52 protein-coding genes and 1 riboswitch (2 of these 53 cut by a window edge) are annotated in these 57,671 nt (G+C 47.6%); of the genes, 40 read left to right on the top strand and 12 right to left on the bottom strand.

Going from position 1 to position 57,671, the window contains the following annotated elements:
- The 4 genes from M3629_RS26425 to M3629_RS26410 form a co-directional block, all read left to right on the top strand.
- Positions 1-762, top strand: the 3' portion of a protein-coding gene (locus M3629_RS26425) for an MFS transporter (RefSeq protein WP_154892178.1). The gene continues 459 nt to the left of window position 1, outside the view; 762 of the gene's 1,221 nt are visible here — the last part of the coding sequence; its start codon lies beyond the left edge, outside the window; it ends in the stop codon at positions 760-762.
- Positions 763-856: 94 nt separating this feature from the next.
- Positions 857-1,279 carry a universal stress protein gene (locus tag M3629_RS26420; protein WP_251511684.1) on the top strand — a complete coding sequence of 141 codons (423 nt, stop codon included), beginning with the start codon at positions 857-859 and terminating at the stop codon, positions 1,277-1,279.
- 177 nt (positions 1,280-1,456) lie between these two features.
- The gene (locus tag M3629_RS26415) at positions 1,457-2,881 is read left to right on the top strand and encodes an aldehyde dehydrogenase family protein (protein ID WP_251511682.1); all 1,425 of its coding nucleotides are present in this window, start codon (positions 1,457-1,459) and stop codon (positions 2,879-2,881) included.
- 355 nt (positions 2,882-3,236) lie between these two features.
- A complete protein-coding gene (locus M3629_RS26410; protein WP_090924914.1) occupies positions 3,237-4,004 on the top strand; it encodes a MerR family transcriptional regulator in 768 nt (255 codons plus the stop codon).
- Between the two features lie 184 nt (positions 4,005-4,188).
- Here M3629_RS26410 and M3629_RS26405 read toward each other — a convergent pair whose 3' ends face one another.
- Positions 4,189-4,668: a GAF domain-containing protein gene (locus tag M3629_RS26405; RefSeq protein ID WP_251511679.1), complete on the bottom strand. Its 480-nt coding sequence runs from the start codon at positions 4,666-4,668 to the stop codon at positions 4,189-4,191.
- A 187-nt stretch (positions 4,669-4,855) separates the two neighbouring features.
- On the opposite strand from M3629_RS26405, the gene M3629_RS26400 reads away from it, so the two are divergent.
- The 4 genes from M3629_RS26400 (at position 4,856) to M3629_RS26385 (ending at position 8,404) form a co-directional block, all read left to right on the top strand.
- On the top strand, positions 4,856-5,152 hold the full coding sequence (locus M3629_RS26400) for a hypothetical protein (protein WP_090924916.1): 297 nt from the start codon (positions 4,856-4,858) through the stop codon (positions 5,150-5,152).
- Between the two features lie 233 nt (positions 5,153-5,385).
- Positions 5,386-5,958, top strand: a complete 573-nt coding sequence (locus M3629_RS26395; RefSeq protein ID WP_123066828.1) for a GNAT family N-acetyltransferase — start codon at positions 5,386-5,388, stop codon at positions 5,956-5,958.
- Between the two features lie 238 nt (positions 5,959-6,196).
- On the top strand, positions 6,197-7,753 hold the full coding sequence (locus M3629_RS26390; protein WP_435368279.1) for an MDR family MFS transporter: 1,557 nt from the start codon (positions 6,197-6,199) through the stop codon (positions 7,751-7,753).
- 159 nt (positions 7,754-7,912) lie between these two features.
- Positions 7,913-8,404: a hypothetical protein gene (locus M3629_RS26385; protein ID WP_251511677.1), complete on the top strand. Its 492-nt coding sequence runs from the start codon at positions 7,913-7,915 to the stop codon at positions 8,402-8,404.
- A gap of 98 nt (positions 8,405-8,502) precedes the next feature.
- Here the strand turns inward: M3629_RS26385 and M3629_RS26380 are convergent, their stop codons facing one another.
- On the bottom strand, positions 8,503-8,964 hold the full coding sequence (locus tag M3629_RS26380; RefSeq protein WP_090924920.1) for a MarR family winged helix-turn-helix transcriptional regulator: 462 nt from the start codon (positions 8,962-8,964) through the stop codon (positions 8,503-8,505).
- Between the two features lie 463 nt (positions 8,965-9,427).
- On the opposite strand from M3629_RS26380, the gene M3629_RS26375 reads away from it, so the two are divergent.
- The 6 genes from M3629_RS26375 to M3629_RS26350 all read left to right on the top strand — a co-directional run bounded on the left by M3629_RS26375 (position 9,428) and on the right by M3629_RS26350 (position 16,217).
- A complete protein-coding gene (locus M3629_RS26375) occupies positions 9,428-10,759 on the top strand; it encodes an MFS transporter (protein ID WP_251511674.1) in 1,332 nt (443 codons plus the stop codon).
- A gap of 200 nt (positions 10,760-10,959) precedes the next feature.
- The gene (locus tag M3629_RS26370) at positions 10,960-12,300 is read left to right on the top strand and encodes a hypothetical protein (RefSeq protein ID WP_251511671.1); all 1,341 of its coding nucleotides are present in this window, start codon (positions 10,960-10,962) and stop codon (positions 12,298-12,300) included.
- Positions 12,301-12,349: 49 nt separating this feature from the next.
- Positions 12,350-13,393: a hypothetical protein gene (locus M3629_RS26365; protein WP_251511669.1), complete on the top strand. Its 1,044-nt coding sequence runs from the start codon at positions 12,350-12,352 to the stop codon at positions 13,391-13,393.
- 191 nt (positions 13,394-13,584) lie between these two features.
- Positions 13,585-14,322: an ABC transporter ATP-binding protein gene (locus tag M3629_RS26360; protein WP_251511666.1), complete on the top strand. Its 738-nt coding sequence runs from the start codon at positions 13,585-13,587 to the stop codon at positions 14,320-14,322.
- Positions 14,323-14,338: 16 nt separating this feature from the next.
- Positions 14,339-15,595, top strand: coding sequence for an ABC transporter permease (locus M3629_RS26355; protein WP_251511663.1), 1,257 nt, complete (start codon positions 14,339-14,341; stop codon positions 15,593-15,595).
- Between the two features lie 211 nt (positions 15,596-15,806).
- Positions 15,807-16,217: a hypothetical protein gene (locus M3629_RS26350; protein WP_251511660.1), complete on the top strand. Its 411-nt coding sequence runs from the start codon at positions 15,807-15,809 to the stop codon at positions 16,215-16,217.
- A gap of 350 nt (positions 16,218-16,567) precedes the next feature.
- On the opposite strand, the gene M3629_RS26345 is transcribed toward M3629_RS26350, so the two are convergent.
- The gene (locus M3629_RS26345) at positions 16,568-17,836 is read right to left on the bottom strand and encodes an NAD(P)/FAD-dependent oxidoreductase (protein WP_251511659.1); all 1,269 of its coding nucleotides are present in this window, start codon (positions 17,834-17,836) and stop codon (positions 16,568-16,570) included.
- 195 nt (positions 17,837-18,031) lie between these two features.
- Here M3629_RS26345 and M3629_RS28770 point away from each other — a divergent pair, with 195 nt between their 5' ends.
- The 5 genes from M3629_RS28770 to mutY all read left to right on the top strand — a co-directional run bounded on the left by M3629_RS28770 (position 18,032) and on the right by mutY (position 23,565).
- Positions 18,032-19,726, top strand: coding sequence for an ATP-binding protein (locus M3629_RS28770; protein WP_251511657.1), 1,695 nt, complete (start codon positions 18,032-18,034; stop codon positions 19,724-19,726).
- Positions 19,727-19,947: 221 nt separating this feature from the next.
- Positions 19,948-20,382 (top strand): BrxA/BrxB family bacilliredoxin, encoded by a 435-nt coding sequence (locus M3629_RS26335; protein ID WP_090924929.1) that lies wholly within the window; start codon positions 19,948-19,950, stop codon positions 20,380-20,382.
- Positions 20,383-20,544: 162 nt separating this feature from the next.
- Complete coding sequence (nadE, locus tag M3629_RS26330; protein ID WP_251511654.1) at positions 20,545-21,354, top strand: ammonia-dependent NAD(+) synthetase; 810 nt, start codon at positions 20,545-20,547, stop codon at positions 21,352-21,354.
- Between the two features lie 348 nt (positions 21,355-21,702).
- Positions 21,703-22,119 carry a holo-ACP synthase gene (gene acpS / locus M3629_RS26325; RefSeq protein ID WP_251511629.1) on the top strand — a complete coding sequence of 139 codons (417 nt, stop codon included), beginning with the start codon at positions 21,703-21,705 and terminating at the stop codon, positions 22,117-22,119.
- Between the two features lie 192 nt (positions 22,120-22,311).
- Positions 22,312-23,565 carry an A/G-specific adenine glycosylase gene (gene mutY / locus M3629_RS26320; RefSeq protein WP_251511728.1) on the top strand — a complete coding sequence of 418 codons (1,254 nt, stop codon included), beginning with the start codon at positions 22,312-22,314 and terminating at the stop codon, positions 23,563-23,565.
- Between the two features lie 63 nt (positions 23,566-23,628).
- On the opposite strand, the gene M3629_RS26315 is transcribed toward mutY, so the two are convergent.
- Complete coding sequence (locus M3629_RS26315) at positions 23,629-24,240, bottom strand: superoxide dismutase (RefSeq protein WP_123066845.1); 612 nt, start codon at positions 24,238-24,240, stop codon at positions 23,629-23,631.
- 417 nt (positions 24,241-24,657) lie between these two features.
- Between M3629_RS26315 and M3629_RS26310 the strand changes: the two genes are divergently transcribed.
- From M3629_RS26310 to M3629_RS26270, 9 genes are all read left to right on the top strand, one after another.
- A complete protein-coding gene (locus M3629_RS26310) occupies positions 24,658-25,083 on the top strand; it encodes a GNAT family N-acetyltransferase (RefSeq protein WP_090924581.1) in 426 nt (141 codons plus the stop codon).
- A 327-nt stretch (positions 25,084-25,410) separates the two neighbouring features.
- Positions 25,411-25,995, top strand: a complete 585-nt coding sequence (lepB, locus tag M3629_RS26305) for a signal peptidase I (RefSeq protein WP_435368280.1) — start codon at positions 25,411-25,413, stop codon at positions 25,993-25,995.
- 184 nt (positions 25,996-26,179) lie between these two features.
- Entirely contained in the window at positions 26,180-28,123 is a 1,944-nt protein-coding gene (queG, locus tag M3629_RS26300) for a tRNA epoxyqueuosine(34) reductase QueG (RefSeq protein WP_251511624.1), read from the top strand.
- 21 nt (positions 28,124-28,144) lie between these two features.
- Positions 28,145-29,170, top strand: a complete 1,026-nt coding sequence (locus tag M3629_RS26295; protein WP_251511622.1) for an HD-GYP domain-containing protein — start codon at positions 28,145-28,147, stop codon at positions 29,168-29,170.
- 178 nt (positions 29,171-29,348) lie between these two features.
- Positions 29,349-29,612, top strand: a complete 264-nt coding sequence (locus M3629_RS26290; protein ID WP_123066848.1) for a YneF family protein — start codon at positions 29,349-29,351, stop codon at positions 29,610-29,612.
- Positions 29,613-29,668: 56 nt separating this feature from the next.
- On the top strand, positions 29,669-30,262 hold the full coding sequence (folE, locus tag M3629_RS26285; protein WP_090924577.1) for a GTP cyclohydrolase I FolE: 594 nt from the start codon (positions 29,669-29,671) through the stop codon (positions 30,260-30,262).
- Positions 30,263-30,375: 113 nt separating this feature from the next.
- Entirely contained in the window at positions 30,376-31,248 is an 873-nt protein-coding gene (locus M3629_RS26280) for a lipoate--protein ligase family protein (protein WP_251511620.1), read from the top strand.
- A gap of 73 nt (positions 31,249-31,321) precedes the next feature.
- Positions 31,322-31,546, top strand: a complete 225-nt coding sequence (locus tag M3629_RS26275) for a hypothetical protein (protein WP_251511618.1) — start codon at positions 31,322-31,324, stop codon at positions 31,544-31,546.
- Between the two features lie 201 nt (positions 31,547-31,747).
- Complete coding sequence (locus tag M3629_RS26270; protein WP_251511615.1) at positions 31,748-35,068, top strand: S-layer homology domain-containing protein; 3,321 nt, start codon at positions 31,748-31,750, stop codon at positions 35,066-35,068.
- Positions 35,069-35,175: 107 nt separating this feature from the next.
- On the opposite strand, the gene M3629_RS26265 is transcribed toward M3629_RS26270, so the two are convergent.
- Together M3629_RS26265 and M3629_RS26260 are read right to left on the bottom strand one after the other, a co-directional pair.
- The gene (locus tag M3629_RS26265) at positions 35,176-36,468 is read right to left on the bottom strand and encodes a Fe-Mn family superoxide dismutase (protein WP_251511613.1); all 1,293 of its coding nucleotides are present in this window, start codon (positions 36,466-36,468) and stop codon (positions 35,176-35,178) included.
- Positions 36,469-36,682: 214 nt separating this feature from the next.
- A complete protein-coding gene (locus M3629_RS26260; RefSeq protein WP_251511611.1) occupies positions 36,683-37,690 on the bottom strand; it encodes an alpha/beta hydrolase in 1,008 nt (335 codons plus the stop codon).
- A 423-nt stretch (positions 37,691-38,113) separates the two neighbouring features.
- Between M3629_RS26260 and M3629_RS26255 the strand changes: the two genes are divergently transcribed.
- Positions 38,114-38,857: an IclR family transcriptional regulator gene (locus M3629_RS26255; RefSeq protein WP_251511608.1), complete on the top strand. Its 744-nt coding sequence runs from the start codon at positions 38,114-38,116 to the stop codon at positions 38,855-38,857.
- A gap of 161 nt (positions 38,858-39,018) precedes the next feature.
- Positions 39,019-39,132: riboswitch (TPP riboswitch) on the top strand.
- A 391-nt stretch (positions 39,133-39,523) separates the two neighbouring features.
- Complete coding sequence (thiC, locus tag M3629_RS26250) at positions 39,524-41,344, top strand: phosphomethylpyrimidine synthase ThiC (RefSeq protein WP_251511606.1); 1,821 nt, start codon at positions 39,524-39,526, stop codon at positions 41,342-41,344.
- A gap of 684 nt (positions 41,345-42,028) precedes the next feature.
- On the opposite strand, the gene M3629_RS26245 is transcribed toward thiC, so the two are convergent.
- The 5 genes from M3629_RS26245 to M3629_RS26225 form a co-directional block, all read right to left on the bottom strand.
- On the bottom strand, positions 42,029-42,472 hold the full coding sequence (locus tag M3629_RS26245; RefSeq protein WP_251511604.1) for a hypothetical protein: 444 nt from the start codon (positions 42,470-42,472) through the stop codon (positions 42,029-42,031).
- Positions 42,473-42,576: 104 nt separating this feature from the next.
- Entirely contained in the window at positions 42,577-43,251 is a 675-nt protein-coding gene (locus tag M3629_RS26240; RefSeq protein ID WP_251511601.1) for an aspartate/glutamate racemase family protein, read from the bottom strand.
- Positions 43,252-43,389: 138 nt separating this feature from the next.
- Positions 43,390-43,557, bottom strand: a complete 168-nt coding sequence (locus M3629_RS26235) for a hypothetical protein (protein WP_161557043.1) — start codon at positions 43,555-43,557, stop codon at positions 43,390-43,392.
- A gap of 497 nt (positions 43,558-44,054) precedes the next feature.
- Positions 44,055-44,897, bottom strand: a complete 843-nt coding sequence (locus tag M3629_RS26230) for a zinc ribbon domain-containing protein (protein WP_251511598.1) — start codon at positions 44,895-44,897, stop codon at positions 44,055-44,057.
- Between the two features lie 81 nt (positions 44,898-44,978).
- Positions 44,979-45,929 (bottom strand): helix-turn-helix transcriptional regulator, encoded by a 951-nt coding sequence (locus tag M3629_RS26225; protein WP_251511595.1) that lies wholly within the window; start codon positions 45,927-45,929, stop codon positions 44,979-44,981.
- Positions 45,930-46,233: 304 nt separating this feature from the next.
- Between M3629_RS26225 and M3629_RS26220 the strand changes: the two genes are divergently transcribed.
- The 6 genes from M3629_RS26220 to M3629_RS26195 all read left to right on the top strand — a co-directional run bounded on the left by M3629_RS26220 (position 46,234) and on the right by M3629_RS26195 (position 51,420).
- The gene (locus M3629_RS26220) at positions 46,234-46,932 is read left to right on the top strand and encodes a response regulator transcription factor (protein ID WP_090924565.1); all 699 of its coding nucleotides are present in this window, start codon (positions 46,234-46,236) and stop codon (positions 46,930-46,932) included.
- On the top strand, positions 46,925-48,031 hold the full coding sequence (locus tag M3629_RS26215) for a HAMP domain-containing sensor histidine kinase (protein ID WP_251511592.1): 1,107 nt from the start codon (positions 46,925-46,927) through the stop codon (positions 48,029-48,031). Before M3629_RS26220 ends, M3629_RS26215 begins: the two co-directional genes overlap by 8 nt.
- A 79-nt stretch (positions 48,032-48,110) precedes the next feature.
- Entirely contained in the window at positions 48,111-48,980 is an 870-nt protein-coding gene (locus M3629_RS26210) for a M15 family metallopeptidase (RefSeq protein ID WP_251511589.1), read from the top strand.
- A 96-nt stretch (positions 48,981-49,076) separates the two neighbouring features.
- Entirely contained in the window at positions 49,077-49,718 is a 642-nt protein-coding gene (locus tag M3629_RS26205; RefSeq protein ID WP_251511587.1) for a VanZ family protein, read from the top strand.
- Positions 49,719-50,685: 967 nt separating this feature from the next.
- On the top strand, positions 50,686-51,093 hold the full coding sequence (locus M3629_RS26200) for a hypothetical protein (RefSeq protein WP_251511585.1): 408 nt from the start codon (positions 50,686-50,688) through the stop codon (positions 51,091-51,093).
- 12 nt (positions 51,094-51,105) lie between these two features.
- A complete protein-coding gene (locus tag M3629_RS26195; protein WP_251511582.1) occupies positions 51,106-51,420 on the top strand; it encodes a hypothetical protein in 315 nt (104 codons plus the stop codon).
- A gap of 193 nt (positions 51,421-51,613) precedes the next feature.
- Here M3629_RS26195 and acnA read toward each other — a convergent pair whose 3' ends face one another.
- A complete protein-coding gene (acnA, locus tag M3629_RS26190) occupies positions 51,614-54,328 on the bottom strand; it encodes an aconitate hydratase AcnA (RefSeq protein ID WP_251511580.1) in 2,715 nt (904 codons plus the stop codon).
- Positions 54,329-54,690: 362 nt separating this feature from the next.
- Here acnA and M3629_RS26185 point away from each other — a divergent pair, with 362 nt between their 5' ends.
- The 4 genes from M3629_RS26185 to uvsE all read left to right on the top strand — a co-directional run.
- Positions 54,691-55,689: an amidase domain-containing protein gene (locus M3629_RS26185; RefSeq protein WP_435368276.1), complete on the top strand. Its 999-nt coding sequence runs from the start codon at positions 54,691-54,693 to the stop codon at positions 55,687-55,689.
- Between the two features lie 138 nt (positions 55,690-55,827).
- Positions 55,828-56,928 (top strand): D-alanine--D-alanine ligase, encoded by a 1,101-nt coding sequence (locus M3629_RS26180; RefSeq protein WP_251511575.1) that lies wholly within the window; start codon positions 55,828-55,830, stop codon positions 56,926-56,928.
- Between the two features lie 59 nt (positions 56,929-56,987).
- Entirely contained in the window at positions 56,988-57,311 is a 324-nt protein-coding gene (locus M3629_RS26175) for a hypothetical protein (protein WP_251511573.1), read from the top strand.
- Positions 57,312-57,504: 193 nt separating this feature from the next.
- Positions 57,505-57,671 carry the beginning of a UV DNA damage repair endonuclease UvsE gene (gene uvsE / locus M3629_RS26170; protein ID WP_251511571.1) on the top strand. 835 nt of this gene lie beyond the right edge of the window, so only the first 167 of its 1,002 coding nucleotides appear in the window; it begins with the start codon at positions 57,505-57,507; its stop codon lies off the right edge, out of view.

Here is a 57,671-nt window from a genome sequence, read left to right as displayed (position 1 = left end):
GCACTGGGGCTAGGAATTGCCGTTGGTCCGCTACTTGGCGGGGAACTGGGTTCGATCTCTTGGCGCGGCCCGTTCTACGGAGTAGCTGTACTGATGGCAATTGCGTTTATCAGCATCATGTTTATGTTGCCCAAAATGGCTAAACCGAAAACACGCAGCACGTTATCCGATCCGTTCAAAGCGCTCGGGTACCCTTCACTGAAAACGTTGGCGATAACCGCCTTTTTATATAACTTTGGATTCTTTACGTTGATGGCGTACTCCCCTTATGTCATGAAACTGGATGAACACGGCCTTGGGTATGTTTTCTTCGGATGGGGATTGATGCTGGCGATTACGTCCGTCTTTGTGGCACCGAAGCTGCAGCGCCGATTTGGCTCCGTGCCTTCCATGAGTGTCATGCTCACGTTGTTTGCGCTGGACTTGCTGGTGATGGCTGTGGGTACGGTAATGGGCTCATCGGTGACAGTTATTGTTGCGGTGATCGTAGCAGGGATCTTCCTTGGAATAAACAATACGTTGATCACAACGGCTGTGATGGAGGCCGCTCCAGTGGAGCGCTCCGTAGCCTCTGCGGCGTACAGTTTTGTGCGGTTTATGGGCGGTGCACTAGCCCCGTGGCTTGCGGGTAAATTGTCAGAATGGTTTTTGCCAGAAACTCCGTTTTACTTCGGTGCGCTAATGGTGCTGATCGGTGTTGCTGTATTGTTGATGCGTCGTCGTCACCTGCGGGATATTGATGCGTCCATCACAGCTCATTAAGAGTTGGTTTATGGCTACAGGAAATTAGTACGAGCGCAACGCGTTGATAGAATGTAGATGTGTAGGACCGATAAACAGACTGGAGGATATGGGTATGCTAAAACAAATATTGGTCGCTGTAGATGAATCGGATCATGCGAAAAAGGCGCTGGAACAGGCTCTGATGCTGGCTGAAAAGATGAAACATCCTGTCAGTCTGGCCATCTTGCACGTGAATCCTTCCATTTCAATTAACGAACCAGTGCTTGGCGTTGATTTAGAGGAACGCATCGCTGAAGAAGGAAAGCACATTATGGAGCCAGTGATTGAACAAATGGTTGGTCGTGGTGTCGCCTACGAGACATTGCTCGTTGCAGGTGATCCTGTGACAGAAATCTGCCGGATGGCAAGTGAGCGGAAATGTGACCTGATTGTGATAGGCACCGGGGGGAAAAGTGTGCTGGCAGAGATTGTAGTCGGCAGTGTCAGCCATGGTGTGCTGAAGCATGCCGAATGTCCGGTACTGACGGTGAAATAAAGCAACAATTTTTCTAAAGATCATCCACCACACAGCCCTACCAACAACCAGTACCGAGTAACTTATATCGTTTCGTCAACTGGGTGGAAGAGGGCGAAATGGTGTATAACTAGAGTAGAGTTATGTAAGGAAGGTAGTTGCTCGCGAATCGAATGAACGGGAACGGAGGATGCGTTTATGAAAAAACAACATCTGTTTATCGGCGGTAAGTATACCGAATCGGTACACTATACAACACTTCGAGCACCTTATTCCGGGGAAACGCTGGCAGAAGTGGCTTCGGCGTCGGCGGAGGAGACTGAAGCCGCCATTGCGGCGGCTGTGAAGGCACGTAAAGCGATGCGCCAGATGCCTGCACATCAGCGTGCAGATTTGCTGTACAAGCTGTCGGCCATGCTGGAGGAACGTAAAGAAGAGGCAGCCCGCATCGTTGCATTAGAGGCGGCAAAGCCGATCACGGCGGCAAGAGGCGAGATTGATCGTACAATCGAGACCTATCGGTTTGCTGCCGAAGAGGCAAAACGTTTGACTGGAGAGACCGTTCCGATGGATGCGGCAAAAGGCGGCGAAGGTCGTATTGGTTATACGATGCGGCAGCCGCTCGGGGTGATTGGGGCCATTACACCGTTTAATTTTCCGATGAATCTGGTTGCGCACAAGGTTGGACCCGCACTGGCTGCTGGAAATACCATCGTGCTTAAACCTGCGGAACAGACTCCGCTGTCTGCCTATTACATCGCAAACCTGCTCCAAGAGGCAGGGTTGCCAGACGGAGCACTGAATGTGGTGAGCGGTGATGGTAAAACAATTGGCGATGTACTTGTGAGCCATCCGGATGTAGCTTATCTTACCTTCACAGGTAGCCCAGCCGTAGGAACAAACATCCGCAGCAACGCAGGACTGAAACGTGTTACGCTGGAGCTGGGTTCCAATGCGGCTGTCATTGTAGACAAAGATGCGGATCTCGACAAGGTCATCCCGCGCAGCGTCACGGGAGCTTTCACATATCAGGGCCAGGTATGCATTTCATTACAGCGCATCTATGTGCATCAGTCGATTGCCGAGCCATTTATTAAGCGCTTTGCCGAAGCTGCTGAACAGGTTGTGATCGGTGATCCGCTGAACGAGGATACGGTCGTATCAGCACTCATTACATCTAAGGATGTACAACGTACTCTGGACTGGATTGAAGAAGCGAAACAGGCAGGGGCAACCGTGGTCGCAGGTGGTGCGGCTGAAGGAGGCGTATTGCGTCCAACCGTGCTTGCGAATGTGCCACGCGATGCAAAGGTTTCTTGTCAGGAAGTGTTTGCACCGATTGTTGTGATTAACACGGTTGATTCCGTAGAAGAAGGCATTCAGCATGTTAACGACTCTATGTATGGACTTCAAGCTGGGGTATTCACGAATGACATTCAAACGGCACTTCGAGCTGTGGATGACATTGAAGCGGGCGGCGTAATGATTAATGATATCCCGACATTCCGGGTAGATCATATGCCGTATGGCGGTGTGAAGCAAAGTGGCATCGGGCGTGAAGGTGTGAAATATGCAACGGAAGAAATGACGGAATTGAAGTTTGTCATGTTTAACAAAAATTAAGTGAGTTCATCGCTCGTAATAAACCGATCATATGAAATTTTCGAAGATCCTGTATCCATCTCATGGTGCAGGATTTTTGCTTGTAATTTTATATCACAAACGATCGATATCCGCTTAAAATTTCCTGAAAAAAACGATCATTTTTCTGCACTGACTATAGGTTCACAATGGGTGAGAAGGGTATAAAATAGGTAACATCCTGCAAGCAACTGTCTGAACCCGTTGAATTTCATAGGGCATGGATGCACGCATTTTCAACTGCGTTTTCAATTCTTTTGTATCTTTTTAAATATATCGGAAGCAATACGGCGGGTGAACACACAGAGCACGCATAACAGGTAGGAGGTGAATTCATATGGCGTATTCTATGACGGATGTATCGGGTATGTCAGGTGTGAGCCTGAGTGAGTTAAGTCATTATGCGGAGCTGGGGTTATTGTCCCCTGCCTTTCGTGGACTGGATGAGGATATTTATTATGAAAAAAAAGAGTTGCTGACGCTGCAGCAGATTCTGTTCTGCAAGGAAGCAGGAGTAGCGGAGGAAGAGATCGGCTCTATGCTTAAAGAAGAGCCTGTGGAGATCATCCGTGTCATGCGGCAACATCGTATCCGAATTTTGGAGGAAGCACTTCGCCTGCACGGTTTGATCCAAACGCTGGATCGAACTGTTTCTTATCTGCAAGGGGAAGAGACGATAGAGGAGCACGAACTCTACCATGGCTTCGAACATAATACGCGTCATGCCAGATTGCCAGAAGCAGGTCAAACACAGCACTTGCCTGAGACCCTGCCGTCACGTGAATCGAAAGCGGAGAAGATCGAGTTGAAATCCAAAGAGGATTTTTTGGACTCACAGACCAGAATCGATCAGATTCATCTGGATCTGAAACAGGCGCTGGAGCTTGGGCTTGAACCGGGCAATCCGGCTGTGCAGGAGATTATTGGAAGACACCTTGAATGGATTAAAGGATATTACACACCTACGGCTGAGATTTATCGGGATTTGGCCAATCTGTACGTGGAGCACCGCGATTTTCGGAACATGTATGACGGTTATCATCCAAGACTGGCAGAATTTCTGCGAGAGGGAATGATCATCAAAGCGTCACAGGATCTATCCTGAATGCATAAAGTAACATGGGCGGGCAAGATGATTTGGTAAGAACATTGGTAATAGCATTCGTAAGAACATAATAACAAAAAGCGCAGACCTCCAAAAGGGCTGCGCTTTTTGTTCGTACATATGGATATCACCTGGTGAGGACAGAGTCCTCTTGTTTACTTGAATAGGAGATGAATAGGACGGTTTACAGTTGTCCGACGAGCAAGCTAACCGCTTTTTCCAGGAAGATACGATCCTCATCGTCAAAACGGTTTTTGATCGGGCTGTCGATATCGAGTACGCCATATAATTGTCCGTCTTTGATGATCGGAACAACGATCTCACTGTTGGATGCAGCATCACAGGCGATATGACCTGGAAAAGCATGCACATCATCAACAACGAGTGTGCGTCTCTCCGCAGCAGATGTGCCGCATACCCCGCGTCCAAGTGGAATGCGGATGCAAGCAGGCAATCCCTGAAACGGTCCGAGGACCAGTTCTTTTCCATCATACAGATAGAATCCGACCCAGTTGGTGTCGGTTAGAAATACATTGAGCAGCGCAGCAGCGTTAGCCAGATTGGCAATCGCACTAGGTTCATCGCGGATCAGAGCACTTAACTGTCCCAGGACGGCGGTGTGCTGCTCGCTTCGTGTTCCTTCATAGGAAACAGCTTGAAACATGGTGAATCACCCTCCCGAGCAAAAATGGTACTTATTTTCAAGATAGTGCAGTAGATGCGGTTAGTCAAGCAGAATGATTTTGGAAAGAGATGACAGTACCTGGATTATGCGCCTGTTTCTTCGCTTCTTTCGCGGGGTAATTACTTAGCAACCAAGAAGGGCTACAACCCGGGAAGGAGCTTAGCTTATGCATGCAGAAGTACAGAATCTATTTGTACGAATTCATCTTCTATATTTTGCCCAAAATCAGGATTTAAACGTAAGCGACGCGTTGCCTTTGTTAGAAGAGCGAGGATATCGCGTGGGTGAACGTGAGATCAAGCAGGAGCTTGAACACCTGACGCAAGAGAACTTCCTGACTGCCCACGGAGATCAGTGGAGCCTTACCGGGACAGGCATTGAGGAGTATAAGGAAATTGTTACTGTACTTGGTCGGGTGAGCGAAGAATTGTTGCCTGACAGCAAGAAGGCCTCTCCGGCGTAAAACTGTTGCAGATCAGGTTTTGCGAGCAACTGAGCAAATAAAGATTGATTCTCGGCATAGAACAGGACAACCTGTGCTGGTGGATTCATAGGTACATCAAGACCGGGAGCGGATGCGCCCGGTTTTTTGATATGATCAGAAGAGTGAACAGTTGCCAATTGGTGCAGGTTATGGTTAGATGGCTAATGAATCTTATGGTCTGCAAGAGAAGAATCGGATCGGAGTGTCAAGTGATGTATAAATGTAAAGGAAGAATCCCGGAAATGGAGACACCGCGGCTACGTTTACGCAAAATGCGCCGCAAGGATGCTGCCCAGATGTTCGTACACTGGTCCGACCGGGAAGTTACACGGTATATGAATCTCGCGCCCATGATTGGGACAAGCGAGGCGGCCGATATGATCGGGCTACTCAATCATATGGCAGGGGAAGAAGACGCCATTCGGTGGGGCATTGAACTGAAAGCTACGGGTAAACTTATCGGTAGTTGCGGATTCAATACCTGGCAGCTGGAAGGGGCATTCCGCGGTGAGATCGGATATGAGCTGGGCCGTGAGTACTGGCGTTACGGCTATATGTCTGAGGCATTCACAGCGCTGCTACCCTTTGGTTATGAGACGATGGGATTGAACCGGATTGAAGCTCTTGTGGACCCACGTAACGCGGCCTCAGGAACTTTCCTGACAAGCCAGGGATTTACAAGAGAGGGCCTGCTTCGCCAGGTACAGCATACGTCTACGGGATACAAGGACATGGTGATGTACTCGCTATTATATGATGAGTTCCTTCGCAATAAGAGAAAGTAGTGGCAAGGAAGGTAGGAAAAGATACTTAATTTATTTTGAGATTACACATTAACGAAGAAACAAAACAAAGCTGGAGAAGTGGAACGTTCACCTAAAAGCTTTCGGAACGAAAGCTACATCGGAAGCATAGGCTTATCACCAGATTTCTCTTTATAGAAAAGAGATGAAAAAATCTGGGGATAACTGTGATCGAAAGCTTGTTCTGTTTTGGAGCAGAAAGTAAAATCAACTGTTAATTATGTATAAGATTAAAGAGAGAAGGGTTTGTGTGAATACAACAGGAGGTTTGAAGCGCAGTTTCATTCTGGCGGGTTTGCTGCTGGCAACATTTCTGTCCGCGATCGAAGGCACGGTAATCGGTCCGGCGGGTCCAACGATTGTCAGCGAATTGGGGAGCGTGCAACTTCTCAGCTGGATTTTTACGGCATACCTGCTCACGATGGCAGTCAGTACTCCGATTTTTGGCAAAATCAGTGACATATATGGGCGTAAACCCGTTTTTCTCATCGGCTGTGCCTTATTTTTGCTCGGCTCACTCTTATGCTGTCTTTCGCAGAATATGGAGCAACTGATCATCTACCGTGCCATTCAGGGGATTGGGGCAGGCGCTGTAGTACCGGTTACCTTTACGATTATCGGGGATATTTACCGCATTGAGGAACGGGGCAAAATTCAGGGCTGGATCAGCTCGGTATGGGGGATCTCGTCTCTCGTTGGCCCGCTTCTCGGGGGTTATTTTGTGGACAACCTCGGCTGGCAATGGATTTTCGGTTTTAATGTACCCTTTGGCTTGCTCGCAATGTGGTTTGTATTCCGTTACCTCAAAGAGGACATTTCACCGCGTACCGCTAAAATTGACTATGTTGGTGCGCTCACATTCACCGTTGGTATTACAGCCCTGCTCTTTGTTTTATCGGCGGGCGGGCAGTATTACGCATGGAGTTCTCCATTGATTGTGGCACTGAGCATCGTTGCCGTGCTGTTTCTTATCTTGTTTTTTGTGGTGGAAAAAAGAGCTCAGGCCCCGATGGTTCCACTTCATCTGTTCCGTATTCGGGACATCCGGGTGGCGAATATCGCCGGCCTGCTGACCAGCACATTGATGATTGGCTTAACCAGCTATCTGCCACTCTGGGTGCAGGGAGTTCGTGGAGGCAATGCAACCGAGTCCGGTTTGCTGCTCGCGCCTATGTCCGTTGGCTGGCTGATCGGTAGCGTATGGGCAGGCCGATTGTTGCTCAAGATTGGATCACGGCTGACCAGCTTAATCGGACTTACCGGGATCGCCATTGGTTCAGGTGGGCTGTTCTTAGTTGGTGGAACCTCGCCACAAGCTGTGTTGTTTATTCTGACCTTCATTTATGGTCTTGGTTTTGGTTTTGCCTTTACGATCTTTACGATTATCGCGCAGTCGTCTGTGGGGTACAAAGAGCGTGGTTCTTCAACGGCACTGCATACGTTCATGCGTACACTCGGCCAGACGATCGGGGCAGCAGCATTTGGAACGTGGTTGAACTTCCGTATCTCAACACTGTCGAGTGAACAAAATTTGGTGGCGTCAGGTATATCGGAGAAGGATCTGAATGAGCTGCTTGCACCGCATACGGATGTTGCGTTATCGGACGAGAAGTGGGCGTTGCTACGCAGTGTACTGGAGGGTAGCTTGCACTCCTTGTTTGTCATCATGTTTGTTATTGCGGTCGTTTCATGGGTCACTACGCTGGCCTTGCGCAAAAGGCTAATTGTTCCTGAGGATGCAGATGCCCCGCCGCAAGTGGAAGCTATGCAGAAGTGACTGACATGCTGGGAGAAGGAATGGAAATGCACCCAAAAACCATGGGATTCAAGGATCGATGCATATTTTCGCTATGTACTAAAAGCAGCTGAACATCAGCTGCTTTTTATATTTCAATGGGTTTGGTATGATGAACTGGAAAAAGGAGGATGATGTGAATTGAGCAACCCGAAGTGGCTAGCCCTGCATTCCGTTTCCTTTCCTGTCCGTATCTTCTCAGCATTGCTGACTTGTATTTCAATCTCTGTCATTATGGTTTTTATTAACTATGTACCGGTTGCCGAGCGAATGGAGAATACGTACTATTATCCGCTATGGTATTCATTAGTTATAGCTGGACTGATTACTCTAGCAATCGCCATTTTTCTTATTCTTCCGCTGTCACTTTTGACGGATGCGGTGACTCTGTCCTTAGCGCGACGATTCAAGGGAGTTGCGATGCAGGTTGTTTCCATCATGATTGGTTATGTTCTGTTAGCAGGATCAAGCGGTGTTCTGTTCTCTGTTTTTGTGTTTCGGGGAAATACGTTTCTTTATATGAACGCGATTCGCCAGATTTGTATCATGACCCTGATCTTTCTGTTCTGGCAATATATTTTGAGGGCTGGGTCTCATTGGCTAAAAAATAATAAACAAGCAAAAACCGGATGAGCCTTGGTCAGGCCCATCCGGTTTTTGCATCTCTACCACTCTTTTAAGTTATCCAACGTAAACCTGTTTACCTGGCTCGGATGTGGCGTGCATACGTTCTAGCTGCTTGCTGACAGACTTTCTGCACCATGCGCCAGTCTTCCCAAAAGCTCGGACAGCAGTTCTTTGTCCTCTTCGCTTAGACCACTGACTGCGCGATCAATCTTGACCGCATATCCTGGATAGATGTCATCCATCGTGCGCTGGCCTTCTTCTGTCAGTTCGACAAAAATGATTCGTCTGTCTTGTGGACAATGTTTGCGGCGTAGAAGCCCTTTTTGCTCCAGCTTGTCAATGACATAGGTAACGTTCCCACTCTGCAACAGCAGTTGAGCTCCTACCTGCTGGATCGGTTGTGCTCCTTTCATATATAACACTTCGAGCACTCCGTAGGCAGTCGGGTTAAAGCCATGTACTTTACTTCCAGATACAGCGTGTTCATTCACACTTTTGAACGTATGAGCCAGGGTGCGGTACAGATGAAGTGAACGTTCTGTCCCGATCTCTTGTAATTCCAGCATGCTGATCCCGCCTTTCAGTGTATTTATATAAGTTGACATGATATATGAAGGTTCTCTTTGCTGTATAAGTTTGAACTAAGGTTAATTTACCGGTACATCAAGTTAAACCTATACAAAGCGTTTAGTAAAAGATCAGATCAACTTATATGAGTTGGATCATTATATCGATTGACGAATCAGAGGATCGTCATATATTCATTGTAGACCTCAATTTGGCCGAAAAACATGCGATATGTCACAAGATTTGCATTTTTAGCATTTAAAATTTGATCATTTGTCACGATTTTGGATACATATTTCGATTGGAGCAACCAAATGGATTAGAGTGCAGAATACCAGGGGAATGAAAAATCATCCCGTGGATGTTCTATCATCTCCGACTCGGGCAGGAGGTTCTACCCGAGTCTCTTTTATATAATCATTTTCATATTAAACATTCGGAAAATGATGGAGGAGAAGTGAGATGACGAATTACACTTTAACGGGTCAAGGGACACTGAAACAGAATCGTGCATTCATGACATTAATGGTATCTCAGGCGATATCCAACTTGGGGGATTGGCTACACCTGTTGGCTATTTTCACACTGGTAGGGCTTCGCTGGAATGCAACGCCTTGGGAGATCACGTTTGTAATGTTATCTGCGGCACTGCCGATGCTACTCACAGGGCCGTTTGCCGGTGCTCTGGCAGATCGCCTGAACCGAAAATGGATGATGATAACAGCGGATGGCGCAAGAATTATTATTGTAGGTGCATTTATTTTTGCGGATCAGATCTGGCATGTTTATGTGTTGCTTATTCTTAAATCTCTATTTGATATCATGTTCTCACCCGCCAAGAACGGTAAGTTAAAAGAAATTGTGCCGCATCACCAGCTTGCTCAAGCGGTTTCCATTAGCTCGGTGATTGAACAGATGTCCAAAATTATCGGACCGGCGCTGGGCGGATTACTTGTAGCCGGGTTTGGGATTACGTGGTGTTTTGTGCTGGATGCATCGTCATTTCTGATTTCTGGCCTCATTTTATTGTGGATTCCTGGACATCGGGTGATCCAACGGACGAATTCTGACGTAACAGAAGTAGAGGAAGAGACAGCAGGATCGATTCAAGTCAAACAATCCTTTTGGAAAGAAACACTTGAAGGTATCCGAATGCTAGCTTCTCTGCCTCATGTTGGAACGTCACTTTTTTTACTAGCAGCTGCGATTTTATTTCTGCAATTTGCCGATTCACAGACTGTCATTTTGTTCAGGCAACTTCCCGGCATTTCAGGTGATCTGCTTGGATGGTGTGTTGCGGCAAGTGGTGTCGGCACGTTAATTGCGGCGATGAGTGTCCGAAAATGGAAAACAGCGAGCCACGGGTTAAAAATGGGGTTAGGTACCGCTGTAACAGGTTTTGTCATTGGAACGGCTGGATTAGTCGTGGTTGTATGGCCTTCAGCAGGAATAGGCGCACAGCTGCTTCTTATTTCGCTGTTTGCCTTGGCGGGTGTGGGTATCGGGTTTGCAGTCGTGCCTTTTCAGATTCTGCTGCAAGAACAGACCCCTGAGCCGATGACAGGCAGGGTATTTGGTACCGTAGGCAGTGTGATGACAACGAGCAACATTCTCGGCCCTGTGGCTGGCGGGTTATTAGTGACTTCGTTTGGTGTCGTGCCTGCGTTTGTAAGTTCAGGTATTCTGTTGACACTGCTGGGTTTACTGTATTTGTTGAAGCCAAGAGCGAAGTGTGGAGAAGATCTGGAGGCAGTTCTTCCGGCGAAGTCTGTGGCAACCAGAGAGGTGTCGTAAGGTCGTTTTTGAGAGGTAATCATTGCGCATGAAGGCGGGAATTGATTTAAATTTAAAATATTTTTACTGAGAAATCGTTTGAGGAAAAGCCTTCATGTTTAATGAGGAACAGGCAGAAATCCCTGTATTCTAATTAATCCTAGGGGAAAACTCATATGCCTTGTCCCACCAACGCTAGCGCGGAAAGGGGGTGAAGCAACTTGAACTTAAAAGGGAAATTACCCAGATCGATCACTCGTCTGGCAAGCATTCCGTTAGCCATTTTGGCCGGAACGTTGGTTATGGGCATCGGTTCATCGCATGCATATGCAGATGATGCTCCGAATCAGGCGGATTCAAGCAAACCGTCCAGCGGATTGTCACTGAACCTTTTTTCACACGATGCAGATGGCAGTCTTGATCTGACTCCATCGATATCTCTATCCACACCACTGCTGGATGTAGAAGTTCCTTCGATCCAAACGAATGCATCTACCGGCAAGCTAAGTGTATCTGAATTGAAGGTCGATACACCGCTTGGATCGGCAGGAACATCGCAGATTGGCATCGATGCGAAGCAAGGGACGGTGGATCTTCCTTCTGTACAAGCAGACACGCCTGTCATTCGAGCAGATGTGTCCAGCAGTCAGGTGAATCTACAAGAAGGAACAGCTTCCTTGCCTGAAATTAAAGCCGAGGTTCCCGAGGTCATCAAAGCAGAGACGTCTGCTGTACAAACAGACCTGCGGCAAGGCAAGGTTGAACTTCCTTCCGTGAAAGTTGATGTTACTGAAGTTGCATCGGTGGATGTCAGGGCATCAGGTGTAAATCTGAGTGAAGGCAAAGTACAGCTTCCAAAGGTGAAAGCAAAAGTGCCTGCTACTGGTGTAACCGCGGAAATTGAACCTAGTAAAGGCAAGGTTGAACTTCCGGCGGTGAAACCGGAGCAACCCGAGAATACTTCAGAGCAGCCTAATAAGGTAGTCGATTCACCTTCCTCTCAGGGCAAAGTGAGTGGACAGAACACGGCACAAGATGAAATACATGTTACAGGTCAGGTGATGGATCGTGAGATCAATCCGGACTCGGTAACCGAACCCGCTGTTTCTCAGGCTGTGCCTGTGAAGCAGGATGGTCTGAACCAACGTGCTGAGGAGACGAATTCAAACGTATCTTTACTGGATAATGAATGGTTGCAGATGGATCCTTCGTTTGGTAAATCAACAGCCGAGAACCAAGGTCAGGCGAATCTGAATGCCGATCAGACATTGCCTGAAAAGCAGGATGAAGCCTCTGCACCATGGCAACCACGGGCAGAACGACCGGCCAACTGGTCTGTTATGGCAATAGCTCCCTTTGCTACTTCCACAGGTACAAGCTCCGGTTCAGCCGGTGTGACGGGGGGCGGAGCATCCGTCCCGGCTGTAGCATTGCCTTTGGCGATAACAAGTCCGGTGATGCCGGGTTATAATTTTGCTTTTGATATGGAACGTTTGGATGGTTTCAGCCAGTGGTCACAAGCTCCGCCAGGTCAGCCGCCGAAATATACCTCTTTCTCATAAACAACAATGGCGTTCATTCAACCAAAAATGAGAAGGAGTGTATATTATCATGAAAAAAGTGAATCGTTGGGTAAAATTGTCGGTATTGTCGGGTACGTTGGTAGCTGGATTGCTGGGAGCTTCACAGGCTACCTATGCAGATAGTTATAACAGCAACAGCAGCGGTAATTTGGATTTGAATGCAGGTCTGCGTCTGGAACTGGGATCATTGTTGTCGGGACAACGTGACGTTGGTTACGGGAATGCTGGCAGCTACGGGGGTTCCTCCAGTGCAAGCGGTGCATTAAATCTAGATCTAGGACTCAATGCTGGTGTATCCGCCAAGAACATGAACCGTTACAATGGCCAATCTTCGGACATTACAAGTGAATACAGTAGCTCTGGCAAACTGGGCCTCGGCTTGAATGCCAATGTGTCGGGAGAAGCAGCAACGATGAACGAGTATTCACGAGACGGTCAGCCACGCAACGCAAGTAGCAATTACGCTAGCGAAAGCCGCGGCAAGCTCGATCTGGGTCTGAACGCGAAAGCGAAAGGGGAGAGTGCAACAATGGCTCAATCCGAACGCAATAGTAACGTGAACGACCGTGAGCGTACCGCAAGCAGCAGCTATGCCAGCGAGAGTCGCGGCATGCTGGGTCTCGGTCTGAACGTGAAAGCCGAAGGAGAGAGTGCAACAATGGCTCAATCCGAACGCAATAGTAACGTGAACGACCGTGAGCGTACCGCAAGCAGCAGCTATGCCAGCGAAAGTCGCGGCATGTTGGATCTGGGTCTGAACGCGAAAGCGAAAGGGGAGAGTGCAACAATGGCTCAATCCGAAAGCAACAGTAATGTGAATGACCGTGAGCGCACAGCGAACAGCAGTTATGCCAGCGAAAGTCGCGGCATGCTGGATCTGGGTCTGAACGCGAAAGCAAAAGGGGAGAGTGCAACAATGGCTCAATCCGAACGCAATAGTAATGTGAATGACCGTGAGCGCACAGCGAACAGCAGTTATGCCAGCGAAAGTCGCGGCATGCTGGATCTGGGTCTGAACGCTAATGCGGATGTAGAAAGCGAAACGATGACTATGGTGGAGAGCAATCGATAATATGAGTTTTTCACTGTAATATGAAGAAGCAGGGGCTCCGGAACCCCTGCTTCTTTTTTATGGGACTAGAATGATCCATAGAAATGAATGGTCTACTTTTTGCTCAAATTAATCAAACATGGCACTCAAAACTCATTTACAATATAAATAGTTCATCACGTATAAAAAGGACAAGAACAGGAGTGTTAAGCATGCAGCACGTATCGCAGGAAGAAACTGCTTTACCCGGTTCCATCCTGAACGTACATATTCGCGAAGCTGGTTACGCGCCAGGGCAGTCTACGATCCGGAATATTCGGATGCACGTGGCGCCGGGAGAATTGGTCGGGATTATCGGGCCTAATGGCGCGGGTAAAAGTACAACCATTAAGACATTGCTTGGACTGCTGGAGCATGCCGATTATGATGTAACCATTGGTGGAAAAGGGCGTTACGCCTACATTCCCGAGCAGCCTGTTTTTTACGAGTATATGACTTTGTGGGAACACCTTGATCTGGCTGCCGCAGCGTATGAAATAGAAGAAGAAGTATTTGTGGCGAGAGCAGAGGAATTGTTAGTCCGTTTTGGCATGGATCATGTCCGCAATGATCTCCCAGCAAGTTTCTCCAAAGGTATGCGACAGAAAATGATGCTCATGATCGGATTTCTCTCCTCACCGGATATCTATATTGTGGACGAGCCATTTATCGGTTTAGATCCTCGTGCAACGAAGGACTTTCTGAAATTACTTGATGATGAGCGCCGCCGCGGGGCGGGCGTGTTAATGTCTACACATGTGCTGGATACGGCAGAACGGATCTGTGACCGTTTCATTCTGATTGCTGCCGGCAGGTCGGCGGCGGAAGGAACATTGGATGAGATTCGGGCTACGGCGGAAATGCCGGAAGCGTCGTTGTTTGATTGTTTTGACACCTTAACATCGGATTGAAGAGAGGAGAGGCCTGATGGTGGAGCCCAAACGTTATACCCCGCATCTTCTATATCAGAGAAGAAAGAGAGAGCATCTTCGGGAACAGTGGCGCAATCTCAAGCTTGTGGTGGACTGGACAGTCTGGCTGTATCTGCTAGTTCCAGGAATGTTATATTTTATCGGCTACTACGCCAGTCTGTGGACAAAAGCTTTGCCAGCATGGGCAAGCGGGGGCATATCATTCCCTTTAATAACGGGGATTATCGAACTGATCATCCTGACGGGTGGAGTTCTACTTTTTATCGAAGAAGCGGATGTATTATTTTTGAAATCCAGAAGGGTCTGGATGCGAACACTGATGATGCGAGGACTTGTACGGGTAACGGTGTTACAACTTGGAAAAATGATACTCATTACTGTACTGGTTTCACCGCTATTCGTTCGTGTGTATGAAATGTCTCTTTTACAGATTGTGCTGACAAGTATTTGGTTAGGAATCGCAGCATCACTTCAAGTCATTGCTATACATACTATCAAAGTTCGATATACGGGATGGCGGCGCTGGCTCTCATTGATCTCACTTGTGATCGCCATGGGATGGATGACTGTTCGCGCATCAGCTTGGATGTTAGGGGACATGTATACGTGGAAAATCATGCTGAGTATTGCCGCCGTTCTTTTACTGCTCATTACGATGATCCAGATGAGATTACGTATGAAAGGTACGTTTGAAGGCGATGTGCGCGAGGATTTGCGAAGCAGGCTCCGGTTGACTGCACTGATGTTAAGTCAGGCTGTGAGAAAGCCGAAGTCTCCGCAGACACGAACAATCGTTTTTCGTAAACCTCGTAAACTGTTTCGTAAACGCTCCATTCCGAATCGGACGGCAGAGATCGCGTTTAAAGCATTTTTTCGGAATTCCGAGACGTTGAAATTGTACTTGCAACTGGGTGGGTTGTCTATTGCAGCGGTAGCCTTGCCACCGTTTCCGGTCAATGTCATCGTGTGTGGATTACTGGTGATTATGCTAACAGTGATGTTGTACCGTGCGTGGGATGGACTGGCAACCTCGGAGTATGTCCAGCTTGTCACGTATGATTCTGCTGCGTTGCATGAGGCAGGCTCCATCATGGTGCGTATGTTATTGCTTCCACTTGTTGCGCTGATGGGTTATATCATGGGAGTGTTTTGGCTGGACTGGCTTTCCGGTTTTCTAACGGCTGTATGCACAGTAGCATTAGGCTATGGTTCAGTGGCCGTTGCAGGCCTGATCAGACAGACTCGTTCATAATTTGTTTTTGTATCACTAGGCTTGAAAGGAATTTGCTACCCGAAGCGCATAGCGCTTGGTTGAACTGCCCATGCTAATAGAAGAAAAGGGATGTGAAGCACATGAATATTAGGGCGTCCTGTTTATGTATCTCTGGATTCATGGATGTTTTGATTTTCAATAGGTTTCACGGACTGAGGTTAGAAATATCTATAGTGAGGAGAAGTTGAGCATGATGGATAACGGTGAGCTTCAAGTACATTTTTCCGATCCTTCGGCACTGCTTGAGGCAAAAGCAACCTTGGAGGAATTAGGCTATAAGCCATATCAATCTGCACCACTTGAATTATATATTCCGACGAATCGGCAGGACCCGCAATCCGCAGTAGAGATTGTGCAATCACATGGAGGGAGTGCGGTGTTTGCTTCTTCTGTTGATCAACTAGATCAGTTCCAAAACGTATCCATTCCGGCACATCTGGTGAATGAGGACTGGAACGAAGGCTATGCACGCGGCGCAAGCCAAACGGTAAATTACGGTCAAAACGTTGATCAAGGAGTAGACCAAAGCGAGCATAATTATAGTGATGATCCCGTTTATGATGATTCGGCGGATGGATTTTCCGGCAGTGTTAAAGCTTGAAAGTAGCGCTCTCAACAATTGTAATAACGTGACAACAACAGTACCAACATCAGTAGCAAAAACAGTACTAAGAACAATAATAGTAACAGGAGCAATTTCAGTTCTGCACAACATACCACTCCCCAACGATGTTGCATTAGACGGCAAGGTGTATCTGGAACACCAATTAGAGCTGTAAAGAAGAGTTACAACAAAGCAAAGGCACCCCGGTCATGGATCATGACATATGGGGTGTCTTTTGTTTGCGCAAACGTCCGTGTAGTAGCTTTTTTAATGTCCCATCGGCCAGTGCTGTACCTGTGCCCCCGGGCCATGGTCACCGAAAATAAAAAGCAGAAACACCAAATTACCTACGCATTAACATGTCTGTACTCCGCTGCATGCATGCCAGCAGTGTATCCTGTGGAGAAAGCAGCGGTAATGTTATAACCTCCGGTATAACCGTGAATATCGAGTACTTCTCCGCAAAAGAATAGTCCAGGCAGCAGCTTGGATTCCATCGTTTTGGGGTATATTTCCTTTAAGTGAATTCCACCTCCGGTAACAAAGGCTTCTTTGAGCGATCTTGTGCCGTCAACGCGGAAGGTGAAGGATTTCATCAGTTCGCACAGATGGTTTAACATACCTTTAGGGAAATGGTGAAATGTAAGATCATCCCCGATCTCGGCACGTTTCATCAATAGAGGAACCAGACGTTCAGGCACCCATGTTTTCAAAATATTTTTGACGGCCTTGCGTGACTCCTGCTCTAGGCCTTGCTTCACTTGTGCTTCCAGCGCAGCAGGGGTAAAGTCAGGGAAGAGGTCGATACTCATGGTGACCTGTGTATTCCCTGATTTCATCTGAACTTTGCGAATAAACTGACTGCAACGTAGGGCAACCGGGCCGGATACACCAAAATGGGTGAAGAGCATATCTCCCCGGTGAGAAATGACAGTTTTGCCTTTGGCATCGAGTACGGACAGAGCAATGTCACGTAGAGATAAGCCCTGCAATTCCTTGGACTGGATCCAGCTCTCTCCAGATACGATCGGGACCTCGGTTGGATACAATTCTGTGATGGTATGACCAGCTGCCTCGGCCCAAGGGTATCCGTCACCTGTGGAACCGGTTTGCGGCACAGATTTGCCGCCTGTTGCAATAATAACGGAAAGGCCGTGAACGATTTTGCCTGATGCGAGTTTAACACCTTGCACATGCTGGCCGTTCTGAATAAGTTCTTTAACAGGCTCTTTCGTACGGATCTCGACGCCAAGAGAAACAATTTTCCCGACCAGCGCATCAACAACCGTCTTGGCTTTGTCCGTGACGGGGAACATTCTCCCGTTGTCTTCTTCTTTCAAGGCAATGCCGAGATTTTCAAAAAAACGCATGATGCCTTGGTTATCCAGATTTTGAAACGAGCTATATAAAAAACGTCCATTACCCGGAATATGTCGAATAAGCTCATCCGTTTCTTTGGCATTGGTTACATTGCAGCGTCCTCCGCCGGAGATGCCCAGTTTGCGGCCTAATTGATCTCCTTTATCCAGCAACAGCACAGATGCTCCGTGCTCGGCAGCTGCCACACAAGCCATCAGACCAGCGGAACCGCCGCCTATAACGATAACGTCATACATACATGATTACCTTCTTTTTCGATTGATTTTGTCTGTTTTTTATAGACAATGTCTGTTACTGCCTTTTTCTGAAATCAGACAGGGTGACTCGGTGTTCTATTATGCAGCCTAAAGCGATATATTGTAATATGCTGTCGCCTATGTTTTAATCAGAATTAAATGAGGGAATGTACAGGCAGAGGAGGAGATGACATTGTGGTTGCGTTAAAGGACATTCTTTTACAAGTACTGCTAGCCGGATCGGCAGTATTCCTGATTCCCTTATTTTATTTGGGTCTCTCCAAACAACAGGTCATGCGAATGGATCATGCAGATAAGGTCAATTTCAGCTTTGCGGCAACAAGTATCATTAGTATGCTGCTCTGTCTAATTTTTGCATTATCCGTAGGTTCCGAGACCGTTCCTATATCCCTAAGTATTATCCCGGTTACTCTTGCGATTCTATATTGTAAAGCCCACATAGGCGCTGCCTTGTCTATTCTACATATTCTCTTCTATTTTCTTTTAGCACATCCCTATGATCTGTACGGATTTCTTCTTCATACGGGAATACTTCTCTATCCTATTGTATGGTTGTCTGCCAAACGATTCAAGCATAATACATGTTCCCGCAAAATGAATACGGTCATCGCGCTGATTACCGCTGAACTGGCTGTTGCAATTCTGTTATGGATGGTTTATGTCTATCCCGATACGACATATTCCAAGCTCTATCTGGTTTTGTCAGCGCTTGGATACATGGCAGGTGCACTGGCTGCTGGAAGCATGAGTCAGCTGTGGCTGGATCGGATGGGACGTTATCGCGGAATGGAACAGCAACTATCTGAAGTGCATCACCATTACATGAGTGAAACGGAGAAACTGCACCAGATTTTGAATGCAGTACCTCTTTCTATAGCCACGGTAGATGTCGAAGGCAAAGTTGTGTTTGTAAACGAACTGATGAAGCAAACGGCCAAAGAACAGCTTCCGTGCACATCGGCACATAACTTAATTGGGCAGCACGCCAGTCAATTTGTCGAGCAGGAACAAGCGGATAAGATGGAACACAGCATCCAGCAAGCCGTTGTGCATGGTGAAGTAAGTGTGCTGACGGTGCGATACGGATCGCATGTATTTCTTTCCCGAACGGTCCCGATCTATGATTATGTTACAAAGGGCTCGAAGGAAGTCTCGGGAGCTATGCTCATTATTCAGGATGTTACCGAGCTTGAGATGTTGCGTAGCGAACTTGATAATGTGGATCGTCTAAGCTTGGTTGGACAGATGGCGGCAAGCATCACGCATGAGGTGCGCAACCCGATGGCTGTAGTGCGAGGGTTTCTTCAATTAATGCAGGAAAAGAGTCCAGATTCCCTGAATCATTATTATCGAATTGTTATGGAGGAGCTCGACAGAGCCAATAGTATCATCAATGATTTTCTGTCCCTGGCTCAGAACCGTATTGCGGAAAAAGAAGAATCACAATTACACGATATCATTCATGAACTCAGTCCTTTGCTATGGGCCGATGCCAATCTGAGAGGTCAGAGCATTGAACTGATGCTGGCCCATAACGTGCCGAAGCTGCATCTGAATGCGAAAGAAATTAAACAAGTCGTACTGAATCTGGCTCGTAACGGAATGGAAGCCATGACCGAAAAAGGTGTGCTTACTTTGGAAACACGGATGGTTGATGACCGGGTGGAACTGTGTGTACACGATACAGGGCCGGGAATACCGCCAGTGAAGCAGGAAAAACTGTTTGAACCATTTTATACAACCAAAGCAAAAGGAACCGGACTGGGATTATCCATGTGCTTGAGCATTGTCGAGCGGCATAATGGCACAATCTCCGTTGAATCCGAAGAAGGGCAGGGGACGACGTTTAAGGTTGCCTTTCAACGTTAGAGCGTCAGCATATTTTGCCAGACCATTAGCCATAATAATTGGGAGAAAGCTGTTCCGAAGGTGTTGTCTGAACCTTGCTTTCATTGCATGGGGATGTATAATAGGAATAGCACAGCGTGTATCCATTTTTTTCGATATGGACGCATTCGTTGGTGCATCGCTATAGTCCTCTAACTTTTCAAACGAGATCATAGAACAACCATTATAAGGAGTGAAACTGAATGTCGATGTCATTTGATCAATACATGAGAGATATGGTTCAGCCAATGCGGGATGAGCTGACTCGTCTGGGAATCCAGGAGCTGCGCACACCGGAAGAGGTTGAAGCAAGCTTGCCGGATGCTAAAGGAACAGCACTGGTCGTAATTAACTCTGTATGCGGATGTGCAGCAGGTCAATGTCGTCCAGGGGTTGCTCAGGCACTTCAAAACGATTTAACACCAGATCACCTCTACACCGTATTTGCTGGTCAAGACAAGGAAGCAACGGCGAAAGCACGTGAATTCTTTGCTCCATACCCACCATCCTCACCGTCCATTGCTTTGCTGAAAGACGGAGAACTCGTTCACTTTATCGAGCGTCACCAAGTGGAAGATCGTTCTGCAGAGGAAATCGCGGCTGACCTGACAAGTGCATTTGAACGTTACTGCCGTTAATCTGCTCTATAGAACGCCCCGCACTTCGGATGCCCGATGCCGGGGCGTTTCATTTTGGACAGCTCAGGTTATTGAACCATTCGAACCTTTCTAGCTGGACACCAACATACCTTTCGAACGAGCATCAAAATTCTATTATAGTAGAAACGGGGTGTATGAACGATGAGTTTGCAACAACAGATCATCGCTGAATTGAAGGTTAAACCGAGTATTAATGAAGCTGAGGAAGTACGCAAGCGTGTGGATTTTCTGAAGACGTATGTCAAAAATTCCGGTACCAAAGGATTGCTGATCGCCATTAGCGGCGGTATTGACAGTGCCGTGGCAACGGCACTTTGCAAACAAGCTACGGACGAGCTTACCGCGGAAAACAATCAAGAGTACAAAACGCTGGGTGTGTTCCAGCCTTATGGAGAGCAAGCAGATATCCAGGATAGTTATGCTGTAGCCAAAGCATACGATCTGAAGCATGTTGTGGAAACAAACATCGAGGATGCCGTGAATGAAATCGCGCTGGAAGTAGAGCAGGGCTTCAAATCTCTTGGCAGTCCGCGTCATATGACTCATCAAGGCAAGGGCAATGTGAAAGCAAGAACACGTATGGTGATGCAATATGCGCTTTCTTTTGAAGAAAACCTGCTGGTCGTAGGTACGGATCATGCATCCGAAGCAATCACCGGCTTTTATACCAAATGGGGCGACGGAGCCGTGGATATCACACCACTGAGCACACTCAACAAACGCCAAGTACGTCAGCTTGCTGCTTATCTGAAGGTGCCGCAATCCATTCTGGACAAAGCTCCTTCAGCAGGGCTATGGGAAGGTCAAACCGATGAGGACGAGCTGGGTATTTCATACGAGGCGAACAGCGATTACCTTGAAGGCAAACAGATCGACCCGGCTGCGCAAGAGCGTCTGGAGTCCTTTTACACACGCACACATCACAAACGGAATGCGATTCCTGGTATTTAATATTGGGAATTTATAGATGTAATCGAGTAGCGTGCTTTATTTTCAAATGAGTCGTTGCTTACAAATGAGTCACTGCCTTGAGCAGCGGCTCTTTTTGTTGTTCTAACTTACCGCCATGTCAAAGGGAGAATGGTCATGGATCACCGTTTTCCGTAACTGCTAAAGGTGAGTCGTGATGGGGAATGGGAGTGGTTTCATTAAAATTTTAGCAAAAGTGGAAATACAGATACCAGACACTCGCATCCATGCACGCCTCCTGCTACAATAGAATACGTGTTCGGAAAGCAATGGATTCCTACAAGTAAGGATTATCTTTTATAGCCTAAAAGATTAAGCGGGTGAATCGTTATGATATATGGCATTGGCAACGATGTATTAGAGATAGAACGGTTGCGCAGACTGCTGTCTGGCCGCCAGGCAGAGGCATTTATGAAGCGTATTTTAACTCCGGCTGAACGGGACGTTGCGGCTAGCCGCGGGAAACGAATGGCGGAGTTTGTATCCGGACGTTTTGCGGCCAAAGAGGCGGTATCCAAAGCATTCGGATGCGGGATCGGCGCTGTCATAGGTTTTCATGATATGGAAGTGTTACCTGACCCGTCTGGTCGTCCGGTTGCTACATTGTCCACTCAGGCCTGGGAGCGGCTTCAGCTACCGTGTGGTCAGAGGTACCGGATTCATCTAAGCATTACACATCAGCCAGAGCTGGCGGCCGCATTTGCTATTGTGGAGCAGATACATGAAGTGAACGGGGAAGAGACGTAAGGAAATGGGCAGGCAACCCAGACGAAGATAAAGAAAAGAAGCAGATTTCTATGTTGGGTTGGATTAGGGATTGGACAAGGTATGAATAAATGCAGAGCATGGGTAAACGAATTTGAGGAATACCTGCATGACGGAGGTCGACAGATAGTCGTATTCATTAGATGATTCGTGGATACAGGAAAGGAAGGGCATATGGGTTTACAAGAACAGAAACGACATTTCAGCGTGAATTTGCTGGAGTGGTACATGATTAATAGACGTGATTTGCCGTGGCGTCGCCACAACAATCCGTATTTTACTTGGGTTTCGGAGATTATGTTGCAACAGACGCGTGTAGATACGGTGATTCCTTATTTTAACCGATTTATCGGGAATTTCCCGACCGTCCAGGCTCTTGCCGAGGCACCGGAGGAAGAGGTGCTGAAAAATTGGGAAGGGCTTGGATATTATTCAAGAGCGCGTAACCTTCAGGCAGCAGCAAGGCAAGTTATGGAGCTGCATGGCGGAGAGATGCCGCAGGACAAGCAGAGCGTCTTTGCGTTAAAAGGGGTCGGCCCGTATACAGCCGGGGCCATTCTCAGCATTGCCTTTAACCAGCCGCAGCCAGCGGTGGACGGCAACGTGATGCGGGTGCTGTCCCGATATTTCCTCATTGATGAGGATATCATGAAGGGCAGCACCCGGGTTTTGATGGAAGAGCTCGCGGGAGAGCTCATTCCGGAAGGGAGCGCGCGTGATTTCAATCAGGCGCTGATGGAGCTTGGCGCGCTGGTGTGTACACCCAAAGCGCCGCATTGCTTGACTTGCCCGGTGATGGAGCAATGTTCCGGCAGAATTGCCGGAAGGGAGCTTACGTTGCCGGTCAAGACCAAAGCGAAGCCGCCGCGCCCTGAGCAGCGGCTGGTTGCCCTGGTGGAAGGCCGCGGTGCTCATCGCGGCCGTGTGCTTGTGCGCCAGCGCCCAGAGACAGGCCTGCTGGCCCGGATGTGGGAGCTGCCGCATGTGCTAGCGGCGCCTGCCGCAGCAGGTAAGGCGGCAGCGCCGCTGGCGGATGAGCCGGCCATGGCTTTGCTGGCCGGCAGTCTATGGGCGGAAGGCTTCGCTGCCCGCCCGGAAGGGCTGGCTACCCATGCGGAGCATGTGTTCAGCCACATTGTCTGGAGCCTGCAGGTGTACAAGTGCACGGAGCAGGACCAGAGCAGTGAGCTTCCGCTGGTTGCCGCGGAAGCCAGAGCCGCCTACGATGCACAGGCGGCATCCCTGGCGGAATCATCAGCACTCATCGCCGCTCAGGGGGTGCAGGAAGCGATGACAGGCAAAGGCGATGGCCTCACGTATCAATGGATCGGCCCGGAAGATATGGAGAAGCTGGCGTTCCCTAATGTATTTCTGAAGCTTCTTCGCAACTATTTCGCTGGAGCCTATGATGAGGCAACGGAGCAATAAACAACAAAGAGCCTGAACCGATCACAAAGGATCGATTCAGGCTCTTTTTATTCGAACAGCTTCTTATTTCGCTGCTGCGTAACGTTTGTTAACTTCATCCCAGTTGATTACATTCCAGAATGCACCGATGTAATCAGGGCGTTTGTTTTGATATTTCAGGTAGTAAGCGTGCTCCCATACGTCCAGACCCAGAACTGGAGTCAGACCTTCGAAAAGCGGGCTGTCTTGGTTAGGTGTGCTAGTGATGGACAATTTGCCATCTTTGCCAACAACGAGCCATGCCCAGCCGGAACCGAAACGAGTTGTAGCTGCTTTCGCGAAGTCTTCTTTGAACTTGTCAAAGCCGCCCAGTTCGCTATCGATTGCTGCTGCGATGTCACCTGTAGGTGCGCCACCGCCGTTCGGTCCGATGATTTCCCAGAACAAGCTGTGGTTAGCGTGTCCGCCGCCGTTGTTACGAACCGCTGTGCGGATGCTTTCTGGTACGCTGTCCAAGTTAGCGATCAGATCTTCCAAGCTTTTGTTTTGCAGTTCAGGAGCGCTTTCCAGAGCTGCGTTCAAGTTAGTTACGTAAGTGTTGTGATGGCGATCGTGGTGGATTTCCATCGTTTGTGCATCGATATGTGGTTCCAGTGCATCGTTAGCGTAAGGAAGTGCTGGTAATTGAAAAGCCATAGTGAAATACCTCCTGAGATTTTGTGATTTGTTGTTAAGGTACATATGTAATAATACCCTTGCCATTAATATTAAACCGCATTCGGGATAATTAATCAACATTTTTGTTTATTAAGTACCCCGAACCGTTAATCCAAAGCGAGGCCAGAGATAACAAACATATTTTACCCATTATGAATAAAATTATGAGATTTCGACGGAAAAAATCGTTAAAATTAAAGCTAAATCAATGTAAACGTTTACAATAAAGCGCTTTCAGAAGAAAATGCGTGTTTTATGGAGAAAAGTATGGTTTAATTGACGAAGAAGCGGTATTTTCTCGTTTTTTGTCATTATATGAACATCGGGTTTTTGGTAAAAGGGGATTCCCTTTTTTGTAAAACCTCATCTAAGCTAACGAAAAGGGAGATTTAAAACATGCACGTTCGTTCCTTTCAGTTGAGTGATGCAAGCCAGATGACGGAGCTTCTCCAGGTTGCACTATCGGAAGAGTGTTATGAGAACACGATGGGCCCGTTTGCCCGTCAATTGTCATGGGATTCTGACCTGATCATGGTTGCGGAAGAAGAGGGAGACCTCGTGGGCGCTTTGATTGGTACGATTGATCAAAACCAGGGATGCATCTACCGTATTGCGGTTCATCCAGACTATCGTCGCCGCGGCGTCGGTAAAACACTTGTCGAGGCTATGGAACAGCGGTTCCAGCAGCGTAAAGTCAGCCAGATTTGGGTGGCTGGTGATGAGCACAACAAAGCAGCCATGCCTTTGTATGAAGCAATGGGATATGGGGCCAATAAGATTCTGAGTGCTTTCCAGAAACTTAGTATTTTGTCCAAGGCTTAATCGATGTAGGTAAATTCGGTGTAGTTAAGAGTAGTTAGACAAAGAATTAAAGAGATTTTCATTTCATATTAGGCATATCTGTTCACGCATCATGTCGTGAGAGATATGCCTTTCTATTTGTATGAGGAGGGAGCGGCTGATATGCATCCTGTTTTCTTTTTCCCAAAGCGTGTATATAAGAGTGTGATTTTCTATATGCTGGTGACCATCTCCAATTGTTTCGCTCTTACAAATAGAGTAGACTGAAAGGGAGTATCGTCGAAAGTTACGCAGTATAATCTACAAACTGATAAATGAGGTGTCTCTTTGAATTCTAATATGCCTTCTATGGAGCATTCGACGTTTGAGGAGCAAGATCCGAAACCTGTTCCTGAGCGAGCAGGGAAGTCCTGGACAGCTGAATTGTGGGACTGGGTGAAGACCATCGTAGTGGCTTTTGTGGTCATGATGCTGCTGAATCTGTTTGTATTTAATCTGTCGATGGTCAAAGGACAGTCTATGCAGCCAACGCTGGTCGAGTCCGATCGTCTGTTTGTAAACAAAATGGTCTATCATTTCGGCGAACCGGCCCGGTCGGATGTGATCGTTCTTCGTGACCCGAGTGAAGGTTCAGGCAAGAAAGATTTTCTGGTAAAACGAATCGTTGGACTTCCTGGAGATACTATTCAGGTGAAGGGCCATCATCTATATGTAAATGGTGTTCAGCAGGCAGAGAGTTACACCGACATTGAGGTACAGGACCCTGAGTTTGGTCCGGTTACGCTGGCAGCGGATCATTTCTTCGTCATGGGAGATAATCGACATGAGGGTAAAAGCAAGGACAGCCGTGTGTTTGGGAGTATAACTTCCAGCGAGATTGTCGGCAAAGCCGAGTTTATTTTTTGGCCATTCTCCGAGATGAAAAAGCTGTAAAATGTTGGACCACAACAACTTCGAAGCGCAATTTGCGTTTAACCATACAGGCACGTAGACTGTACATTTAATCTTATGCAAAACATATATCGTTATAGTTTAGCGCCTGGTCTCTTAAGTGAGGCGGGCGTTCATTGTTTAAAGATAACGAAAATTACGTGCCTTATAGAAAAGAGGGAGAACAATGACGAACGTACGGACCGGGGCAGCACAGGCCGCCTCCGTATGGGAAGCGTTAAAGCAGGAGATCAAGGCGGCAGGCCCGGAACTGGGTATAGATGATATTGGTTTTGCTTCAGCGGACCCTTTTGTCTCTCTGAAGTCACTGCTGGAGCAGTCTCGGGATAAGGGATATGCCTCGGGATTTGAAGAACCGGATATTGAAAAAAGAGTACATCCCGCCCTCGCGGATAGCAAACCTGCTTCCCTGATCGCCATCGCCGTAGCTTATCCATCCAAAATGGTCAATCCGCCGAAGTCGGAGCCTGGCGCGTACCGCGGCATTTTTGCTCGTTCGGCTTGGGGGCAAGATTACCACCAGGTGCTCCGCGCGGCGATGGACAAGCTGGTGAATTTTATCCGTGAACGCGTTCCGGAAGCGATCATTGAAAGTATGGTAGACACAGGCGCGCTTGTGGACCGTGCCGTCTCGCAACGGGCAGGGATTGGTTTCAGTGCCAAGAACTGCTCGATTATATCGCCCAAATTCGGTTCATGGATATTCCTGGGTGAGCTTGTTACGAACATTCCGTTCCCGCCAGATACTCCCGTCACTGAGGATTGCGGGGAATGTACGAAATGCATTGATGCCTGTCCTACAGGTGCGCTGGTTGGTCCTGGCCAATTAAACGCACAGCGCTGCATTTCTTTTCTGACCCAGACTAAAGGGTTCTTGGATGAAGAGTTTATGTTGAAAATAGGCAACCGTCTGTACGGTTGTGATACATGTCAGATTGTATGTCCGAAAAATCGGGGCAAAAACTGGGATCACCATCCCGAGTTTCATCCTGATCCGGAGGTTGTAAAGCCATTGCTGTTGCCGCTACTGGATATTGGCAACCGTGAATTCAAGGAACGTTTCGGTCAAAGTTCTGCCGCTTGGCGGGGCAAAAAGCCGATCCAGCGCAATGCGGTCATTGCACTGGGCAATTTCAAAGACAAAAGCGCTGTACCGAAACTAACGCAGGTACTGAAGCGTGATCCGCGTCCTGAACTGCGGGGAACCGCTGCCTGGGCGCTGAGCAGAATTGGAGGAGAAGACGCCATGAGAGCTATTGGGGAAGCTGCCGCAATCGAACAAGATGGGAACGTGCTAAGTATGCTGCAGAAGGCTAAGGAGAGATTGTTATCGTCCGAAACCTTACCCGATCCGCCACAGGCGGAACAAGTGAATGTGGCAAAGCAAGTGCACGGGATAACGCAAGAACGAGTAGATATAGAGGGCGTTGTGAAAGACGGACAAACCGAATTTATATCTATAATAAGAGATGTGGAGTTTGGAAAGGACAATTCGTGGACTACGAACGGTACTCAAAGGGAAAGTGAAGGTGAGCCTGAGCAGCCCGTTTCCTCTAGCAAATCAGAGGCAGCTGCATGGAAGCCATCAGCAGTAACCGGGCTTCATGGCAAGCCTGTGTATTATGATGAGGTGCTGACACCAATTGGTACACTTACCTTATGTGCAACCGATGAGGGACTGTGTCATATCGATTTTGGTGCTTTTCATGTTCGGGAAGCTCATCTGCAACAATGGGCCCGTACGTGGGTCGGTGAGTACCGATATGAGAAAAATGAAGAGAAGCTTAGCGAAGCTGCTGAGCAGTTACGGCAGTATTTTGCTGGCGAGCGAAAGACGTTCGACCTGCGAATTCAGCGATATGGGACTGCATTCCAGCTACAAGTTTGGGAGGTTCTGTCCGATATATCTTATGGAGAAGCCTTAACCCACCAACAGGTTGCGGAAAAGATCGGCAGGCCCAAGGCTGTACGTGCAGTTTTGGATGCTATTAGCAAGAACCCAATCCCGATTATTATTCCTTGTCATCGATTGAGCGGTAAAGATGGCACTCTGGTAGGTTACGTAGGCGGTCTGCAAACCAAGGAGCAATTGCTCACATTGGAGCAGTAATCGTAAGAGCGGGGGACGTTCATGAAGTATGTAAACGTGGAAAGCGTGGAGGCGGGGGAGATTTTGGGCAAGACGGTGTATTCCAGTAATGGGACAGTGTTGTTGTCTGCCGGAGTCCAGCTCACCGTGTTTATGGTCAATACGCTGAAGCGTATCGGGGTAACCACGCTGTACATCCAGGATGAAGCGTATAAAGATGTGGATACAGAAGATATTTTGGATGAAGCCACGAAACGGGCCATTATCAATGAGATGAGCGTTACGCTTGAAGCGGTAAGGTCCGGGAAAGACTGGAGTCCGAAAAAAGTTGCGCTCAGTATAGACAAGTTATTGAATGATGTGTTGAATGGGCGTGAACTGCTGGTGCAGTTAACCGATATCCGAACCCAAGACAATGCACAATATGTTCATGCGATGAATGTCTGTTTGCTGTCTTCGGTTATTGGGCTGAATATGGGGCTTAATTACAATCAGCTCAAGGATCTGGCTGTAGGCGCCCTTTTACATGATATTGGAAAAGTAGGCGAGCCTCCTGGTACTGTTCCTACTTCAAAGCTGCACCACACATGGCGTGGTTTTGAAGTGATCAAGAACAAGCGTGAGTTCAGTCTGCTTGTTGCGCACACTGCACTGCAACATCATGAACACGAGGACGGCAGTGGTACACCAAGGGGAATCAGAGGGAAGGACATCCATCTTTTTGCCAAAATTGTAAGTGCAGCTAACATCTATGATAATCTCATTAACGGTCTGTCAGGCAGCAACATGCTACCCCATGAAGCGTGTGAGGCAATGATGGCGATGTCCGGAACGAAGCTGGATCGCGATATTCTGATAGAGTTTAACAAAAGTGTATCCGTATATCCCAACGGGACTGCTGTTCGGCTGTCTACGAAAGAGACCGGCGTCATTGTCCGCCAGCACCGCGGACTGCCAGGCAGACCGGTTATTCGGGTGGCTCACGGTAGCACGCGTTATTCGCTGGATGTTGTTGAGATTGATTTGGCCAAACAGAACACGATCTTTATTGAAGGTGTAATGACGTAAGTGATATAACTGGAAAATGCGTTTGCTCAGGACGTGTGGAAATGCTATGATAACTCTCAGGAAATCCGGTCAGTGTTATGTTTGCATCATGGTATAAAATCTTTATCGTTCATGATGTGTACAAGCACAGATCATCAGTTTTTTTAGATTGTATATTGCATACAGAGGTGTCTAAGAGATGGAGATTGTAATACCGATTATTACATTGATTGTGGGTCTGGTCGGTGGATTTTTCATCGGGGTGTTCTACCTGCGTAAACAGCTTGAGAAAATGCAAAGCGACCCTGACATGCTACAGAAAATGGCGAAGCAAATGGGCTATAACCTGAATGGCAAGCAAATGCAGCGTGCCCAGCAGATGATGAAGAATCAGCAACCAGGCGCAAAAATGCCTCAGCCGACTCAACATCCTGCGCGTAAAAACTCGGGCCGCCGAAAATAATAGCTGTAGGTGATTAATTCGCTTGCAGGATGTGGTTCGAAAGGAGGCGCTTGGCAGTGGCTGGCGTGAAAGATTATTTGAATTCCAAAGTATCCGACAATCGGGAGAAGATCGAGTATCATGTCGAACAGATTCTCAAATTGATCGGAGAAGATAGCACACGTGAAGGACTTCTGGAAACGCCTGCGCGTGTAACCCGGATGTACGAAGAGATTTTCGGTGGATATGAAGTGGATCCTCGTGACGTGCTGGGTGTCACCTTTGACGAGAATCACGAAGAACTGGTCATCGTGAAAGATATTGTGTACTACAGCCAGTGCGAGCACCATATGGCACCGTTCTTTGGTAAAGTCCATATTGGATATATACCTAGTGGGAAAATTGTGGGTCTGAGCAAAATGGCACGCTTGGTTGAAGCAGTAACACGCCGTCTTCAAGTACAGGAACGTATTACGTCACAGATTGCGGACATCTTGACCGAAGCGGTTGCACCGCATGGCGTGATGGTTGTTGTTGAAGGCGAGCACTTGTGCATGTGTTCCCGCGGCGTGAAGAAACCGGGTAGTAAGACGGTAACCTCTGCTGTACGCGGATCTTTCCGTGATAACCCTGCACAGCGGGCCGAGTTTTTGTCTTTGGTTAAAGAGTAATTATAATAAGCCGAGTTCCTTGGGGAACCGGCTTATTTATATAGGGCGTTTTTTTCGTATTTGCTGGAGGGACTGAAACTACATATGAATTCGATAGTCGGAGGTTATGGACGATGAGTATACCTTCCCAATCCAATCAGCTACCTGAGGCGGAGAAGAGCGAGTTGACTGTACAAAGGATATCCGCTGAGAAGGATTCGTCGCTACGTTTGCAAATATGGGAGACACCGCTTATGCGCCTGGGCAGTAACGTGCTTGACGCTTTTGCATGGGAAGAAGTGATGTGCAGACGTGTGGGAGCGGGGCATCTGCCTGTTGCTCATATATGGCGGCACCCAGATGCCTTTGTGGCCGGCTTACGCGACCGAAGGCTACCTCGGGCAGTCGAAGCGATGGATACTATCAGAGGTCAGGGGACAGCAGTATGTGTAAGGCCTTCTGGTGGGGCCGCTGTCCCGTTGAATCCGGGTGTTGTGAATGTGTCGCTGATCTTGCCCAATCCGGGGCATGCGATTAATATTCATGATGATTTCCGCGAGATGGCTTCGATTATTGCCGAGTCATTAACTCCCTGGTCATCTCAGGCACAGACCGGAGAAGTACAGGGAGCATTCTGTCCTGGGGATTATGATGTCAGCGTGGGTGGATTGAAATTTTGCGGTATTGCCCAGCGGCGTCAGGCCAAAGCCTACATCATTACTGCATTTATCATTGTGGAAGGTCAAGGGGATCAGCTTGCTGCGGAGGTGCGTAAATTCTATGAAGGGGCCTCGGGAGGGATAGCCGAAGGATACCCTGAGGTCAAGCCCGGGACTATGGCAAGTTTGCAGGAGCTAACAGGGGTACCATCCACGGCTGCGTATACGGCTTCGTTGGTACGCACACTGCGTAATAGGTATCCTCATGCAGCGACAGAACGGGTGCTTTCTGTTGATGCGGGTGATGTGTTGCTGACGGCGGAACAGATGAGACAGCGTTACGATTGAGTTCTTTTGCAGGTAGGCTTGGAATTGGTGAAGAGAGATGGTATGATGTGATTTCGGAAGGAGAGGATTTAGAGTGGAAACATTGCGATATACATACCTGTATGAAGTCGTTTCGACAGGTGAAAAATCAGAATTCAGCCAAATGGCAACCAGTAAAGAAGAGGCTGCTGCCTTGATTGTGGCACGTATTGCCGATCTGGAGTTCACAGAAGAGTCCGATATCAAACTCGGTGATCTGATCGCCATCAGCAAACAGGTTGGGGACAACTATGTAGCGTGCGAGGGCTGTGCTTCTTAACATAGATATGTTATGTATGAAGTGTAATATGAAGTCGTTATTTAAGCGAATCTCTAATGAGAGGTTCGCTTTTTTTTATTGTCCCCCCAATTATAAAAGTCGGATAACATCGATAAAAAGTAAATATTGTCGTATTTTGTTCAGAATTGGTTCAGAATGCCTTGTTATACTCTTCTCAGTTAAATAGAGAAGGGATAGAAGATGATGCATAAAAAAGTCTTCAGCAGTAAGAGTTTTTTTAAAAAAGTGAATTTAATAATGCTTATCTCTTTGTTCGTTCTTGGCTCATGGCCAGGGATATTTGGAAAAGCTGCGGTTCATGCAAGTAACTGTTTTGAGAATACGGAGACTGATGCAAATGGACAGTTATGGAATTTGATATCAACTCCCGCAGAATTAGATTGTGTACGTAACGATTTAGATGGGAATTTTAAGTTAACCCAAGATATTACCAAAGAAGCATTAGACAACTACTTGATGGATACTAGTACACAGATCACTAGATCTTGGGAACCAATTGAGGGTGAGGATGGAGAATCTTTTACAGGAGTATTTGATGGTAATGGTCATAGTATTATCGGTTTAAAAATTTACAAACCGGAACATGATCAAGTCGGTCTATTTACGAAATTAGATGATGCCGTAGTACGCAATTTGACTATCATTGACGCAGACGTAAATGGTGCAGAGACTGTTGGGGTACTCGCAGGAAAAACAGAGGATTCTATTATAAATAAGGTGGATGTTTCAGGAAAGCTTTTTGGGGAATACCGTTCAGGCGGATTAATAGGTTATTCTACGGATAGTAAAATTACTGCTAGCCGAGCTTCAGTAGAAATTGTGAAACAGGGAGAAAATGAAGATGGAACCTTTGGAGGACTCATCGGTAGAAGTAAGAGGGATTTCATTGCAGGCAATGTAGCCTTGGGTAACGTGACAGCTGGAACAAATTCAGACTCAATAGGTGGACTTGTTGGGAAGGCAGTAAATAGTACCATTTCACGAAATTATGCCTCTGGTACAGTGGAAGGTAACTATGAGGTAGGCGGATTGGTTGGGGAACTAGAGTATGATGGCCCTGCAAGTATAGACAATAACTACGCTACAGGATTGATCGTTAGTAACGGCAATGGAGATGGAGCTATTGAAGAGTTAGAGTATAGTGCTGAACGAATAGGGGGGCTATTCGGCAGATTGGGTCTAGATTTCAGCGATGAAACTGGAGGGCTTGTTTCAATATATAACAACTATTTTGCGGGTTCTCTAAGTATTTCAGATGATCTTAACGACGAGTTACATGTGGATGAGAGTAGTATAGGGGCTTTTTTGGGCGAGAAAAACATTACTGATGTTCATTTGGAGTTCTCCAACAACTACTATCTTTCAAATAATAATCCCGCTTATGAAATGAATCAAACCCAATATGCAACTGCTAAAACAGCTGCGGAATTGCAATTAATTAGTACGTTTCAGCATTGGGATTTTAATAACATTTGGGATTTTCAACTTGGAGTAAATAATAACTATCCAGTATTACGTCCGTATATCGAATTGAATCAGGCATTTGTTGGGGGATTCCCGATCCAAGGGACAACTACACCTACAAAAAGCAAGATTACAGTAAAACTCAAAGAAGCAGGCAGAGTGTATTATGCTGTGCGTGTTATGGATTTCTCTGAGCTGTCGAGTGAAGAGACTAGGAATGAAGCGCTTAGCAATCAACATGTTATCGATGTGAATGCCAATGAAGAGAAATCCATCATTATTCAAAATCTCAACCCCGATACAGATTATCAATTTTTCATTGTCGCTGACGATGTTCAAGGACGTTTGTTGCCACATCCTGAGCAAATGATCACGAAAACTCTTGCAGCTTCACCAATTACACCGCAGAGTGTGGTTGCAAAAGCTGGTGACGGAAAAGCAAGTATAACATGGGCTAAGGAGCAGGGAGTTACCTATTCCGTGTATATGTATAAAGGCTCAAAGGCTCCTGAAGATCCAGATGCTTGGACAGATATCACCGAAAGTATGTTGGAAGATCAAAGTGTGACTGGATTAACGAACGGCAGCTCGTATGTCTTTGCAGTAAAAGCAACGTATGCACAAGATGGCAGTGTATCTGAATTCATTGCTTCTAATGTGATTGTTCCGCAAACGGCAAACACTGGAGGTGGGGGAAGCCAAACGAATCCATCGACTCCTTCTCCGTCACCATCCTCACCAGTGTCAACTCCACAGAAGGAAATCATCAAAGTGGATGTGGCGAGTGGCGAGCAAGCTTCCACCATTGATTCCTTGGAAATCAGCCGGACTCGTGGATCAGATGGTACAGTAAAAGATGAGCTTGGACTGAATCAAAGTAAAGCGCAGTCGGTTATTGATCAGCTCAAGAAAACCGGGTCGCGTACCGCTGTTGTGCTGATTCCAGATGCAAAAGATGAAGTCTCTCAGTGGGACGTGAAACTAGCGCGGGAATCAGCTAAATTGTTCACTGAGCAAGGAATTGAGCTGGTTATCTCCAATCCAAACGTGAAAGTAACCATTCCTGCCACATCTATGAAGGACAGAACAGATGATGTATATTTCCGCCTCGTGCCTGTAAAGAAACAGGAGACACGTCAGGCTATTGAACAACGATTGCTGGCTAACGAGATGATTACTCAATTCGCTGGCACCAAAGACATTCAGGTGTTGGGACGTCCGATGACGATTGAAACGAATCTGCAAAGCCGTCCAGTAACGCTTGTCCTGCCAGTGGACAGCAAACAGCTTGTAGATGTGAAACCAGCGGAACTTGGTGTGTATATCGAGCACAGCAACGGAATTAAAGAGCTGGTACACGGAAAAGTAGTGACATTGAATAAAGATAATAACCAGCAAGGCATTGAGATCATTGTGGATCAGTTCAGTACCTTCTCCGTGGTACGGGTCAAAGACTGGGCTGATGATACGGCAAAAGCAAAACCTTATATTCGCGGGTATGCTGATGGACGTTTCCAACCGGAGCGGTTCGTAACACGAGCAGAGATGGCCACATTGATTACACGTGTACAGGATACATCATCAGCTTCGATGGAAACATCGTTTACAGATGTTAAAGCTGGCCAATGGGCTTATGACAGTATCTCCGCTGCAACAAAAGCGGGTTATTTTAAAGGTTATACTGATGGCAGCTTTAAACCGGAACAAGGGATGACACGGGCAGAGATCGCCAATGTATTACAACATTTGCTGAAAGGTGAACAGGCAGTGACATCCGAAGCAATGGCTACATTCACGGATGTGAAGCAGCACTGGGCACAGGAAGCAATCGCTCGGCTAGATGCAGCAGGTGTTCTTACGGGATACACAGACGGTACATTCCGTCCTGAAAAGCTTGTATCGCGTGCTGAAGCCGTAACCATGATTAACAAATTAATTGGTCTTCAGCCTGCAGCAACTGCTCTAAAATCCTGGTCGGATGTGCCTGATACCCATTGGGCCTACCAAGCGATTCAGGCCGCGTCCATAAAGGATTAACGGCGAGCCTATCGTGCTAGTCAAGAGCGATAAGGGAGACATGTTTTCAAAGAGATATCTTTCAGTCTTTGACTGGAGATATCTCTTTTTATATTATTAGCTTGGTTTTAATAAGGCGGCCATAGCAGCTTACGAGCAGTCTCGTACCGTTCTGCAACGGCAGGCCAGTAGACGACATTCCACCAGTCTTCAATGTACTTTTTGCGTTCGTTCTGATGCTTGAGATAGTAGGCGTGCTCCCATACATCCAGCGGAAGAAGCGGAACGATGTCCGATTGGGACAGATTCTGATGTTTTTCAGCCTGCAAAATTTCCAAGCGGTGAGCTCGCGGACTCCAGACCAGCATAGCCCAGCCGCTACCTTCGACCTTGTTAGCAGCCTCGGTGAATTGATTTTTGAATGCTTCATAGCTGCCAAAATCACGTTTGATCTGCTCTACAAGCATACCTGTAGGTTTTCCGCCACCTACCGGGTTCATAATGGTCCAGAAGATGGTATGCAAATAATGACCTGCTCCATTAAAAGCTAGCTCGCGCTCCCAATGTTTGATAAGTTCAAAATTGTTCTTTTTCCGGGATTCAGCGAGTTTCTTCTCCGCAACGTTTAAACCGTCCACATAGGACTGATGGTGCTTGTCATGATGAATGCGCATCGTCAGTTCGTCAATATGGGGCTCCAGCGCATTATATGCGTAAGGGAGGGGAGGCAAGGTGTGCCCGCCAATAGGAACCGGTTTTTCCTTTACCGGGGAAGAAGCAGGTAGGGTTTCGGCAGGAGCCGTCCCGACCGTCGATGGTTGGATTGACGATGATTGCACCTGCGCGGAAGCAGCAGGGGATGCATTGGTTTGCCCGGCAGAAGAGGCTTGTAATTCCGTTGCTTCTAGACGTGCGCCCGGAGAGATTTTGGAGTTAATGTTGTGTAGAGCATTCTCCAGCAGCATTGACGATGCTGGTTCTGTTTCCCGTAAAATACCCGGCTGGCTCAGGGTTTCTAATACCCCCAGGAAATACTCCGACTCGCGAATGATATGCAAAATGAAAGTTTGGGCAAGTGGGGCCGCACGCACCGCTGCACTTTGCTCAAGCATGATATAAAGCTGCTTTATAAACTCTCTGGACTGATGCTGTGATGTCCGAACCAGTTGATCAATACTTCGCATGATATAGGGGGCGGGCGGCTGGGTTGCTGGCAGCAGCTGCTTTATCAACTGATTCGCCACTTGCTCAGTGCTTGCAAAGGCGGCTTCCCATTCCTCCAGAAGTTTAACGTAGGAGGGTTCAAGGTCCGGAACCAATGTGCGAATGATGAGCGTATGTTCTTTCTCTTGCTCTTTCCAGAAACGGATTTCTTCCAGCATCCGCAGAGGCAGCAGATGGCCGTATCCATCGCAGTTCATATGCGTTATACCTCCAATCTTTCAGATTATTTTACGAATAAGATACTTCTTTCAAGGCATGAGCCAAAGTATGAATCCGCTCTTCGTTTAATTACCTTTGCTCTGTCTCAACAGTGTATTCTTGGGATGCATTGTCCTATGAGTATAAAAAAGAGCCCCAGAGGGCTCTAAACATATCGCAATGCCGTATATCATTTTAATATTACTGCTGGTTTTACTGCACATCCTCACTGCTTGTCTTCGTCACGTGACTAAGGAAAGTCGAAACGCGGCGCAGATATTCCTTCGGATGCTCCCGGAAGATCAATTCATGATGCGCGCCTTGCACAATCCATTCTTCTGAATAAGGATTCGTCTGATTGGCGGCAAGTTGTTCAGCAATCGGGTAAGGGGCCTTCTCATCTTCTGTACCGTGAATAAAGAAGATCGGGAAAGGATAGTCCTTTTTCTTCACTTCCTGATAGGGTATTTGTTGCAGGCCGGTACCGTTCAAGACAGGGAAGAGTAATTTCATAATCTCTAGCGTTGGTTGACGCGGCAGATTAATCTGATTATGAATGTTGTGGTACAACGTATCCGGCTCCAGCAGGAAGGTACTGTCCAGGATCATGGCATCTACTTCTTTGGTCAACAGTCCAGTCTGTAGCGCAGTCCCTGCGCCCATGGAAAATCCCCAGACAACCAGTTCCTGTGCTCCGCGCTGCTTCGCCAACTGAATGGCTCCCAGCAATTGCTGAGACTCGGCTTTGCCGCCAGTAGCTACTGCCCGGTTGACCTGAGAGGCAAAGCCGTAATCGAACATGACCACATTAAACCCGAGCTGGTGTGCGTAATGAGCCAAGTCATACATAGGTACCCAGGTTTCCTCCCGGTTCGCACCGTAGCCGTGGCTGAAGATAATAGTTTTGCCAGTATCGGTGTTTGCAGGGATATACCAGCCCTGCATGGTTCGGCTGCCATCGGCGGCAGGGAATGTAATGTCTTCATATTTCATGTTTTTGGCCTGCATCGGATTCGAAAACACCGGTGCAACCGTAGGGTTGGAGAGCACCCATGCAATATAACCGTGTAAGGCAATAAAACAAAACAACAGAAAAAATACAACGGAGAGCAGCAACGCTACGACAATATGTTTAAACCGAATCAGCCTCGGTGACAACGAAGCGGGCAGATCGGACACTTTGGTATGCAGCGGGGCTTCGCTCTGGGATGTCGGATACATGCACGCCCCTCCTTTGAGTTTCGGATGAAGATAAATATGGCGAAGCCATAACGATATGAAAAAATAGCATTGTAATGCTTTTCAGCACGTATTCATGATGATGCTATCCTGATGCTAAAGTCATACTTTTGTTCCTATATCTAAAATGGTTCCTGTCTTTATCGTATGTCCCGATATAGTCAAAGTCAATTGATTGGCGCTAATTGTTACGCAATTGTTATATAGTTCTTAAGATGTAGAGGTAACAATTCCATAGTGTGTAAATTACAGGAGATTGCGTTATGCAAAATGGATATCTTTGTTCATTTCTTTGTGTGTAGATTATCTTCAAAACCGTTCTTTTTGGTTTACAGATGAGACTGTTTCTCATATAATTTATGTAACCAAGTTTCATGTGATGAAACATGAGGAGGGCATCATGCCATGGAAGACCGCAAGTTAACCGTCCGGGCTGTAGAACGGGCGCTGGATATATTATTATGTTTTACCACACGCAGTGATCTTGGACTCACCGAGATTGCCAGCCAGATTGGTTTGCACAAAAGTACGGTACATCGATTGATGGCTACACTGGAGGATCGGGGGTTCGTGATACGTGATGCAGCAACCGAAAAGTATCGGCTGGGCATCCGGATCTGGGAGCTGTCAGCACATATGTCACGTAGTGATGATCCAGCAATCTTGTTGTTACCCGCAATGGAGAGACTGCGTGATCGTTTGGGTGAAACGGTAAGTCTTTACCTTCGTGACGGAGGTGAACGGATTCGAATTCAGGCTGTGCAGAGTGATCAGGCTATTCGGCGGGTTGCGCCTGTAGGGGTCCGACTACCGCTTTCCGTAGGGGCTTCCAGCAAAGTGTTAATGGCATTTGCCGCTGATGAAGATCGCGAGGAACTGATGAACGGCCCGGAATGGCCTGTATTTATCGATCCGGCCGTGTATCTGGCACAGATGGAAGACATTCGTGTGAGCGGATATGCAACCAGTTATGAGGAACGTGAGCCGGGAGCTGCCGCTGTATCCGTGCCAATTATGGATCGCAGAGGCAACATTGCAGCAGCACTTTCCGTGTCCGGACCTGTTAGCAGGCTCTCGCAAGAAACATTGCATGAGTACGCGCCTGTATTGAAAGAAGCAGCTGCGCAGATGGGATTAATGTTGCCATAGGGGTTGGCACGTGTTTGAAAATCGGCTCGAGAGAAATTCTGCATCTGGAATATTAAGGTTGTATTTATGTCCAGATTACGCTACTCTGTAATGGACGACCCGGCGGGGTCGGTTGAATGTTATCTTTTAAGTCGAACGGCGGCCTGGTTGTCGCAATACGTTTACGTTACTGGGGGAGTCCGAATTGTCCGGACTGAGACGGGATCGCATGAGATTCCGGACCCTTTGCACCTGATCTGGATCATACCAGCGTAGGGAAGTAATCGGCCACATGACCACAAACACCACAGGCGTTAATCCGGGATCCATGCTGTATTGCAGCAGATGGCCCTGGTTGCGCTATGGTGATGGACATCAGTCGGTTCCTTCGGAACCGGCTTTTTTTATTTACATCGGCAAGCATAGATTCAGTTGTTGTGTTTCACCATGGCAGTGACAGCATAACAATTGCGGCATATATGCCTGGACTTCTAGGAGAAGTAATCTCGTGTTCGTGCTCGTGCTGATTGTACATAAACGCTGTCTCTTGGATCATTCTGGCTGCTTGTGCAGGGACAATCCTGCTGTGCTTCTGTGCTCTGCTTTTCCAGACGGGTGTGTTAGTCAAAGCTGTCACATTGGTGGACGGTATGGGCAAAAGAAGATCACAGAGGAGGAACAGGAGACATGAGTACACATAAGCAAACGGGGCAACAGACGGGAATAGAGGAAACAGGGCGCGATGGTCATCCGGTGGAAAAGAAAATCGGAGCGGCTGAAGGGGTTCAACCCTTCCCGGGCAGCCGCAAAGTCTACATTCAGGGCTCACGACCGGACATTGCTGTACCGGAGCGTGAAATTGCCCTTCATGATACGAATACTCCCCAAGGAGTGGAGTATAATGAGCCGCTGCGTGTCTACGATACGAGCGGCCCGATGACCGATCCCGAATTCCAGATGGATATTCGGAAAGGGTTACCTGCGCTCCGGAATCACTGGATCATGGAGCGCGGCGACGTTGAAGAGTATGAGGGGCGAGCGGTGAAGCCGGAGGATAACGGACTGAAGGCGGGAGGACGGAGAGCCGGGGCAGAGGAGTACCCGGGATTCCGCGGGCAACCTTTACGTGCTCAGGCTGGACGGTGTGTCACGCAGATGCATTATGCGCGGCAGGGCGTGATTACGCCCGAGATGGAGTATGCAGCTATACGTGAAGGCGTAGAGCCTGAATTCGTGCGACAGGAGCTTGCGAGTGGCCGGGCGATTCTTCCATCCAACATCAATCACCCGGAGAGTGAGCCGATGCTGATTGGGCGTCATTTTCACGTGAAGATCAATGCCAACATAGGCAACTCGGCCGTATCTTCTTCCATAGAGGAAGAGGTGGAGAAGATGACCTGGGCTGTGCGCTGGGGATCGGATACCGTGATGGATCTCTCCACAGGCAAAGACATTCATACGACACGGGAATGGATCATCCGTAACTCTCCCGTGCCGATTGGTACGGTGCCGCTCTATCAGGCGCTGGAGAAGGTAAATGGCGAGGCGGAGGCCCTCACTTGGGAGTTGTACCGGGATACGCTGATTGAACAGGCGGAGCAGGGTGTGGATTATTTTACGATTCATGCGGGCGTGCTACTGCGTTATATTCCGATGACGGCGAAACGGATGACGGGTATTGTGTCGAGAGGCGGCTCGATTATGGCGGCGTGGTGCCTGGCACATCATCAGGAGAACTTTTTGTACACCCATTTTGAAGAAATCTGTGAGATTATGAAAAGGTATGACGTAGCATTCTCGCTTGGGGATGGACTGCGTCCGGGCAGCATTTACGATGCCAACGACGAAGCACAGATGGCGGAGCTCGCCACACTTGGGGAATTAACGCAGATTGCATGGAAGCATGATGTGCAAGTGATGATTGAAGGGCCGGGGCATGTGCCGATGCACAAGATCAAAGAGAATGTGGATTTGCAGATGAAGATCTGCCAGGAAGCGCCGTTTTATACGCTCGGGCCACTAACCACAGACATCGCACCGGGATATGATCATATTACGTCTGCGATTGGGGCTGCGATGATTGGCTGGTTTGGTACGTCTATGCTCTGCTATGTCACTCCAAAGGAGCATCTGGGGCTTCCGAACAAGGATGATGTACGTGAAGGGGTTATCGCTTATAAAATAGCTGCTCATGCCGCAGACCTAGCCAAAGGCCACCCACGCGCTCAGCGCCGGGATGATGCACTGTCGAAGGCACGCTTCGAGTTCCGCTGGAGAGATCAGTTTAACCTGTCACTTGACCCGGAACGAGCGCTATCCTACCACGATGAGACCCTACCCGCAGAAGGGGCGAAGGAAGCACATTTCTGCTCCATGTGCGGACCGAAGTTCTGCAGTATGCGCATCACGCAGGACATCCGTGCCTTTGCCGCAGATCGCGGCCTGAACGATGATGAAGCAGTAGCCGCCGGGATGCAGGCGAAGGCTGAGGAGTATCGGGCAAGGTAAATGCTAGGACGTGTCTTTAAACCACTAAAGTTCATCTTTGACCCTTTTGCGTCAGTTTCCCTTGACGTGTTTGTGGGAAACTTTCTGGTTTGAAACGAATGTTTGGAAAAATAGAGTTCCTTCAGCGTTTTCAGACACGTCATAATCCATTTTGTTCCATATAAGATACAAGATACCAGCGATTGCAAGCAATAAGCCATCGGAAAGTCTTAGATTACCTGCATGTAGGAAAGCCGAACATCCCATACCTATGATGAACAAGATCAGAATATATAGAAACTTCATTTATTAATCACCTCATATCTGAATATTAAGGTGTTAGGTAGTTCCACAATCTGTACAGAAAATAATCTTGATTCTAACGATCTCCACAAACCTTATTTTGGTGCTGTTGCCGCGAAAAAAATTCTAACGATCCCCAGCGAAGCTATTTCGCTGAAATTAGCCGAAAAAGGGGTGATTCGCTGCTAAAAACCTAAAATAAGGTTTCTCATGATCGTTAGAATTCTATTGGGGCTGAAATGGGGCGAATAACGTTCGCTCAGATCGTTAGCGATAAGAAGGAACGATCTGATCCTCCTGCGATTATCTTTTGATTGTATGAATCCTCTACGATTTTATAAATCCCTTATCACTATGAATGTGGCCATATCAGTCACCATTAACTCATGAATCGTATCATGGTTACTCGTAATATCCTTTTGCATACACGGCTGCGGTTGAGAAGCAGAGATGTTTCATTTCATCCTGTTGATTTTCAGGCGGCATCTCCAGGAACCACGGCTCCTTCATATCCTCTCGGGTCATGGGTACCGGACGCCATAGAATCAAGCCGATCTCATCGAACTGGAAACTGCATCCGAGCTCTGGGTCTTCACGGTCGTATGGTGCAATCGCATCCAATTGAGGGATCAGAACGTCAGCCTCGGTGCCGAGCAGATCGAGTTCTCCCAGCATACATTTAAACTCATCACTCTCATAAAACTCAATAAAATGTGCTTTGCCTTGGGCATCATACTCCACGTTGGGATCAAAGCTGAAGGCTTCCGTTTGTTCTACTTGATTCTGTGTCATGCCCAGCCGGATATCCCCGATGGATTGACCTGGTTCTACAGCGAGATGTTTCATGGTTACATTCCCTCCAAAATAAAAAGTCTACACAGTTGTGGCTGACCACCCTTGTCATGAAGCAGGGTACTGCGTACTAGAAACTGCAATCAGTGCGAAAATGCTTATACTTTCTTCGTGATACCGATATCCCGCTCCAGATTCGCGCCTAATAATGAAAGCGGCGTATAGATGGTCATACTTGTATCGGAAGATGCCTGCTCAGCGGCAGGAGCCATAGAGAGCTGAGCAGCGACAAGACAAGTATCCTTGCGTTCAAGAGCAAGCTGCTGCAATGCTTCTTCTAACGCGGTGATGTAGCCTTCCTGGTCACCTCGCATGATCATGTCGAACAGACCGGGCAGTAGCACGGATTCAAGCTCAGGCTTGTCCTTGTCTGCCAAGTGCCGATCCAGATACGCGCGATATCGAGCCATTGTAGGTTCTACGGTGGCGGGGTTGGTGAACGCGAGCAAATATCGCTTCGGATGGGTTAACATCATGGCAAGCAGTGAATCGTCAATACCCGTTACCCTAATCGGTAACGGTTGTATTTGTTCCAGTACGGCAGCGAACAAGGTGCATGTCACAAGAATGGCGTCAGCGTGACAGCGGCTCATCCATTGCAATGTCTGATTTACTTTTTCCCGAACAAGCGCACTATTGAAATGCTCATCATGCTTGAGCCGATCAAGACCGGGGTCTACATAGTGAACCAGTTCGATATTATAGGAAGTCAGGGCTTGTTCAATCAACCTGATATTGGAGTGATGCGCGTGGAAACAGGCAATGGTGCTCATAGGCAATCCCCTTTATGTAGAGTGACTACAAGACGCGCCTGGATCACACAATGAGCGTGAACCATCGGTAAGAAACTTCGCGTCTGTAATGTCACCTTTTACACGTAGTATAGGGAGTAGCCGGAAAGATGTAAAGCGTTATCTCATGTTCATGGATACGTTCTTTTTCGCCATTTTTTGCTGTAAAATTTCATGGAAGGATAAGCCTTGAGTGTTCTCATTTTCCTTTTTCGGAGCAGCAGTCGCCGTGTTGCGTGGATATTGGTGGTGATACGGGATCATTTGCTGAATAGGCATGCGGATCATCTTGGTTCCTCCTTATATGCATGGTGGACATGCATCGTTTGTAAAATATGTATTTCACTATGAGTTATGTCGGGTATAAAAAGTAAATTCATCCTGTACACGCATATAGGTACATAGGACTTGTTACATGAAATGGTTCATATGAAGCCGGAATTCCGACTCGGATGTTGTGATTTTACCCGGTATTCAGAAGATGTAAACGGTTTTAGGGAGATTCAGGAATAAAGAACCTGATATAAAAGGCGAGGTATGGGAACGTGGTATCGGTTGTTATGCGAAAGGTCCTAATTTTAAGGAAGTCAATGGTGCTTGCCTCTAAGACATATGTCCAAGTGACTAGGTATGGTATATGCTAACTAACTTGGTTCTATGGTCGGGGTATATTGATCGAAAAATGTCAAAAAAGCTGCCAAGACCACTTGGCAGCTACAGGTTTCCTCATTGATTCTCTCTTTAAATTCTTTTCTGAAGAGAGGTATCCGTTCGTATTACTTCCGTTACCTACGTTCGTTTACCGCAATATATACATCCACCTGCGTGCGTTCCGGGTCTAAACTCCGCTCATCGTAGTACTCAAAATCGCCTGTGAATGTGCGGTCACTCTGATGGCTCCATGTCCACACTGCACCCCACACTTCACTAACTACCTCGACCATTGGTCCAGTTCTTGAAGTAAACACTGCATAGGTAGCAGGCGGTAACTGTACCTCGTCGAAACCTTCAGGTAGTCGTTCTTCCTCGCCGATTTCATGTCCGATCAAAATGGTATATTCACCGGCAATGCCATCCGCGTAATCCGTGTAACAGCCATAGCGTGCAGCCTCAGTAGCCGGAATGTGTTCGGAGGCAAAATAACGGCCCCACAACGCACCGATGCTGCCTTGACCGCTCATCTCAATTGCGTTGGTTGTACGTGCGGACAATCCGGCTAAGCGTTTGCCTGGAAGGGTGACATAGCGAACAGGCTCCTTGGTCAGCAGAGCGTCGTTCACCGCAGAAGCAAAGTCAGATGATGGTGGTCCAGCATGAGTAGGTGCATGAGCTACAGTCGCTGTCCCGTCCTCGCCGCTTTTTACATTTGCAGCTTTCCGCCAGCGTTTCAAAAAAGGTAGTTGGTTGCGTAGCATCGAGCGGGCTGATTCCTCGTCCATGCCTTCTTCTTTGAGAATAGCGGTGCACATCTCGATCATGCCTTCTAGCGTCATGCCTGGTTGTTCGAATTTGCCATCCTTGTAACAATAAATGCAGTATTCGCGGGTTTGGCTGTCGGTCAACTCAGTGCCGAATTGATCGGTACTTGTGAGTGGCATTCCACAGCTTTGACATACGGTAACGTTCATGATTCATTCCTCCTCGGTTATATGTACAACTTCAACCTGAACATAGTTGAAGTATACGGGGAGGAACTGGACAGCTGTCTGTCAGGTTTGAGCTGAGGTTTTATAATTTTGCACAATCTGCTCAGCCATCCGGCATACATTGTCCCGAATATGCAGAGGTTCCAGCACCTCAACGTCCGCACCAAAACCGAGAATAAAGCCATATAGCCAGTTATCCTCTGGGAAAGCGATCTGGCTAATATAATACCCGTTCCCGTCAGGCAGTACATTCTCAATCCCAAACCATTCTTCCGCGAGATGACGGGCACGGGCATGGAATTTCAGCGTGAGTCCAATGTGATTGTTCGGACGGCTCCATTCCTGCTGCCACGGCCGGTCCTGAAGGTTGATGGATTGACGCTCAAAATGTTGTTCGGCTAGCACAACCTCTTTCATGCGCACCAGCTTGAACATGCGGAATTCATTCCGTTCGTGGCAAAAGGCATACAGATACCACGCGTGCCTTTTCAGCACAAGGGTATGTGGATCAACCGTACGGCAGGTCTCTGCACCTTCGGCGCTGCAATAGGCAAAATGAATGCATTGAAGTTGATCGATTCCCTGATCGATGACCTTTAATTTCTGTTGCAGTGCTTCAGGGTGTGTCCACGTTGAATAATCGACGATGAATCGATGCGTACTGGCCTGAAAATCTTCATTTTTGGCTTCCGGCACGATACTGCTCAGCTTCTCTACCAATAACTCACGCGCAGTATTCGTATGAGTGGTTGAGATGCTACGCAGCGCCGTGACGATGGAAGCGAGATCCTTGTCGGTTAACAGATTGCGATCCAGCCGGTAACCTTCTGCCAGTCCGATGCCACCGCTCGCGCCCTGATAGGTCACCACCGGAATTCCAGCTTGGCCTAATGTGTCGATGTCTCGATAAATCGTACGAATGGATACTTCAAACATCTCGGCCAAGTCTTTGGCCTGTAATCGCCTACGATTAATGAGCAGTACCACAATGGCTAATAAACGCTCCAGTTTCATAGCTGCCTCATCCTTTCCTTTATGGGTCTATATAAATGGAATATTTCTTTTACACTTGAACGGAGAGGACAGAAAAAACCTGGAGAAGCGAAGCGCTCGCCTTTATCACCGGATTTTCTCTGTAGAAAAGGGAATCAAAAAAATCTGGGGATAACAGCGATCGGAGGGTTAGTCTGTCATCGGAGTGGACTGTGTAAAACTTGTTCTGCTTATATAACATTGCTTTCAATTGTGTATGTGGGAGTTATCTGTTAGATTCATAGGTATTATATGCTCAGCATCCCATATAGGAGTGAAATAAGCAATGAAGCGAATTACGATTCTGATTGCGGACGATGAAATAGAGATCGCCGATCTGGTTGCTTTACATTTACAAAAAGAAGGCTATCATACCGTCAAGGCATCTGACGGACAGTCAGCACTACAGGCCGTTCAGACACATGCCATCGATCTGGCGGTTCTGGACATTATGATGCCGGGTATGGACGGGTATGAGGTGACCCGGAAAATCCGGGAACAGCATCATTTTCCAATCATTTTCCTGAGTGCGAAAACGTCGGACATGGATAAAATTACAGGACTCGTGATGGGTGCCGATGATTATATGACCAAGCCATTTAATCCGATGGAGCTTGTGGCTCGCGTGAACTCTCAGCTACGGCGTGCTTTGCAGTTCAGCCAGTCCACAGCTACGGCGCAGCGTTCTGTTTTGGAAAAAGGTGGACTTGTTATTGTCCCCGACCAACACAGCGTAACGCTTTACGGCAAACCGCTGGAGTTAACACCGAAGGAATTTGATATTCTAGTGCTACTTGCCAGCAATCCCAAACAGGTATTCAGCACAGAAATCATTTTTGAAAAGGTATGGGGCGAGGCTTATTTCGAGAGCGGTAATACCGTCATGGTACATATTCGAACCCTGCGCAAGAAACTCGGAGAAGATGTGAACAAGAACAAATTCATCAAAACGATCTGGGGTGTGGGGTACACGTTCAATGACTAAACGGAGAAGTTTTCGCACAACGATGATTATGCTGCTCGGTCTAAGCATGCTGGCTTCTGGCGTCGTCACGTTTATCGTCTATAAGCTGTTGCAGATGTACTACGCAGGCGTGAGGCGGGAAGATCCGCTGGCGGAATATCGGAATATCATGAGAAGTATTGGCGATTTATATGTCTTTATGCTGCTCTTCATCCCGCTTGCGATTTTATTTTTCTACTTGTTTACCAGACGTTACGTTACGTATTTCAAAGAGATTTCCGCGGGCATTAATCACTTGGCTAACGGGGATTTCGATCATCAGGTACAGATTGTGGCCAAAGACGAATTAGGTACGATTGCGGAAAGCGTCAATATGGCGAGCCAGAAGCTGCGAGAGGCTGTGAAACGAGGGGATTTTGCCGAGAACAGCAAAGACCAGCTCATCGTAAACCTTGCGCATGATCTGCGCACACCGCTGACCTCCGTACTGGGATATCTGGATTTGCTGATGAAGGATGAGCAGTTGACAGAGGAACAGGCGCGGCATTTCATCGCGATTGCGTTCACCAAGTCCCAGCGGCTTGAGAAGCTAATTGATGATCTGTTTGAGATTACACGAATGAACTACGGCATGTTACCTGTACGCAAAACGAGACTGGACCTGAGCGAGCTGTTGAAGCAGATGAATGAGGAACTTTATCCTGTTTTTGAAAAAAATAATCTGGTCACCCGTTTACATATCGATAACGATCTTACCGTATCCGGAGATGGGGAGCTGCTTGCCCGTGTGTTCGAGAATCTGCTAATCAACGCTGCGCGGCATGGCAAGGACGGCATGTACGTAGACATCAAGGGGCTTCGCGATAGAGGCCAGGTTGTCATTCAGGTGACGAACTATGGTGGACATATTCATGCCGATGATCTGCCGCACATCTTCGACATGTATTACACCGGAGATCGGGCGCGGACCGTGCAAGAGGGAGGTACGGGTCTTGGGCTATTTATCGCACGTAATATCGTGGAGCAGCATGAAGGTGTAATATCGGCTGTAAGTGATGTGGTGCACACGATGTTCGAGGTTCGTCTGCCTGTTTTCCAGCAGGTTTCTCAAGAAACTTAAGAAAAATTTAAACATTGCCCTGCGTTTTCTTTAAATTGTTTTGTCTATCCTTGAATCATGAGAGGAAGGAGGAACAATCATGAAAAAGTGGGGCTTTCTGATATGCATTATTTTGATTGGATATATCGTAACGCAATCAACAGCAGCTTTGCCGCAGAAAGAAGAGTTGCCGATTGTTATTTTGGACACCGATGAGAAATACACGGGGTACCGGGAAGCTGCGACACAAGAAATGAAACAGCAAATACATAAAGGCAGCCTGGTCTTAGTTAATTCAGAGCATCCGATACATCCGGAAGGTGTTCGCTCCGATATTGTACATATAGCTGACGAGGAAGACCTGCTTCAAGGCTATGGCATCATGGATCAGACGTTGATGTTGTCTCGCGAGGTCACAGCAAAATTTCAGAAGATGGTTGAAGCTGCCAGTAAAGAGGGAGTGCGCTATTTTCTGATGAGTAGCGGGTACAGAGATTTTGAGAAGCAGGACGAGCTGTATCGGCAAAAGGGTTCAGACTACGCGTTGCCTGCGGGTTACAGCGAGCACAATCTGGGGTTATCGCTAGATATAGGTTCCAGTCTTGCTCCCATGAGTGAGGCTCCTGAGGGAGCATGGCTGGAGAAAAACGCGTGGAAATACGGTTTTATTTTGCGATATCCCAAGGATAAAGTGAACGTGACAGGCATCCAGTATGAACCCTGGCATTTCAGATATGTTGGCATGCCGCACAGTGCGGTGATGTACAAGAATCAGATGGTCTTGGAAGAGTATCTGGAGATGTTAAGAGAAAAAAAAGACGTTAGCGTTGATCTGGGCGGCATTACATATGATATCCATTATTATCAAGTGTCGAAGGGTGCGAAAGTTTATCTGCCAGAGAATGATGCCTATGACATCTCCGGTGATAATATGCAAGGAGTTATTGTTACGGTTGATAAATCCTCTTGATGATTGGGTTCTGAACGGGAGTTACAAGTGAAACAACATTCTATACAAGGTCAGTAAATGTATCACAGGCGGCCTGATGGAGGGGGGAGAGACAGCATGAGACAGAACAAGCCGAACGAGCAGGTTAGACAACAGGGTCAAAAAAACGATAAAAAAATCAAACTTTTTGATGACAACCAGCGTCATAAGAATCATAGTCATTATCGCAATGAGATAAAGCCCAATCCACTTCGAATCCTCTGGATTGCCCTATTCGTAATTTATCTTTATTTGCTGACCAAACTGATTTTATTTAAAGGAGGACCCGTGGATGCAGGACTGGTATGGGACAGACTCATGGCGCTCCTGCGTCAGCCGGATCTGATCCATACACGTACTGTAAATCTGACGCCGTTTCAGGAGATCAAACGAGACTGGCATAGTCTCTCCATTCATCACCGGCCAGGAACAGCCATTCATTTGGTAGGCAATATTCTTGCATTTGTACCGTTCGGTGTATGGATGACGGGTTTCGTACGCCATTCTTTTTTCGCCGGAATTCATGTACTGTTTCTATCCTTTCTACTTAGTTTGGGATATGAAGTGACACAGTTGCTGACAGGGATGGGTATCTTTGATGTGGATGATCTTATGCTGAATACACTTGGCGGAATGATCGGATATGTGTTGTATATCGTGTTACTGATATTGAACAGGCTATTCACTGGGGGAAGATCGAGAGTAGTGGTGAATAATTAAGCGACTGACGACGAGAATCACAGGAGATTAACTCTGAGAATCACAATGAGAATCCTAGGAGAGTAATTAAGCGAAAGAGTGATCGTGATAACTGTGGGAGAGAAGCCCGTGTTTCGTGGCCTGCCTAAGGAGGGATTACACTGATTATTATCGCTGTGCTGTTGATTAGTGCGGGGTTTATGTTTCTGGTTTATCCGCAGAGTACAACAGGTGCCACAGATCAGCAAATCAAGGATCGTCGTTTTCTATCGAGGTGGATAGGAGCAACTTTGATCGTCATGTCGTGTTTATTTCTGATGATGGGAACCATGCAACTGTTCGATCAATCCTCACATTATATTGGACATTAAGCGAATCTCCTTATGAACGCACAGTTGTAGCGATGCGTGAGAGTGAGTTTTTTTATAAAGGCACAGAGGTGGCGGGGAGTTTGCAACCCTCGCAACCCCTAACCCCCGCAACCCCTAAATCTAACCCTTTAGATTTCAGTGTTTTGTCCCCTCACGGCGCTAACGATCATGACAGACCTTATTTGGCTGATTTTGCCGAGTTATAAATTCTAACGATCACCAGAAACGCTATTTTCTCAATTTTAGCTGAAATCGGGATAGATCGGGGAGGATTTACTTCAATAGCGTTCCTACGGATCGTTAGAATTTCACAAGGCCTATTTGGCGCCCAATAAGGCTCCACATGATCGTTAGAGTCGTTAGCATTTTGGCTGACGGTGTCATTGACATTGATTTCTTAACTTCAGAAACGTTCCTGCGACGGATACAATTTTGCTTCGTTCGCCAGCGGGGATTTTCACCTGAAAGTTACACTCTAGAGCATTGATTTGAGTAGTTTTAAGCGGAGCATTTTGTGATACTTCTTCATCGTTGTAGTGGAGAGACATCTAATGAGATAAAGAAAAGACGATTCACCTATTACCTGTTTGCTCACTATACTTGGAGGATGGCTCGCTTTGATTGTGTTAGCTAAACAGCTTGCCGGACGAATGAGAGCGCTGATCGCTATCGAAAGTGAGATCGCAGACGCAACACATAGACAAGAAGAGGAACAGGCCATACGAGCGTTGGAAAAGGAGAGATCCACACAGATTCGTAGCTTCACGCGTGATGAATTATTGGTTATCAAAACGGTTATGAATATTGGCCGATGCGAAAGAGGGTATCGTTATTATGCCAACTCAGAGCATCCAGATTATTATGAGATCATTCACCTGCCCATTGAGTTGAACGAGCATGAGTTGATGCAGAAGTATTCATATTATCTGGTACATAAAACTGAACACGAGCTTGCAGATAGAATTGAGTATTATACGGCTGTTTCTGAACAACTGAAGGAAGGTATGGCTATTCTGAAACTCTAGGAGGCAGATCGAATGATTATGAAAATTTCGTATTACACTCCTGACGGTTTCTATTATTATGTCCCTGACCAGTATGCAGAGCAGATCGAAGCGTGGAGAAATGAATTTTCTGATTTTCTGCAAAGCATTGAAGATAAACATCCGTTCACTCAATATATGGAATCGATTAATTTCGATGATGAACTGGAATATGGGGTGTTTATTCGCAGTTACGGCGGGGATGACTTTGTGGATTGGATCAACGTCGAAAAGTTGAAAAGCAGGGGAATCTATCGTATACCTGAACCGCTGGATGATTCAGAGGTGGGAATCAGGATCGATTTTTGAACAGATTGCAGCAGGAAAGTATCAAAAGCAAAGGAAAATGAATACAACAAAGCAAAAATGACTAACGAAAAGCAACAACATTAAACCCGAGTCCCGTCTCAATACTCAGCTTTAAAAAGCCCCGCTTCATCGTGCAGTATGCACATGAAGCGGGGCTTTGCTATATCATTTTATCCCATGAAAGATTAAGGGATTACGCTTTTTTCATCATTTGACGCAGTACCGTTTGCAGGATACCACCGTTGTGATAGTAATCCACATCAACCATGCTGTCCAGACGAGCAATAACAGGGAAGTCGAACTGTGTACCGTCTTCACGAGTTACGGTTACTTTCAATTCTTGACCTGGTTTCACATCATTGCTCAGACCTGTGATGTCAAACGTCTCACGTCCGTTCAGGCCGAGGCTGGACCAGCCATGACCCTCCTGGAATTGCAATGGCATAACGCCCATGCCCACCAAGTTACTGCGGTGAATCCGCTCGAAGCTTTCCGCGATAACCGCTTTGACGCCGAGCAAGAACGTACCTTTGGCTGCCCAGTCACGGGAGCTTCCTGTACCATACTCTTTACCTGCGATAACGATGAGGTTCTGTCCTTCAGCCTGATACTTCATGGAAGCATCGTAGATGGACATTTCCTCGTCTGTTGGCAAGTATTTCGTAATACCGCCCTCAGTACCTGGAGCTACCTGGTTACGAATACGGATGTTGGCGAATGTACCACGCATCATGACTTCATGGTTACCACGGCGTGAACCGTAGGAGTTGAAATCTTTGCGCTCTACGCCATGCTCTTTCAGATACAATCCAGCTGGACTGGACGGAGCAATGTTACCTGCTGGTGAAATATGGTCCGTTGTTACGGAGTCACCTAGCAGTGCCATTACACGTGCAGCGCGGATATCGGAGATGTCATTCAGCTTGTCACCAAGCTCCTGGAAGAATGGCGGGTTCTGGATGTAAGTGGAGTTCGGGTCCCACTCGTACAGCTCGCCTTCCGGTACAGCAATTTGGTTCCAACGCTCATTGGCAGTAAATACGTTCTCGTACTTGTTGCGGAACATCTGTGCATTCAGGGAGCTTGCAATCGCATCCTTGATCTCTTCGGAGCTAGGCCAGATGTCTTTCAGGAATACAGGTTGATTATTTGGGTCGTGACCGATTGGATCGGTTTCGAAGTCAATATCAACTGTACCTGCCAGTGCGTAAGCAACAACCAGCGGTGGAGAAGCCAGATAGTTGGCTTTTACTTGTGCGTGTACACGGCCTTCGAAGTTACGGTTACCGGACAATACAGCCGCTACAGTCATATCGTTGGCAGCAATCGCTTCGCTCACTTCATCCGGCAGTGGACCGGAGTTACCGATACATGTTGCACAGCCGTAACCGGCAACGTTGAATCCGAGTTGGTCGAGATAAGGGATCAGACCTGCTTTTTCCAGATACTCGGTAACGACGAGGGAACCTGGAGTCAAGCTGCTTTTCACATATCCTGGTTTAGTGAGACCAAGTTCAACCGCTTTTTTCGCGAGCAAACCAGCGCCGACCATAACGCTAGGGTTGGATGTATTCGTACAGCTTGTGATCGCCGCGATGACTACAGCTCCAGCTTTCATCTCAGTAGTGGAACCGTCAGGGTGCTTCACAGGCACTTTTTGTTCAATCTTCTCATCGCTCAGTCCATATCCACCTTTGTCGACAGGAGTACGGATGATGCTGTTGAAGTTTTCTTTCATTTGAGTCAGCTCAATACGGTCTTGTGGACGTTTTGGTCCTGCAAGACTTGGTACAACGGAGCCGAGATCCAGTTCAATTACATCCGTGAATTCCGGATCAACGGTGCTGGAAGTACGGAACATGCCTTGAGCTTTGTAATAAGCTTCAACCAGTTCTACTTGCTCGTCGGAACGTCCTGTGCTACGCAGGTAGTTCAGTGTTTCGCTGTCTACAGGGAAGAAACCGATTGTTGCGCCGTATTCCGGTGCCATGTTGGCAACTGTTGCACGGTCAGCAAGGCCAATGTTGGCAAGGCCTGGTCCGTAGAACTCAACGAATTTGCCGACAACGCCTTTTTTACGAAGCATTTGGGTAACGGTGAGCGCGAGGTCAGTTGCTGTTGCGCCTTCGCTCAGGCTACCTGTCAATTTGAAACCGATAACGTCTGGTGTTACAAAATAAAGCGGTTGGCCCAGCATACCTGCTTCGGCCTCGATACCACCTACACCCCAGCCGACAACGCCGAGACCGTTGATCATGGTGGTGTGGGAGTCTGTGCCTACAAGGGAATCCGGGAATACAACCGTTTCGCCATCAACCGTTTTGGTTGCAGCCACGGAAGCAAGGTACTCCAGGTTAACCTGGTGAACGATCCCTGTGGATGGTGGAACAGCACGGAAGTTATTGAATGCCGTCTGTGCCCAACGAAGGAAGCGGTAACGCTCTTCGTTACGCTCGAATTCGACCTTAATATTGTAATCGAGTGCATCACTGGTTCCGAAAGCATCAACCATAACGGAGTGGTCAATAACGAGATCAACGGGAACGAGCGGGTTGATCTGTTTCGGATCGCCGCCTGCTTTTTTCACGGTGTCACGCATTGCTGCAAGGTCAACAACAACCGGTACACCCGTGAAATCCTGCAATACGATCCGCGCAGGAATAAACGGAATTTCCTTATTATTATCACGGCCTTCTGCCCAGCCGGTCAGTTGTTTAACGTGTTCTTCGGTGATAGCACGTCCGTCGAATTGACGAATCGCTGCTTCAAGCAGCACTTTAATCGAGAAGGGAAGCTTGGAAAGGTCGCCGTGGCCGCCTTCCTGAAGAGCATCAAGACTGTAGTAGCGGTAAGACTTGCCTCCAACCTCAAGCGTACGAGCGGCGGAGAAATGGTTCTTGGCTGACATACATGTACCTCCTTAAAATGTGTCGGTGAGATGAAGAAAACGTTCGTTTCTAAATGAAGAACAGGCCTTCACCGTTCCGTGTTCTTGTTCAGTGGTTTCATCAGGTGAAACATAATTTCATAATCATAACTTTAGTTCTAAGTATACCGTTTTCACATCCGTACGTAAAGGGGTTTTTGCCTGTGCAAGCAAGCGTTTGGAAGGATGAAGGCGTTTTCTACATTCTGGTATGAACGTGATTGATTTTGATCTTTTCAGGTCATAGATTTAGGTGCGTCATTTGAGCTGTGCACATACAACCGATATTCCCTTCATATGAATAATAGGAGCAGACTGAACTCATGCCAAAGGGGGACACAAGCTTGGAACGCGAATGGAAGAGTGCCTTATATACGTACGTCAACCAGTACAATCGCTGTGAGATCGATTACCGTCCACAGACGAGTGAACGGATCGTAACCGATCCTGAATTTGTGGTGGAACGGGGAGAACGCATGGCAAGACTGGATGAATGGTACCGCAAACGGCGTGCCGTACCTCTTCGTAGCGAGACTAGCGCCAAGCTTGTGCGTACACTCATTGATGGATCTGATGAAGCGGTAGTGGAAGTGCAACTGTACAGCAGGTTGTTCTATGAGAAAAGCGGCATCACCCACCGGGAAGATCGGATCGAACGGGAACGATTAACCTTTTTGCGTGAAAATGGGCACTGGAGTATAGCGCGTGTGGAACGAGAAGTGCCGGAGCGCCGTCCAGCGGGAGAAGGACGTCCGTATCAACAAGCTGATTTTGTACAGGCGGTGAATCGGCCGCTTCTGAATCGGGAAGTATTGGGTCAAGGAAGAAGTTCCAAAAGGCATATTTATCGTCGGGATCTGGCTGTGGCCTACGCAGATCGATGGTGGAATGCAGGCAATCCGGCGTATGAAGAATTCGATGTGGACTGCACGAATTATGTGTCCCAGTGTCTCTTTGCAGGGGAAGCACCCATCCACTATACTGGTAAAAGAGAAGCGGGCTGGTGGTATAAAGGATATGTGAACGGCGCGGAAATGTGGAGTTACAGCTGGGCTGTATCCAACAGTCTGGCAAGATATCTATCGGGTAGCAGCTGGGGGCTGACGGCCACCGAGGTGGATCGTCCTGAGCAGCTTATGCTCGGAGATGTCATTTTCTATGACTGGGACGGCGATGGGAGGTTCCAGCACAGCACGGTTGTTACCGCTTTTGACGCGGGGGGGATGCCGCTGGTGAACGCACATACGGTGAGCAGTCGCCATCGTTACTGGGATTACCGGGATTCCTATGCCTGGACGGAGCGGACGATATACCGGCTTTTTCATATCGCGGATGAATTTTAACAGGGAAAGATTTGCGAGATTCGGTGACGTAGATAGCCGGTTCCGTGTAAAATAAGAACAGAGACCGGAAGCAGCGGGGCAATCGCTTGTAACGGCTGCGCAGATAGCATCACGTACAGATATAATCGGAGGTTACGCATGAGTATGGATAAATTAAAAGTAGGCGTCGTATACGGCGGAAAATCGGGCGAGCACGAGGTATCGCTGCAAACGGCGTTTGCTGTAACAAGTGCATTTGATTACGAAAAGTATGAACTGGTTCCTTTTTATATCTCCAAGCAGGGGACGTGGAAAAAAGGAGCGGTAATGCATGCACCCTTTGCACGCATTGAAGATTTGAAGCTGGAAAGCTCGGCAGGGGGCACACAGGACGCGCTGAATGCATTATTCGCACGTTTATACGGTGGAGCAGAAGCGCTGGACATCATGTTTCCGCTGCTGCACGGTACGTTCGGTGAAGATGGAACAATCCAGGGTATGTTCGAGATGGCGGATATGCCGTATGTAGGTGCAGGCGTGCTGGCATCGGCAGGCGGCATGGACAAAGTCGTGATGAAAAAGCTGTTCGCCCAAGCCGGGATTGACCAGTGTGCCTTTACGTATTTTAACGCGACACAATGGAGACAGACCGAACACGAAATGATCGTACAGGTTGAAGATCAGCTGGGGTATCCATGTTTCATCAAACCGGCTAACCTTGGCTCCAGTGTAGGTATTTCCAAAGCGCGTAACCGCGATGAACTGAAAACAGCGATTGAGTTTGCACTCCGGTATGATACCAAAGTGGTCATTGAGGAATTTGTGGAAGCACGCGAGGTCGAGGTTAGTGTTCTTGGGAATGATGAACCGATGGCTTCGGTTCCAGGCGAGATTGTTTCTTCTGGTGAGTATTACGATTATGCAGCCAAGTATATCGACGGTCAGTCCCAGATGCTGATTCCTGCACCACTGGACCCTGAGGCAGCAGATCGCATTCGTGAAGCGGCATTGCAGGCGTTCCGTGCCATTGAGGGTAACGGCATCTCTCGTGCAGATTTCTTCATTCGCAAGTCGGATGGAGCGCTGCTGATTAACGAAGTGAACACGATGCCTGGCTTCACTCCGTACAGCATGTACCCGCTCTTGTGGCGCGAGACAGGTGTGTCGTATGCCGAATTGTTGGATCGCATGATCGAACTGGGACTGGAGCGGTATAACCGCAAGCAGGCACTGAATTACGAAAACGGCGTTCAGGCATAGCCTGGACGATCCGTTATCCAAGCTAGATTTCCACTATCAGGAGATTGGGAGGAATGTGCATGGGATTTCAGACAGAGTTTAATTCCGTATGTAAATTCAAAAGCGAGCAGGAGCTCTTCGAACTGCTAGAATATGGTCGCGGTAAAATGGTTAAACAAGGCTTCCGGGTGTTTCCAACCGGGCAAAAAGTCATTGCCTACACTCCGGACAATGTCGCGGTGGCTATTGTGAAAATTGTGGCTTCCATTGCGGAAATCAACTTTCAGAACCAAGAAGTAACGGAAGTAGAGATGCAGCTTATTCGCAAGCTGACCGAGGAAGAATCACGGGTCCAGACGGCGCTTGCCGATGAGATGTTCTTTGGGGAACAGGCTGAGGGTTAGAGTCTACCGATGGGTATGATCATAGAGCCTCATACGGTCTAGCTCCTGTAAGAGAGCGATCGGCCGGATTTGCAATCGCGGGATTACGCTCCCCTGTTTAGGGTAAAACTTGGTTATATACCATGTCGGGTTAACTTCGCGGCTGTCTTCAGTCGTGCAAGTCTGTCCGTCCTAAACAGAGAGGAAGAAATTCATGCTTGTACGTTTCGGTTACGTGGCGATGTCGGTGCTGGTGGAGAATGCTTCGCCTTCCAAGACGATGACAATGGCCAGTTTTAATAAAATCGGAGACAGGGAAGCGGCGATTCGCAAGCTGGAACGCATTGCAGCCGAGAACCTGCACAATACCTTACGTTTGCT

The sequence above is a fragment of the Paenibacillus polysaccharolyticus genome (assembly GCF_023714295.1).
Classification (GTDB): domain Bacteria; phylum Bacillota; class Bacilli; order Paenibacillales; family Paenibacillaceae; genus Paenibacillus; species Paenibacillus polysaccharolyticus_A.
This window is presented reverse-complemented; position numbering and strand designations above follow the sequence as displayed.

What these genes read in the sequence shown, in the direction of transcription:
- M3629_RS26420 (WP_251511684.1), top strand. Translation starts at nt 857, where the DNA reads ATGCTAAAACAAATATTGGTCGCTGTAGATGAATCGGATCATGCGAAA.
- M3629_RS26415 (WP_251511682.1), top strand. Translation starts at nt 1,457, where the DNA reads ATGAAAAAACAACATCTGTTTATCGGCGGTAAGTATACCGAATCGGTA.
- M3629_RS26410 (WP_090924914.1), top strand. Translation starts at nt 3,237, where the DNA reads ATGGCGTATTCTATGACGGATGTATCGGGTATGTCAGGTGTGAGCCTG.
- M3629_RS26405 (WP_251511679.1), bottom strand. Translation starts at nt 4,668, where the DNA reads ATGTTTCAAGCTGTTTCCTATGAAGGAACACGAAGCGAGCAGCACACC.
- M3629_RS26400 (WP_090924916.1), top strand. Translation starts at nt 4,856, where the DNA reads ATGCATGCAGAAGTACAGAATCTATTTGTACGAATTCATCTTCTATAT.
- M3629_RS26395 (WP_123066828.1), top strand. Translation starts at nt 5,386, where the DNA reads ATGTATAAATGTAAAGGAAGAATCCCGGAAATGGAGACACCGCGGCTA.
- M3629_RS26390 (WP_435368279.1), top strand. Translation starts at nt 6,197, where the DNA reads ATGTATAAGATTAAAGAGAGAAGGGTTTGTGTGAATACAACAGGAGGT.
- M3629_RS26380 (WP_090924920.1), bottom strand. Translation starts at nt 8,964, where the DNA reads ATGCTGGAATTACAAGAGATCGGGACAGAACGTTCACTTCATCTGTAC.
- M3629_RS26375 (WP_251511674.1), top strand. Translation starts at nt 9,428, where the DNA reads ATGACGAATTACACTTTAACGGGTCAAGGGACACTGAAACAGAATCGT.
- M3629_RS26365 (WP_251511669.1), top strand. Translation starts at nt 12,350, where the DNA reads ATGAAAAAAGTGAATCGTTGGGTAAAATTGTCGGTATTGTCGGGTACG.
- M3629_RS26360 (WP_251511666.1), top strand. Translation starts at nt 13,585, where the DNA reads ATGCAGCACGTATCGCAGGAAGAAACTGCTTTACCCGGTTCCATCCTG.
- M3629_RS26355 (WP_251511663.1), top strand. Translation starts at nt 14,339, where the DNA reads ATGGTGGAGCCCAAACGTTATACCCCGCATCTTCTATATCAGAGAAGA.
- M3629_RS26350 (WP_251511660.1), top strand. Translation starts at nt 15,807, where the DNA reads ATGATGGATAACGGTGAGCTTCAAGTACATTTTTCCGATCCTTCGGCA.
- M3629_RS26345 (WP_251511659.1), bottom strand. Translation starts at nt 17,836, where the DNA reads ATGTATGACGTTATCGTTATAGGCGGCGGTTCCGCTGGTCTGATGGCT.
- M3629_RS26335 (WP_090924929.1), top strand. Translation starts at nt 19,948, where the DNA reads ATGTCGATGTCATTTGATCAATACATGAGAGATATGGTTCAGCCAATG.
- nadE (WP_251511654.1), top strand. Translation starts at nt 20,545, where the DNA reads ATGAGTTTGCAACAACAGATCATCGCTGAATTGAAGGTTAAACCGAGT.
- acpS (WP_251511629.1), top strand. Translation starts at nt 21,703, where the DNA reads ATGATATATGGCATTGGCAACGATGTATTAGAGATAGAACGGTTGCGC.
- mutY (WP_251511728.1), top strand. Translation starts at nt 22,312, where the DNA reads ATGGGTTTACAAGAACAGAAACGACATTTCAGCGTGAATTTGCTGGAG.
- M3629_RS26315 (WP_123066845.1), bottom strand. Translation starts at nt 24,240, where the DNA reads ATGGCTTTTCAATTACCAGCACTTCCTTACGCTAACGATGCACTGGAA.
- M3629_RS26310 (WP_090924581.1), top strand. Translation starts at nt 24,658, where the DNA reads ATGCACGTTCGTTCCTTTCAGTTGAGTGATGCAAGCCAGATGACGGAG.
- lepB (WP_435368280.1), top strand. Translation starts at nt 25,411, where the DNA reads ATGGAGCATTCGACGTTTGAGGAGCAAGATCCGAAACCTGTTCCTGAG.
- queG (WP_251511624.1), top strand. Translation starts at nt 26,180, where the DNA reads ATGACGAACGTACGGACCGGGGCAGCACAGGCCGCCTCCGTATGGGAA.
- M3629_RS26295 (WP_251511622.1), top strand. Translation starts at nt 28,145, where the DNA reads ATGAAGTATGTAAACGTGGAAAGCGTGGAGGCGGGGGAGATTTTGGGC.
- M3629_RS26290 (WP_123066848.1), top strand. Translation starts at nt 29,349, where the DNA reads ATGGAGATTGTAATACCGATTATTACATTGATTGTGGGTCTGGTCGGT.
- M3629_RS26280 (WP_251511620.1), top strand. Translation starts at nt 30,376, where the DNA reads ATGAGTATACCTTCCCAATCCAATCAGCTACCTGAGGCGGAGAAGAGC.
- M3629_RS26270 (WP_251511615.1), top strand. Translation starts at nt 31,748, where the DNA reads ATGATGCATAAAAAAGTCTTCAGCAGTAAGAGTTTTTTTAAAAAAGTG.
- M3629_RS26265 (WP_251511613.1), bottom strand. Translation starts at nt 36,468, where the DNA reads ATGAACTGCGATGGATACGGCCATCTGCTGCCTCTGCGGATGCTGGAA.
- M3629_RS26260 (WP_251511611.1), bottom strand. Translation starts at nt 37,690, where the DNA reads ATGTATCCGACATCCCAGAGCGAAGCCCCGCTGCATACCAAAGTGTCC.
- M3629_RS26255 (WP_251511608.1), top strand. Translation starts at nt 38,114, where the DNA reads ATGGAAGACCGCAAGTTAACCGTCCGGGCTGTAGAACGGGCGCTGGAT.
- thiC (WP_251511606.1), top strand. Translation starts at nt 39,524, where the DNA reads ATGAGTACACATAAGCAAACGGGGCAACAGACGGGAATAGAGGAAACA.
- M3629_RS26245 (WP_251511604.1), bottom strand. Translation starts at nt 42,472, where the DNA reads ATGAAACATCTCGCTGTAGAACCAGGTCAATCCATCGGGGATATCCGG.
- M3629_RS26240 (WP_251511601.1), bottom strand. Translation starts at nt 43,251, where the DNA reads ATGAGCACCATTGCCTGTTTCCACGCGCATCACTCCAATATCAGGTTG.
- M3629_RS26235 (WP_161557043.1), bottom strand. Translation starts at nt 43,557, where the DNA reads ATGATCCGCATGCCTATTCAGCAAATGATCCCGTATCACCACCAATAT.
- M3629_RS26230 (WP_251511598.1), bottom strand. Translation starts at nt 44,897, where the DNA reads ATGAACGTTACCGTATGTCAAAGCTGTGGAATGCCACTCACAAGTACC.
- M3629_RS26225 (WP_251511595.1), bottom strand. Translation starts at nt 45,929, where the DNA reads ATGAAACTGGAGCGTTTATTAGCCATTGTGGTACTGCTCATTAATCGT.
- M3629_RS26220 (WP_090924565.1), top strand. Translation starts at nt 46,234, where the DNA reads ATGAAGCGAATTACGATTCTGATTGCGGACGATGAAATAGAGATCGCC.
- M3629_RS26215 (WP_251511592.1), top strand. Translation starts at nt 46,925, where the DNA reads ATGACTAAACGGAGAAGTTTTCGCACAACGATGATTATGCTGCTCGGT.
- M3629_RS26210 (WP_251511589.1), top strand. Translation starts at nt 48,111, where the DNA reads ATGAAAAAGTGGGGCTTTCTGATATGCATTATTTTGATTGGATATATC.
- M3629_RS26205 (WP_251511587.1), top strand. Translation starts at nt 49,077, where the DNA reads ATGAGACAGAACAAGCCGAACGAGCAGGTTAGACAACAGGGTCAAAAA.
- M3629_RS26195 (WP_251511582.1), top strand. Translation starts at nt 51,106, where the DNA reads ATGATTATGAAAATTTCGTATTACACTCCTGACGGTTTCTATTATTAT.
- acnA (WP_251511580.1), bottom strand. Translation starts at nt 54,328, where the DNA reads ATGTCAGCCAAGAACCATTTCTCCGCCGCTCGTACGCTTGAGGTTGGA.
- M3629_RS26180 (WP_251511575.1), top strand. Translation starts at nt 55,828, where the DNA reads ATGAGTATGGATAAATTAAAAGTAGGCGTCGTATACGGCGGAAAATCG.
- M3629_RS26175 (WP_251511573.1), top strand. Translation starts at nt 56,988, where the DNA reads ATGGGATTTCAGACAGAGTTTAATTCCGTATGTAAATTCAAAAGCGAG.